27 protein-coding genes and 1 pseudogene are annotated in these 41,022 nt (G+C 69.0%); 19 read left to right on the top strand and 9 right to left on the bottom strand.

The window, feature by feature from the left end; all coding sequences use genetic code 11:
- Positions 1-590: 590 nt before the first annotated feature.
- Positions 591-1,883, top strand: coding sequence for an MFS transporter (locus FE811_RS13975; protein WP_255469737.1), 1,293 nt, complete (start codon positions 591-593; stop codon positions 1,881-1,883).
- A 52-nt stretch (positions 1,884-1,935) separates the two neighbouring features.
- Here the strand turns inward: FE811_RS13975 and FE811_RS13970 are convergent, their stop codons facing one another.
- Positions 1,936-4,053, bottom strand: coding sequence for a TonB-dependent siderophore receptor (locus FE811_RS13970; RefSeq protein WP_116221798.1), 2,118 nt, complete (start codon positions 4,051-4,053; stop codon positions 1,936-1,938).
- Positions 4,054-4,257: 204 nt separating this feature from the next.
- Between FE811_RS13970 and FE811_RS13965 the strand changes: the two genes are divergently transcribed.
- The 9 genes from FE811_RS13965 (at position 4,258) to FE811_RS13925 (ending at position 13,346) form a co-directional block, all read left to right on the top strand.
- Positions 4,258-4,770, top strand: coding sequence for a DUF2478 domain-containing protein (locus FE811_RS13965; RefSeq protein WP_116221799.1), 513 nt, complete (start codon positions 4,258-4,260; stop codon positions 4,768-4,770).
- Positions 4,771-4,799: 29 nt separating this feature from the next.
- Positions 4,800-5,009, top strand: coding sequence for a molybdopterin-binding protein (locus FE811_RS13960; protein ID WP_072463037.1), 210 nt, complete (start codon positions 4,800-4,802; stop codon positions 5,007-5,009).
- Positions 5,002-5,463: a tRNA (N6-threonylcarbamoyladenosine(37)-N6)-methyltransferase TrmO gene (gene tsaA / locus FE811_RS13955; protein WP_116221800.1), complete on the top strand. Its 462-nt coding sequence runs from the start codon at positions 5,002-5,004 to the stop codon at positions 5,461-5,463. Before FE811_RS13960 ends, tsaA begins: the two co-directional genes overlap by 8 nt.
- Positions 5,460-6,491, top strand: coding sequence for an iron ABC transporter substrate-binding protein (locus FE811_RS13950; protein WP_116221801.1), 1,032 nt, complete (start codon positions 5,460-5,462; stop codon positions 6,489-6,491). Before tsaA ends, FE811_RS13950 begins: the two co-directional genes overlap by 4 nt.
- Entirely contained in the window at positions 6,460-7,476 is a 1,017-nt protein-coding gene (locus tag FE811_RS13945) for an iron ABC transporter permease (RefSeq protein WP_116222408.1), read from the top strand. Before FE811_RS13950 ends, FE811_RS13945 begins: the two co-directional genes overlap by 32 nt.
- Positions 7,473-8,237, top strand: a complete 765-nt coding sequence (locus tag FE811_RS13940) for an ABC transporter ATP-binding protein (protein ID WP_244295146.1) — start codon at positions 7,473-7,475, stop codon at positions 8,235-8,237. The genes FE811_RS13945 and FE811_RS13940 overlap by 4 nt, the downstream gene beginning before the upstream one ends.
- A 276-nt stretch (positions 8,238-8,513) precedes the next feature.
- Positions 8,514-10,094, top strand: coding sequence for a S8 family peptidase (locus FE811_RS13935; protein WP_208861597.1), 1,581 nt, complete (start codon positions 8,514-8,516; stop codon positions 10,092-10,094).
- Positions 10,095-10,109: 15 nt separating this feature from the next.
- Complete coding sequence (locus FE811_RS13930; RefSeq protein WP_116221802.1) at positions 10,110-11,417, top strand: hypothetical protein; 1,308 nt, start codon at positions 10,110-10,112, stop codon at positions 11,415-11,417.
- A 318-nt stretch (positions 11,418-11,735) separates the two neighbouring features.
- Positions 11,736-13,346, top strand: a complete 1,611-nt coding sequence (locus tag FE811_RS13925; protein WP_244295148.1) for an OFA family MFS transporter — start codon at positions 11,736-11,738, stop codon at positions 13,344-13,346.
- 44 nt (positions 13,347-13,390) lie between these two features.
- Here FE811_RS13925 and FE811_RS13920 read toward each other — a convergent pair whose 3' ends face one another.
- Together FE811_RS13920 and FE811_RS13915 are read right to left on the bottom strand one after the other, a co-directional pair.
- The gene (locus tag FE811_RS13920; protein ID WP_116221803.1) at positions 13,391-15,352 is read right to left on the bottom strand and encodes an ATP-binding protein; all 1,962 of its coding nucleotides are present in this window, start codon (positions 15,350-15,352) and stop codon (positions 13,391-13,393) included.
- Positions 15,345-16,715 carry a sigma-54 dependent transcriptional regulator gene (locus FE811_RS13915; RefSeq protein WP_116222411.1) on the bottom strand — a complete coding sequence of 457 codons (1,371 nt, stop codon included), beginning with the start codon at positions 16,713-16,715 and terminating at the stop codon, positions 15,345-15,347. The genes FE811_RS13920 and FE811_RS13915 overlap by 8 nt, the downstream gene beginning before the upstream one ends.
- Positions 16,716-16,904: 189 nt before the next feature.
- On the opposite strand from FE811_RS13915, the gene FE811_RS13910 reads away from it, so the two are divergent.
- Both FE811_RS13910 and FE811_RS13905 read left to right on the top strand, forming a co-directional pair.
- Entirely contained in the window at positions 16,905-19,169 is a 2,265-nt protein-coding gene (locus tag FE811_RS13910) for an FdhF/YdeP family oxidoreductase (protein ID WP_116221804.1), read from the top strand.
- Positions 19,170-19,372: 203 nt separating this feature from the next.
- Positions 19,373-20,560 (top strand): CRISPR-associated endonuclease Cas3'', encoded by a 1,188-nt coding sequence (locus tag FE811_RS13905; protein WP_116221805.1) that lies wholly within the window; start codon positions 19,373-19,375, stop codon positions 20,558-20,560.
- Here FE811_RS13905 and FE811_RS13900 read toward each other — a convergent pair.
- Positions 20,481-23,018: an ABC transporter permease gene (locus FE811_RS13900; protein ID WP_116221806.1), complete on the bottom strand. Its 2,538-nt coding sequence runs from the start codon at positions 23,016-23,018 to the stop codon at positions 20,481-20,483. The genes FE811_RS13905 and FE811_RS13900 overlap by 80 nt on opposite strands.
- Positions 23,019-23,085: 67 nt before the next feature.
- Complete coding sequence (locus tag FE811_RS13895) at positions 23,086-23,784, bottom strand: ABC transporter ATP-binding protein (RefSeq protein WP_072463026.1); 699 nt, start codon at positions 23,782-23,784, stop codon at positions 23,086-23,088.
- A 73-nt stretch (positions 23,785-23,857) separates the two neighbouring features.
- Here FE811_RS13895 and FE811_RS13890 point away from each other — a divergent pair, with 73 nt between their 5' ends.
- Complete coding sequence (locus tag FE811_RS13890) at positions 23,858-24,499, top strand: arylesterase (RefSeq protein ID WP_114537724.1); 642 nt, start codon at positions 23,858-23,860, stop codon at positions 24,497-24,499.
- A 738-nt stretch (positions 24,500-25,237) separates the two neighbouring features.
- Here the strand turns inward: FE811_RS13890 and FE811_RS13885 are convergent.
- On the bottom strand, positions 25,238-26,317 hold the full coding sequence (locus tag FE811_RS13885; protein WP_116221807.1) for a PLP-dependent cysteine synthase family protein: 1,080 nt from the start codon (positions 26,315-26,317) through the stop codon (positions 25,238-25,240).
- 1,332 nt (positions 26,318-27,649) lie between these two features.
- Between FE811_RS13885 and FE811_RS13880 the strand changes: the two genes are divergently transcribed.
- The 5 genes from FE811_RS13880 (at position 27,650) to FE811_RS13860 (ending at position 36,227) form a co-directional block, all read left to right on the top strand.
- Positions 27,650-30,082 carry a hypothetical protein gene (locus FE811_RS13880; protein ID WP_116221810.1) on the top strand — a complete coding sequence of 811 codons (2,433 nt, stop codon included), beginning with the start codon at positions 27,650-27,652 and terminating at the stop codon, positions 30,080-30,082.
- Positions 30,083-30,271: 189 nt separating this feature from the next.
- A complete protein-coding gene (locus tag FE811_RS13875) occupies positions 30,272-31,588 on the top strand; it encodes a TolC family protein (protein ID WP_166435510.1) in 1,317 nt (438 codons plus the stop codon).
- Positions 31,589-31,593: 5 nt separating this feature from the next.
- Positions 31,594-33,747: a type I secretion system permease/ATPase gene (locus FE811_RS13870; RefSeq protein WP_114537711.1), complete on the top strand. Its 2,154-nt coding sequence runs from the start codon at positions 31,594-31,596 to the stop codon at positions 33,745-33,747.
- On the top strand, positions 33,744-34,916 hold the full coding sequence (locus FE811_RS13865) for an HlyD family efflux transporter periplasmic adaptor subunit (protein WP_116221812.1): 1,173 nt from the start codon (positions 33,744-33,746) through the stop codon (positions 34,914-34,916). The genes FE811_RS13870 and FE811_RS13865 overlap by 4 nt, the downstream gene beginning before the upstream one ends.
- Before the next feature lie 24 nt (positions 34,917-34,940).
- A complete protein-coding gene (locus FE811_RS13860) occupies positions 34,941-36,227 on the top strand; it encodes a BamA/TamA family outer membrane protein (RefSeq protein WP_140847934.1) in 1,287 nt (428 codons plus the stop codon).
- Here the strand turns inward: FE811_RS13860 and FE811_RS13855 are convergent.
- The 3 genes from FE811_RS13855 to FE811_RS13845 all read right to left on the bottom strand — a co-directional run bounded on the left by FE811_RS13855 (position 36,204) and on the right by FE811_RS13845 (position 40,240).
- Positions 36,204-37,454 carry a glycosyltransferase gene (locus tag FE811_RS13855; protein WP_116221814.1) on the bottom strand — a complete coding sequence of 417 codons (1,251 nt, stop codon included), beginning with the start codon at positions 37,452-37,454 and terminating at the stop codon, positions 36,204-36,206. The genes FE811_RS13860 and FE811_RS13855 overlap by 24 nt on opposite strands.
- A 13-nt stretch (positions 37,455-37,467) precedes the next feature.
- Positions 37,468-38,103, bottom strand: a complete 636-nt coding sequence (locus tag FE811_RS13850) for a response regulator transcription factor (protein ID WP_116221815.1) — start codon at positions 38,101-38,103, stop codon at positions 37,468-37,470.
- A gap of 145 nt (positions 38,104-38,248) precedes the next feature.
- Complete coding sequence (locus tag FE811_RS13845) at positions 38,249-40,240, bottom strand: response regulator (RefSeq protein WP_140847931.1); 1,992 nt, start codon at positions 40,238-40,240, stop codon at positions 38,249-38,251.
- A 233-nt stretch (positions 40,241-40,473) separates the two neighbouring features.
- Here FE811_RS13845 and FE811_RS27475 point away from each other — a divergent pair.
- Positions 40,474-41,022 (top strand): annotated as a pseudogene (locus tag FE811_RS27475) (hypothetical protein); the annotation flags it as partial.

The following is a 41,022-nucleotide window of genomic DNA, read 5'->3' as shown; positions in this document are numbered from 1 at the left end:
GAGGACTGGGATCGCGCCCAGGCGCATCGGTAGGCAAGGCGGCCCACGGGTCCATAAGGAGGTCGGAGGCAGCCCGGCCTCCTCGCGATGCGCAAAGCGGACCATCGGCCCAGGGCAAGAGAATTGCGTTAGAAATTCTAATGCTTCCCGAGAGGATATTCTCGTTTGCCCCAATGAGGCTATCGGGGAATAAACCGCCTGTCCGGGTCGCGGGGTGCCTTGGCGGAGATGAACGGTCATCAGCCCCGGCCAATTGAATTCACATGCCGGACCCTGCTTTCGTCCGCCGGAGCCTCCGGTGGCGCGGGTTCCGGTTGCCTGGTCGGAAAAAGCGCCCAGGTCGAATGTTGGGGGGAGGATGCAGGCCGCGTCCCGGCATCCGCGGCCCAAGACAGGCTGGCGCGGCCCAGGGGTTTTCCGGGGCTTCACGACCAGCGACTTCATGGGCCTGCGGAGGAGCCACGTCGGTGGAAGGGCCATGAAAACCGCGATGCGTATCGGGCCGCTTCCGCCAGCCTTCAGCGGAACGCCCAGTTCTGAGCCCAGGAAGGTATTCTATGGCCATATCCATTTTACCCGGCGGACCCGCGATGCGCGACGCCTCGGGACGGCTGCCGATCGACGAGGCGCCGCTCAAGACCATTCATGTCGTGGCGGCCGCGGCCGTCCTGGGCGGCGCGGTGCTGGACGGCTACGTCCTGGGCATCGTGGGGCCGGCGCTGTCCATCGCCAGGCAGGAAATGCAGCTTTCGGCGATCAGCCAGGGCCTGATCGCGTCCAGCGCGCTGATCGGGGTGTTCATCGGCGGGCTGTTCTTCGGCAATCTGGCGGATCGTTTCGGCCGCCGTCCGGTCTTCGGCTGGAACCTGGCGGCCTTTATCGTGCTGTCGCTGCTGCAACTCTTCGTGCAGGATGTCTGGCAGCTGGTCGCGATCCGGCTGGCGCTGGGGCTGGCGATCGGCGTCGAATATGCCGTGGGCTCGTCGGTGCTGGCGGAATTCTCGCGCCGCAAGGGCAGGGGCGTGCTGCTGGGCTGCTTCTCGATCGGCTGGCAGGTGGGCTTTACCGTCGCCTTCATCGTCGGCTCGTTCTATGACGGCGACAACTGGCGGATGCTGCTGGCCTCGAGCGTGATCCCGGCGCTGATCACCTTCGCCTTGCGGATAACCCTGCCCGAGACGCCCATGTGGCTGAAGGGGCAGGGCCGCGATGCCGAGGCGCAGGCGATCGTCGACCGGCATTTCGGCGCGGAATATGCCATCCCCGACGTCGACCCGAACCCGCGGCACGCCTCGCCGCGCGAGCTTTTCACGGCCGAGACCTGGCGGCAGACGCTTTATTCCGGCTTGTTCTGGTTCTGCCAGGTCGGCCCGTTCTTCGGCATCTTCACCTTCATGATGCCGGTGCTGGAATCGCTGGGCCTGCAGGACGCGACCGCGGTGGACATGTCGCTGAACGCCATCCAGATCGCCGGGGCCGTGGTCGGCGTCTTCATGCTGCACTGGATGAGCCGGCGCGGCTTCGTGATCTGGACCTTCGTGATCGTGCTGCTGACCTTCCTGGCGCTGGGCCTGTTCCCGCAGGCGCCGACCTGGTTCATCGTCGCGCTGTTCGCGATCTACATGTTCGTCGCCCCGGCCGCGAACAACATCCAGTTCGTCTATCCGCCCGAGATCTTTGACACCCATGTGCGGGCGACGGGGGTCGGGTTTTCGGCTGCCTTCTCGCGCATATCGGCAGCGGGCGTGACCTATCTTCTGCCCTACCTGCTGCAAAGGTTCGGCTTTTCCGCGACCGTGATCATGATGGCCGCCTTCCCCTTGCTGGGGCTGGTCCTGTCGATCCTCTGGGCCCCGGAAACCAAGGGCAAGCACTTGCGCTGAACGCCGGGCGGGGGCTCGGGCCCCCGCCAGCCCGAGCCCCCTTCCTTGCGTTTCAGAAGGTCATGCGGGTGGTCAGGAAGAAGCTGCGCCCCGGCTCGGGGAAGCCCTCGACCAGCTGATAGTCCCGGTCGAAAAGGTTGCGGATGCCGAAGACGACGCTCGCCTGTTCGCTCGCCTGCCATTCCGCATCCAGGTTGGCCAACGCAAAGCCGCTCATGCGGGTATAGGCGATCTGTCCCGGATCCGAGGGCTGGATCGCGCTTTCCGACAGGCGGGAGCTGGAAAGCTCGACCGAGGGCGAGATGGTCAGGGCGTCCATCGCCCGCCAGTCGAGCCGCAGATAGGCGTTGTGGCGTGGCGTGTCGGTCGGGCGGTAGTCGGCGCGGACCGGGTCGGTGATGCCGCGATGCAGCCAGGTGTAGTTCGCGACCAGCCCCAGCCGGTCGCTGACCTGCCAGTTCGCCGCGATCTCGAAACCCTTGTAGGTGCCGTCGCCGACGTTCTGGCTTTGCACGATGGGCCGGTCGCGCTCATCATCCCATTGGTCGGTCGGCATCGATTGGATCATGTCCTTGACCTTGCTGTAGAACAGCGCCGTCTGGACCGTCGCCGGGCCGATCTGGCCGCCATAGCCGATCTCGATATTGGTGGCGCGTTCCGATTCCAGGGCGGGGTTCGGCAGGGCCGTGCCAAAGCGGGTGCTGTAGCGGTCGAACCGCGTCGGAAAGCGGGTGCGGGAGGACAGGCTGGCGTGATATTCGCCGCTGTCGTGGCTGTAGATCGCCGCCAGTTGCCAGTTCACCGCATCGGTCGAGCCGGTGGGATAGCTGCCGGGCACGGCCGGGCCGGGGAAGCTGCTGGTGTCGTTGTTGTCGGCCCGCAGCATCCTTGCCTTGTCGTAGCTGATGCCCGAGACGAGCCTCAGGGCCTGCGAATACTGCCAGCCATGTTCGAGCGCGACCGAGATCGTCTCTTCCTCGGACCGTTCCGGCAGGTCGGGTTCCCGGCCGGTGCCGGGGGCGACGGACTGGATGGAATCGTGCCGGTCGCGGCGGTAATGCAGCGCCGCCTTGACCTCGTGATCCGGGCCGAACTCGGTTCCGGCTTCGGCGCTCAGCCCCCAGGCCGCGTCCTTGTAGCGGCTGTCGAAAATGCGCGGCGCCAGGGTTTCCTGCGTGGTCTGCGTGGAATCGTCCCAGGACGACAGCAGGTTGTCGAAGCGGTTGTAATAGGCGCGGGTCTTCAGATAGCCGCCGGCCAGTTCGGTATGCGAATAAAAGGCAAGGCTGTCGATGTCCCATTCCGGCCATGTCCAGTCCCGCTGGTATCCGCCAGAACCGGTGTCCGGCCGGCCCCGCATCGGCAGGTCGATGTTGTAGGGCGCGCGCTTCGCCCCGGTCTGCCGGGTATAGCTGAGGACATATTCATCGGTCGCGTTCGGCGTCCAGCCGGCCTTGAGGTTCAGGCGGCTGTCGTCGGTATCGGCATATTCGCGCAGGCCCGCGCCCTGCTGCGGCCGCGGCACGAAGTCGCGCGACAGGTAGAAGCCGTCGCTGTCGCGCCGCATGTAGCTGCCTTGCAGCCAGAAATCCGCCTGCCGCGTGCCCAGCGACAGAAAGCCGCTGCGGGCGGCGATGTCGCCCCGGTTGCCGGCCTCGATGCCCAGGCGCGCCTCGCCCTCGAAGGGCGCGGAGGGCTGGCGGGTGACAAGGTTGATCGCCCCGCCCATGCCCCCCGGCCCGTTCAGGACCGAGACATGGCCCTTTTGCAGCTGGATCTCGGCCAGGTCCGGGGTCAGGAAACGGCCATAGTCCAGCCGGTTGTCGGCGGGCAGGTAGACGCGGATGCCGTCGATCGACAGCGGCACCTGGAAGCGGTCGAAGCCGCGGACATAGACCAGCCGCTCGTTCCGGCTGCCGCCGGTATTGCCGACCTGCACCCCCGGCGCGACCCGCAACGCATCGTCCAGCGAGGTGCGATTGCTGCGCAGGACATCCTTGGCGGTCACGGTGGTCGTGGTGCCGCCCCGGCCTTCGTCGTCCTCCGCCGTCAGGGTGATCGTGCCCAGCACGAAGACCTGCGACGGCTCGGCCACCTGCGCCGATGCCGGCGCGGCCGCCCAGCCCAGAATGGTGGCGCAAAGCAATCCCGCCCTTGTCGTGACCCGCATCCATGTCCCTCCCGAACAGCTCTCCACCAGCGGAGAGAATCGTTATGCTTGAGCAAACATAATGAAATCGCGACGGATGAACATAGGGCATTGGCGCGGAAGTCTTTCTTTCCGGGCGGTGGCGGTTTGAAGCGGCAGGGCCTTGCCAGCGCCCTCCGATATGTTTCAGTATCTATAACGGCGCGGAGATGATGGGAGGCGCGAATGGAAATCCGCTATGTCTGTTCCGACGAGGAACGAAGGACGGATGCCGTGCTGAGCGCGGTCGCGCAAAGGGCCGCCGCCCTGGGAATCGCGCTGGCGGGAACCGTGCAGCCGGTGGACCCCGACGCCCCGCCCGAGAAATGCAATATCGTCCTGGCCCTGCTGCCCGACGGCGAGCGGCGGAATGTCAGTTTCGACCTCGCCCCCGGCATGACCGGCTGCCGGCTGGACCCCGATGCGCTGGAGGCGGCGGTGATGGCCGTCCATGACCGCCTGCCCGGTGCGCAGGGGCTGGTGGTGAACAAGTTCGGCAAGCAAGAGGCCGTGGGCCGCGGCCTGGTCGGTGCCATCGGCGAGGCCTGCGCGCGCGGGCTTCCGGTGCTGGTCGGCGTGTCGCCGCAATGGCGCGAGGCATTCCTGGCCTTTGCCGGCGGCGCGACCGAACCGCTGCCGGCCGACGAGGATCAGGTTCTGGCCTGGCTGCAGGCGGCCTGCCTGCGCCGGGTCGCATAAACCCAGTCGATGGAAAGGGAGATTTCCAGATGAAGCTCAGCGCAAGAAACGTCCTGCCCGGCACGGTGGTCGAGATCGTCACCGGCGCCGTCACCAGCCATGTCCGCATCGACCTGGGCGGCAGCGTGGTGACAGCCTCGATCACCAATGACGCGGTGAAGGAGCTTGGCCTGGCGGTCGGCAGCCGCGCCTCGGCCGTCATCAAGGCGTCCGACGTGATGGTGGGCGTGGATGAATGAGGTCGGCACCGACGACCTGCGACCGCATGAGCAGGCCGTCGTCCCGCCGCAGGGCTTCGACGCGCAGCTTTGGTTCATCGGCCGCATCCACACGCCCTGGACCCGACGCGGCGACTGCCCGCATCGCGGCGATGCCGCCGACGGGCCGGACTGCCGGATCGAGCTGTTCGAGCCCTGGGTTCCGGGACTGACCGGGATCGAGGCGCATGCCAGCCTGCAGATCCTTTACTGGATGGACCGGGCGCGGCGCGACCTGGTCCTGCAGAACCCGAAGTTCGGCGAGCGCGCGACCGGCACCTTTGCCCTGCGCTCGCCGGTGCGTCCCAACCCGATCGCCTCGTCGGTGGTGCGGCTGCTGGCGGTCGAGGGGCCGGTGCTGATCGTGCGCGGGCTGGATTGCCTGGACGGCACGCCGCTTCTTGACATCAAGGCCGCGTTCGGAGCGATGGCATGATGCGGCTGACCCGCCGCGCCCTGGCCGGCGTGCTTTCGATCCTGGTCGCGGCCGGCCCCGCCCTTGCCCAGGAGGGCAAGACCGTGACCGATGCCGGCGGACGGCAGGTCCGGGTTCCGGTCGATCCCGCCAGGGTCTTTGCCGCCGGCCCCCCTGCGGCCACGCTGCTTTATACGCTGAAGCCCCAGGCGATGATCGGCTGGGTCCGCGCGCCCAAGCCGGCCGATCTGGCCTGGCTGCGGCCCGAGGTTGCGGACCTGCCCGAACTGGGGCGGCTGACCGGCCGGGGCGACACGCTGAACCTCGAGGTGCTGCTTGCGGCGGGGCCCGACCTGATCGTGGATTACGGCACGGTGAACGCGACCTATGTCGATCTGGCCGGCCGGGTCCAGGAACAGGCGGGCGTGCCCTATGTGCTGATCGACGGCAGCTTTGCGCAGATGCCGCGGTCGATCCGGCAGATGGCCGACCTGCTCGGCGTCCCCGCGCGCGGCGAGGCCCTGGCGGCATATGCCGAAACCACGCTGGCGGATCTGGACGCGCTTCTGGCCGAGGTGCCGCAGACCACGCGGCCCAGGGTTTATCTTGCGCGCGGGCCGGAAGGGGTGGAGACCGCCGGCCGCGGCTCGATCAATGCCGAGATCATCGAGCGCGTGGGCGCAAGGAATGTCGTCGAGACGGAAGGCGACGGGCTTGCCACCGTCTCGCCCGAGCAGGTGCAGGCCTGGGCGCCGGACGTGATCGTCACCATCGACCGGGATTTCGCCGCCAAGGTGGCGCAGATGCCGGAATGGCGGGGCATTCCCGCGGTGGCGAACGGGCGCGTCCATCTGGCGCCCGCGGTCCCCTTCGGCTTTATCGACGCGCCGCCTTCGGTCAATCGCCTGGCCGGGCTGATCTGGCTTTCGCACAAGCTTTATCCCCAGGCCGCGACCGGCGACCTGCACGCCAAGATCGCCGAGTTCTACGCGCTGTTCTATGGCCGGCGCCCGGACGATGCCGCGCTGGCGGCCTTGCTGGGTGACTGAGCGGCGGCTGAACGGCTGGCTCGCTTTGGGGCTGATCGCCACGCTGGCGATCGGCGCCGCGGTCGGCCCCTATGCGATCGCGCCGCAGCAGCTGGTGGCTGTCCTGTCGGGGGACCGCTCGGACCCGCAGGCGGTGACGGTGCTGTGGAACATCCGCCTGCCGCGGGTGCTGGCGGCGGCCATGGTCGGCGCGGCTCTGGCGGCGGCGGGGGCGGCCTACCAGACCACCTTCCGCAATCCGCTGGTCTCGCCGGACATCCTGGGCGTGTCGGCCGGGGCGGGGTTCGGCGCCGTGCTGGGCATCCTGCTGGGCTGGCCGGTCATGGCCATCCAGATGCTGGGCTTCGGCACCGGGCTTGCCACCGTGGCGATGGTCCTGGGCCTGACCATGGTGCTGCGCGGTGCGGGACAGGTGCTGGTCATGGTGCTGTGCGGCATCGCCATCGGCGCGCTGGCGGGGGCCGGGATCTCGCTGGTCAAGCTGCTGGCCGACCCCGAGCAGCAATTGCCCGCCATCACCTTCTGGCTGATGGGCAGCCTGGCCGGGGTCAAGCGCCCGGACATCGCGGCGGCGCTGCCTGCGCTGCTGGTCGGGCTTGCGCCGCTGCTGGCGCTGCGCTGGCGGATCGGGCTTTTGGCCATGGGCGACGACGAGGCGCGGTCGATGGGCATCGACGCCACCCGCCTGCGGCTGCTGGTCATCGCCTGCGCCACGCTGATGACGGCCGCGGCGGTGGCGCTGGCGGGGGTGATCGGCTGGATCGGGCTGATGGTGCCGCATATGGCGCGGTTGCTGACCGGCCCCCGCTTCGACCGGCTGCTGCCGGCGGCCGTCCTGATCGGCGCGGGCTTCATGGTGCTGGTCGATACCAGCGCGCGCAGCATCGCCACGGTCGAGGTGCCGCTGGGCATCCTGACCGCGGTCCTCGGCGCGCCGCTTTTCGTCTGGCTGCTGGCGCGGGGGGCGAAGGCATGGAGCGAATGACCCCGCTGCTGACCGCCACGGGCCTTGCCATCGGCCATGGCGGCAAGGTGCTGATCCGGGGCATCGATCTGAGCCTGGATCGGGGAAGCGTGCTTTGCCTGCTGGGACCGAACGGCGCCGGCAAGACCACGCTGTTTCGGACCCTGCTGGGGCTGATCCCGCCCGTCCATGGCCGGATCGCGCTGGGCGGCGAGCCGCTGTCCCGCCTGTCGCGGCTCCAGGTCGCCGCCCGGCTGGCCCATGTGCCGCAGGCGCTGGCGACGCCCTTTGCCTTTACCGCCCTCGACATCGTGCTGATGGGGGCGGCGGCCCGGCTTGGTCCCTTTGCCCGTCCGGGCCGGGCCGAGGCGGAACGGGCGATGGCGGCGCTGGACAGGCTTGGCATCGCCGACCTGGCCGGGGCCGAAGTCACCCGGCTTTCGGGCGGCCAGCGCCAGCTGGTGCTGATCGCGCGGGCGCTGGCGCAGGAGGCGGCGGCAATGGTGATGGACGAGCCCACCGCCAGCCTGGATTTCGCCAACCGCCGGCAGGTCGGCCATGCGATCCGTCGCCTCGCGGATGCGGGAACCGGGATCATCCTGTCCAGCCACGATCCCGACCACGCCGCCGCCATCGCCGACCGGGCGCTGCTCCTGAACCGTTCGGGCCTGCTCGCCTCGGGGACGGTCGCAGAGACGATGACGGCCGGGAACCTGTCCCGCCTCTATGGCATCCCGGTTCACAGGGAACAGGGGGACGACGGCCGCCTGCGCTTTTATTGACGGCGCCGATGCGGCAACCGGGGCGTCGCAAACAAAATGCCTGCCATTGCCCGCCAGTTTGCCGCGCGGGCGATTGACCGGCCTTCCAGGCAATGCATTTCGGTCCGAATAGGCACGTCATAGGCTGATTCAAAGGAAGGGGATTTCAGCGGCGTCCCCAATTTCACCGCGCGAAAACGGGCGCCTTGCTTTTGCGGATTGCCCCCATTCTCGTTGCGCGCTTCGAAAAACCCCGGTAATCTCAATATGCTGCAAAGGCTGCATGAGGTGGACTTCATGACCGCTGAAGAGACCCCCGGCAATATGGATCCGAACAGCATCCTGCTTCATAGCTGCGTGTCGCGGGATCTCTACGAGGCAATGACGCAAGGAAAACCGCCCGGCTCGGCCAGGGACGCATTTTCCGTCATGATCGAGATGAACAATAATTTCCCAGGTGGCGCGCGCATGGCTCGGGCGGCGCTCGTCGCGAGCTATCGGGAAAAGGCCGATGTCGCGAACGAACGAAAGCTGGGATTCGTTGCCGAAATCCTGGCCTTGGCCGAGATTCAGGGTCCGTGGAAAAAGATCGGCTTCAACGCGTCTGACGAACTCAACCTTGTTACCTCGTCCTTTACCGAAGGCTATCTTTTCGGGCGGCTGTCGCGCGGCACCATCCGGCGCATCGCGCAGAACTGCCAGGAAGAGCGGGACGGGCCGATCTACAAGCTGTGGCTGGACCAGCCTTTCCAGGCGAGCGTCTATAAATCCTACAAGACCATCAAATGCGATGCCGCGCGGGTCGCCTTCGGCGCGCAGGGCGAGGATATCGTCTGGGCGGTTGCCGATACCGGCATCGACGGCACGCATCCGCATTTCCGGCCCTACGACACGCTGGAGCCGCCGGCGGGCCTGAACCACTACGACTTCACCCGGACGCATGAAAGCGACAGCGCCGCGGCCAAGGCGGCGCTGTGCGACCAGGACGGGCATGGCACCCATGTCGCCGGCATCATCGCCGGCGAAACCAACGTCAGGATGCAGACGCCCGAGGGCAAGCCGCTGATCGACGGCATGGACATCAGCATCGACACCCGCCCCGACGGCATCAGGGTCGAGGAAAGCTCGCTTGCCCGGCCGCCCGAGGTGATCCTGGGCGTGGCGCCGCGAACCCGGCTGATCAGCCTCAAGGTGCTGTCGCGCGCCCGCGACGACAGCGGCATCAGCAATGTCATCGCCGCCATCGGCTATGTGCAGCGGCTGAACGAATACGGTCGCAACCTGCGCATCCACGGATTGAACCTGAGCCTTGGCTACAGCTTCGACCCGACCTGGTTCGCAGCGGGGCAAAGCTCGATCTGCAAGGAGGTCAACCGGCTGGTGCGCTCGGGCGTGGTGGTGGTGGTCGCGGCGGGAAATGCGGGCTTCGGCTATGTCGACGACCAGAACAGCAGGCTGCATTCCAGCGCCAACGCCTCGACCATCGCCGATCCCGGCAATGCCGAGCTGGCCATCACCGTCGGCTCGACCCATCGCGACCGGCCGCATGAATACGGGGTCTCGTTCTTTTCCGCCAAGGGGCCGACCGTCGATGGCCGGATGAAGCCGGATCTTCTGGCGCCGGGCGAGCGGATCGTTTCGTGCCATCCGGGCGACAAGGACCGCATCGCCAGCTTCAAGGAGCGCTCGGGCACAAGCATGGCCGCGCCCCATGTCTCGGGCCTTGTCGCGGCGCTGCTTTCCGTGCGGCGCGAGTTCATCGGCCAGCCCGAGCGCGTCAAGCAGATCCTCATGGACAGCGCGACCGACCTGGGCCGCGTTCCCAGCTTCCAGGGCGCCGGGCTGGCCGACCTGATGCGTGCGCTGCAATCCATCTGACCGCAGGAGCGAACCATGCCCGATATCGACGGAACCCCCCTGGTCTGGCTGAGCTTCGACAGCGAGGGCCGCCTGGGCGACAACCCCAAGCCCCTGCACGCGCTGCACGAGGCCATGCAGAGGGTGCAGGCGACCGATGTGCTGGTCCTTTCCCACGGCTGGAAGAACACCCAGGCACAGGCGGCGCGGCTTTACCAGGCGATCTGGCGCAATGCCCGGCCGCATATCCCGTCCTCGCGCCGCTTCGTGCTGGCCGGCATCGCCTGGCCTTCGGTCGCCTTTCCCACGGATTTCGACGACCGGGCCGGGCGCGAGACCGCAGGCGGGGCGCTGGCCGCGCCCTTGGCGGGGGGGCCGTCCGACCTCGACCCCCGGACCTTTGAACGCATCCTGCGCCAGTCCTTGCCCGGCAAGGAGAACGCCAGGCTGCGCAGCTTGGCCCGCGCCGCGGCCAGCGATCCCAGCGCCGAGACGAAAGCCGCCCTGGCCGCGGAACTGGCCAGGCGGATGCAGGCCTTGGCCGCCGGGGACGATGCCGAGCTTTCGGACGAGGCGGAGCTGATCGCCCGCCGGGCCAACAGCAACCCCGAGCTGCTGTTCCAGATCAGCGCGAAACCCTTCGTGCCGCGGGATGGCGAAGACGGTGGCGCGGCCGGCGGGGAGGGCGCCGGGCAGGTCGTCCGCGGCCCCCTGGCCAGCATCGCGCGGCTGGCGAACCAGTTCACCTATTACCCGATGAAGCGCCGTGCGGGAAAGGTCGGCCGCATGCTGGGCGGCTACCTGGACCCCCAGCCCTTCCTGGCGAATACCCGGCTTCACTTGGCGGGCCACAGTTTCGGCGGCAGGCTGGTCACGGCCTGCGCGTCCCAGATGAAATCGCTGCGCCCGCAAAGCCTGACCCTGCTGCAAGCCGCCTTCTCGCATAACGGGCTGGCGGCCAGTTCGCCGGCGGGGCCGGGATATTTTGCCGATGTGCTGGCCGAACAGCGGGTCCGCGGTCCGATCGCGATCACCCATACGCATAACGACCGGGCCTGCACCTTCTACTATGCACTTGCCTCGCGCCTGGCGGGCGATGGGACGATGGCGATCGGGGACGCCAACGACCGCTATGGCGCGATGGGGGCCAATGGCGCGCAGCATGTGGATGCCCTGCGCCATGGCGGCTTTCCCCCCTCGTCCGGCCATCGGCCCGTCGCGGGCAGGGTGAACAACTATCTGGCCGACAAGGTGGTAGTGGCGGTTCCGGGCGGAACGGATGCGCATAACAATATCGGCAATGCCGGGATCGGGGCATTGCTGGGAAGCATCGTTTCGCTCTGACTGCCGGGTCGCCCGGACCTGCATTGACCCTTCCGTGCCGGGCGAAAACGGCCTGATTTCCTGACGGTTTCCGGCCTGGGCCGGGGCGCGCCGGACAACCTGTCCTGGCGGCTGGACAGATTGTCCATTGAAATCAACCCTATGCATTCCGCACCTTGTGCCAAAACCCGAGGGGAGCGGGACGGGGGGATAAGCGTCCATGCTCGCAAGAAAAAGGGCAGGCGGCGGCCGGTTCCGACGGGTCGCGCGCGCATATTCGTTTCAGGGAGGGGAATGATGACGGCCATAGAAGATTTTCCAGGATTCCGGGCACCCTTGTTGTCCCGCGAGCGCACGATAGCGCGGCCGGGCTTCAACCGCTGGCTGGTGCCGCCCGCCGCGCTGGCGATCCACCTGTGCATCGGCATGGCCTATGGCTTTTCGGTGTTCTGGCTGCCGCTGTCGCGCGCCATCGGCATCAGCGACCCGGTCGTCTGCGAAGGGATGGGCCTGGTTTCGGCCCTGTTCACGACCAGCTGCGACTGGCGCGTCGCCGATCTGGGCTGGATCTATACGCTGTTCTTCGTGCTGCTGGGTTCCTCGGCCGCGATCTGGGGCGGCTGGCTGGAAACCGCCGGCCCGCGCAGGGCGGGCGTCGTCGCGGCCCTGTGCTGGTCGGGCGGCATGGTCGTTTCGGGCTTCGGGGTGATGACGCATCAACTGTGGCTGATGTGGCTCGGCTCGGGCCTGATCGGCGGCATCGGCCTGGGCCTGGGCTATATCTCGCCGGTCTCGACGCTGATCAAGTGGTTTCCCGACCGGCGCGGCCTGGCGACCGGCATGGCGATCATGGGCTTTGGCGGCGGCGCGATGATCGGGGCGCCGCTGGCGGACCGGCTGATGAACCATTTCCAATCCGTGACCGGCGTCGGCGTGTGGCAGACCTTCTTCGTCATGGCGGCGGTCTATTTCGTCTTCATGCTGGCCGGCGCCTTCGGCTATCGGGTGCCGCCCGCCGGCTGGAAGCCCGAAGGCTGGCAGCCCAAGGTCTCGGCCCGGAAGGCGGGGATGATCACCCGGCATCACGTCCACCTGAGGGACGCGCACAAGACCCGGCAGTTCTGGCTGATCTGGCTGGTGCTGTGCCTGAACGTCTCGGCCGGGATCGGGGTGATCGGCATGGCCTCGCCCATGCTGCAGGAAATCTTCGCCGGATCGCTGGTCGGCCGGCCGGACCTGGGCTTTACCCAGCTGGACGCCGGCCAGAAAGCGGCCATCGCGGCCATCGCCGCGGGTTTCGCGGGGCTCTTGTCGCTGTTCAACATCGCCGGGCGGCTGTGCTGGGCCTCGGCCTCGGACCGGCTGGGGCGCAAGACCACCTATTTCATCTTCTTCGGCCTGGGGATCGTGCTTTACCTGCTGGCGCCAAGTGCCGCGCACTCGGGCAACCAGGTGCTGTTCGTGGCGATGATCTGCGTCATCATCTCGATGTATGGCGGCGGGTTCTCGACCGTGCCGGCCTATCTGGCGGATGTCTTCGGCACGCAATTCGTGGGCGCGATCCACGGCCGGCTGCTGACCGCCTGGGCGACGGCGGGGATCGTCGGCCCGGTCGTCGTGAACTACCTGCGCGAGGCGCAGATCGCGGCGGGCGTGCCGCGGGCGCAGGCCTACGACTACACGATGTATATCCTTGCCGGGTTCCTGGCCGTCGGGCTGGTCTGCAACGCGCTGGTGCGGCCGCTGGACGAGAAGTGGTTCATGAAGCCCGAAGAGGTCGCGGCCCTGCAGGCCGGCGAGGCAACCGCCGGCCAGGTCCAGAGCGGATCGTTCGGGATCGACCGGGGCCGGTTCGACCTGCCGGCGATGCTGGCCTGGGCGGCGGTCGGCATCCCGCTGGCCTGGGGGGTGTGGACGACGATCATGAAGACCGCGGCCCTGTTCGGCTGATGGCTGCGCCCGCCGCCCATGGCCCGCAAGGCCGGGCGGCGGGATCACGCGGCGGGCAGCCAGATGCGGAAGGTGCTGCCACCCGCATCGCTGCTGGCGGCGATGCTGCCGCCTTGCCGCTCGACCAGCCTGCGGCAGATCGACAGGCCCAGCCCGGTGCCGCCGCTGCGCCCGCGGCTGGTGACGAAGGGCTCGAACAGGCGCTTCAGCACTTCGGGCGGGATGCCCTCGCCCTGGTCCGAGACCTGCAGCATCACCCCTGCCGCGCCGTCGCGGTCCTGGTCCTGCACCAGGATGCGGATCTCGCCGCCCCGCGGCATGGCATGGACCGCGTTGACGATCAGGTTGACCAGCACCTGCTGCAGGGCGATGCGGCTGATGCGGACCGGCCGATCCGAGCGGATGTCCCGGCGCAGCGAGACCGAGGACCGGGCAAGCATATGCGCCACCAGCGGCACGCAATCGGCCACGGCCCGGCCCGGATCGGAAAGGGGATGCTCTTCCGCGGTCTGGTCCGTCCGGGCGAAGTCCAGCAATTGCGCGACGATCCGCGAGATGCGCTGCACCTGCTCGTCGATCAGCCGCAATTCGGTCTCGGCCGGGGCGGCGGCCTTGCCCAGCACCTCGCGCAGCACGTCCAGGTTGCCCTGGATCACCGCCAGCGGGTTGTTCACCTCATGCGCGATCCCGGCCGAGATTTCGCCAAGGGCGGCCAGCTTTTCGGATTGGACCAGCTGGTATGTCGCGGTCTCGAGCTGTTGCGCGGCCCGCCGCAGCGCCGTCGTGCGCTCGTCCACGCGCCGGTTCAGCTCGTCGTTCCAGGCCCGCATCTGCCAGTCGTGGTCCTGCAATTGCGCCAGCACCCCGTCCAGGGCCAGGGCCAGTTCGGCGATCTCGTCGTCGCCGCGGCTGATGCCGGTGCGGGCGGCCAGGTCGCCCGACCGCACCCGCTCGAAGGTGGCGCCGATACGCTCCAGCGGGCGAAAGATGCCGCGCGCCCATCGCAAGAACAGCGGCACCGTCACCAGCGCCACGCACAGGAAGCCGACCAGCACCCAGCCCACCGTGCGGCGCCGGGCTTCGGCGAAGGGGCGTTCCAGGATGCCGACATAGATCATGCCGATGGTGCGGCCCGCGCCGTCGGCCAGCGGGGCATAGGCCGAGACATACCAGTCGTCCAGCACCTGCGCCCGGTCCAGCCAGACCTGCCCCTGGCCGATCACCCGCTCGCGCACCGCGGCCGAGGCGCGGGTTCCCAGCGCCCGGACGCCGCCGGGGACCGTGACGTTGGTGGCGATGCGCATGTCGCCCAGGAACAGCGAGGTGGTGCCGTGGCTGCCCTCGGGCAGGCTTTCGGGGCGATAGATCAGGGCGTTGATGCTGTCGATCACCGACAGGTTGCGGTTCAGCAGGATCCCCCCGACCAGGACCGCCTCGGCCTCGCTGCCGGGCAGCCTGGCCAGGACGAGCGATTGTGCCACCATGCCCCGCGTCTCGACCGGGGCCCGGCCTGCCGCCGGATTGCCGGGCCGTTCCATTTCGGCGCGCGCGGCCAGCGCCGGGGAAAGGGCGCGCAGCTGGTTCCGGTCGAAAACCTCCAGCGTGTTTCGCGCGGATGCGGCGTCGCGCGGGGGTGCGGGGCGGATGCCTTGCGGGCTGGACGCCACCACGCGGCCATCCGGGCGGGCCAGATACAGGTAATCCAGCCCCAGCCTGTGGCGATGGCTGTCCAGCAGCGCGGCCGGATCGGCCGTGCGCGCGAATTCTTCGGAGCGGGCCAGCATCTCGATCCGCTCGCCGGTGGTTTCCAGGATGCGGCCCAGGTATTGCTGCGCCACGGTCAGGTCGCTGTTGACCTTGACCAGCAGCAGCCGGTCGAGCTTGAGTGACCATTGATGCATGGTCGCCCCCAGAAAGACCGGCAGGATCACCAGCACCGGCAGCAGGGCGATGGCCAGAAGCTTGTGACGCACCGAGCGGCTGAGCGGACGCGCCGGCTCAGCCATTCCAGTCCGCCAGCCTGCGGTCGATGGTCTTGCGCGAAATGCCCAGCTGCGCCGCCGCCGCCTCGCGGTCGCCGTCGAAGGCGGCCACCGTGCCCAGGATCGCCCGCCGCTCGATCTCGGCCAGCGTCTGGCCGTCGCGCCTGCCCAGCGATGCGACCAGCGGCGTGAAGCGGCCCAGGATCAGCGCGCGCTCGACGGCGTTGCGCAATTCGCGGACATTGCCCGGCCAGTCATAGGTCGCCATGCCGGCGCGCACCTCGGGGGTGATCGGCACCTTGGGCGCTGCCAGCGTCCGGGACAGGGTGTCCATGAACAGTTCCGCCAGGTCGAACATGTCGCCGCCGCGTTCGGCCAGGGTCGGCATGTGGATATGCAGCACGTTGATGCGGTAAAGCAGGTCCGCGCGCAGCCGCCCCTCGGCCACGGTGCGGTCCAGGTCGGCATTCGCGGCAAAGATCAGGCGCAGGTCCACCGCCGTCTCGCGCTCGGACCCCAGCGGCCGGATCCGGCGATCGTCGATCGCGCGCAACAGCTTGGCCTGCAAGGCGACCGGCAGTTCCGCGATCTCGTCCAGAAACAGCGTCCCGCCGCGGGCCGAGCTGAACAGCCCCTCGCGGTTCCGGTCGGCGGCGGGAAAGGCACCGCGCACATGGCCGAAAAGCTCGTCTTCCAGCATGTCGCGGGGGATGGCGGCGCAGTTCACCGCAACGAAGGGCATCCGCGCCCGGTCGGACAGGGCGTGGATCATCCGCGCCGCGACCTCCTTGCCCGTGCCCGAGGCGCCGGTGATCAGCACCGAGGACGGGGTCGGCGCCACGCGGGCGATGACCTGGCGCACGCGCTCGATGGCGGGCGAGCTGCCGATCAACTCGCTGCGCAGGCGGCCCAGGTCGATATTGTTGCGCAATTCCTGCTGCAGGATCAGGTTCTCGCGCCGCAGCCTTTCGCCTTCCAGGCAGCGGGCGATGGTGTTCAGCAGCTGGTTGGTGCGAAACGGCTTTAGCAGGAAATCCGAGGCCCCGGCCTGCAGCGCCTGGATGGCCGTGTCCAGGTCGGCATGGGCGGTCATCAGGATCGCGGGCGGGAAAAAGCCCAGCGGCCGCTGTTCCCGCAGCCAGTCGACCCCGCGCTGGCCCTCCATCAGGTTGTCGAGGATCACCAGGTCGAAATCGGTCTGGGCGACCAGGGCCGTGGCTTCGGCCGTGTTCGCGGCCAGCCGGATGGCGCGGCATTTCGACGACAGGATGCGTTCCAGGAAATTGCGCATCCCCGGCTCGTCCTCGACCACCAGGATCGTGGCCTGCGCCAGCGCGTCGCCCTGGGCGGCATGCGCTTCCTGGCGGGGGTCGTTCTGGGTTCCCATCATCCTCTCCCTCGGCGGGACAGTGGCACCGGCCCGCCTTGCTTGGCAAGCATCGGATGCAGGGGGCGGGGGCAAGATCAACGGACAGATTGTCCAGGACGGGCCGACAGGCTGTCCGTTGAAATCGCGGCGCCTGTCTGTTGCCATCGGGGGCAGGGGCCTGCACGGCCCGACAGGAGAACCGCGCCGATGCCCGACCGCAAACCCGTCTACAAGGCCTATCACCATCCCGCCGGAGGCTGGGGCGCGGCGGCGGCGACGGCCAGGGTGCTGATGGAGCAGAGCGTGCTGACCAAGGGCTCGCGCGCGCTGCTGTCGATGAACCAGCCCGGCGGGTTCAAATGCCCCAGCTGCGCCTTTCCCGATGCCGATTGCCGCAAGAAGCTGGAGTTTTGCGAAAACGGCGCCAAGGCGCTGGCGCATGAGGCGACGAAATCCCGCGTCACCCGCGACTTCTTCGCCCGCCACGGCGTCAGCGAGTTGATGGAGCGGTCGGATTACTGGCTGGAGATGCAGGGCCGGCTGACCGAGCCGATGCGCTATGACCCCGCGACCGACCATTACGTCCCGGTCGGCTGGGACGATGCCTTCGCGCTGATCGGGCGGCACCTGCGCGGCCTCGACAGCCCGCACCGGGCCGAGTTCTACACCTCGGGCCGGACGCCGAACGAGGCGGCCTTTCTTTATGCGGTCTTCGTGCGCGAGTTCGGCACCAACAATTTCCCCGATTGCTCGAACATGTGCCACGAGCCGACCAGCCGCGGCCTGCAGCCCGCCATCGGGATCGGCAAGGGCACCGTGGTCATGGCCGATTTCGAACATGCCGAGGCGATCTTCATCATCGGCCAGAACACCGGCACCAACAGCCCGCGCATGATGACCAACCTGGTCGAGGCCCGCAAACGCGGCGTGCCCATCGTCACCATCAACCCCATGCCCGAACGCGCCCTGATCCGCTTTGCCGAGCCGCAGGACGTGGTCCAGATGGCGACCTTCGGCTCGACCAGGATCTCCAGCGAATTCGTGCATGTGAAGATCGGCGGCGACCTGGCGATCCTGAAGGGGATGATGAAGGTGATCTTCGAACGCGACGCGGCGGGCGAGGACGTCATCGACTGGCCCTTCGTCAACGCCCATACCGCGGGGCTGGACAAGGTCCGGGCCGAGATCGAGGCGCTGGACTGGGCCGCGCTGGAGCGCCATTCGGGCATCGACCAGGCGCAGATCCGGCGGCTGGCCGAGATCTATATCCGCTCGAAGGCGACGATGATCTGCTATGGCATGGGGGTGACGCAGCACCAGCAGGGATCGCGGTTGGTGCAGCAGGTCGCGAACCTGCTGCTGTTGCGCGGCAACTTCGGCAAGCCGGGGGCCGGGATCGCGCCGATCCGGGGCCATTCCAACGTGCAGGGCGACCGCACCGTCGGCATCGACGAAAAGCCGTCGCAGGACTACCTGGACCGGCTTGCCGCCGTCTTCGGCTTCGAGCCGCCGCGCGAACACGGCCATCACGCCGTCGAGTCGGTCGAGGCCATGCTGCGCGGCGAGGCCAAGGTCTTCATCGGCATGGGCGGGAATTTCGCCCGTGCCATGCCCGACACCCAGCGGACCTATGCGGCGATGCGCAAGCTGGACCTGACGGTCGGCATCGCGACCAAGCTGAACCGGGGCCACCTGGTCCATGGCCGGGACGCGCTGATCCTGCCCGTGGTGGCGCGTTCCGAGATCATCCGCACCGCCAGGGGCGAGCAGTTCGTGACCATCGAGGATGCCATGGCCAACGTCACCGCTTCGCGCGGGGTGCTGGAGCCGCCCGGCCCCCACTGCCTGCCCGAGGTCGAGATCGTCTGCCGCATGGCCCTGGCCACCCTGCCCGGCAGCCGCACGCCATGGGGCGAATACATCCACGATTACAGCGCGATCCGCGACCGGATCGCGGATGTCTATCCGGCGATCTATGCCGATTTCAACAGCCGCATCAAGGCGCCGCACGGCTTTCACCTTGATGTGCCGCCGCGCCGGCGCGTCTGGGCCACGCCGAACGGCAAGGCGAATTTCCTGCCGCTGCCGGGGTTGGAGGTCAACGACCCGGTGGACGACCCGCAGATGCTGCGGCTGTCCACGATCCGCTCGCACGACCAGTTCAACACCACGATCTACAGCTACAACGACCGTTACCGGGGCATCCACGGCGACCGCATGGTGCTGTTCATGAATGCGGGCGACATCGCCGCGCGCGGGCTTGCCGACGGCCAGGCGGTGGCGCTGGAGACGATCAGCCGCGACGGCCGGCCCCGGCGGGTCGCGGGGCTGACGGTCGTCGCCTATCCGATGCCGAGCGGCTCGGTCGCGGGATATTACCCGGAGTTGAACCCGCTCATGCCGCTCGACTACCACGACCACATCACCGGAACGCCCGCCGCGAAATCCGTCCCCGTGCGCATCGCCACCTGATCGGGACCCCCGGCCGCGACCCATTTCCCGCGGCGGGAAAAGCCCGTTCAATCCGTCGAAGCGGTGCTGCCGGCAGACGCCATCTGGAGCAGGAGTTTGCCAATCGGATCCGTGGCTTGCGGGTTACGGCCGCTCCGCGGAATGCTGGCTGATGCTGACGAGTCGGTCTGTGAACCAGTCAGCGGGGCCGGGCGGGAACAGCGATGGCAAACTATTGCGCGCATACGGGTAGCCACAAGGATCGCGCCGACTGGCAATTGCCGGCCGATCAGCTTCGGAACACGGCTGCGCTGGCTGCGACGCGCGGCGCGCCCCTGGGGTTGCAGGCCGCAGCGCATGTGGCGGGTCTTTTTCATGACTTCGGCAAGTATGACCCTGCCTTCGGCCGCCTTCTCGACGGTCAGAATGTCCGGGGGGAACATTCGACGGCCGGCGCCGCCCTGCTTTACGCCCAGTCACCCGCCGGCCTGCGCCCCTGCGCCGAGGTGATCGGCCATGCCATCCTGGGCCAACATGCGGGCCTGCCCGACCGCTATGGCGCGGACAGCAGCATGGAGCGCCGGCTCGACGCTTTCCGCGATCCTGTTGCGCCGGAAATCTCGGCGGCGGCCGGTTCGGATTTCGGTCCCTTCGCCAGGGAACTGGCGGCGCTAGATGCGGCCGGCCTCCTGCGGTTTCGATCTGTCGGTCGCCGCGCGCATGGCGTTTTCCGCGATACCGAGTCCTTCTATGCCGGGCTCGAGGGCAGGCAGCCCGACCGCACCTGGCCGGCCCTGGCCGATCTGTTGCCGGACTGGAGACGCGCCTTAGACACGCATATGGCGCAATTCGACCGCGATGGCCGGATCAACCGCCTGCGCGCCGATATCCTGGCCCATGTCCGGCGCGGCGCGGCCATGGCGCCGGGACTGTTCACCCTGACCGTGCCCACCGGCGGCGGCAAGACGCTGGCCTCGCTGGGCTTTGCGCTGGACCATGCCGCAGGCCATGGGCATCGCCGGATTATCTTTGCGGTTCCACACACGGAGGCGTGGATCGAAACTCCTTGGGGATTCAGGCCTGCACCATGCAGGCCGGTCGCCTCCTTCGCGGAGGCGTGGATCGAAACACCCAGACCTATGGCCAGCCGCTCCGCCTGGGCAAACCTCCTTCACGAAAGCGCGGAGCAGCAGGCACCGATTGCTCGGGAAAGGCTGAAGGGCTGCAAGGGGCCTGGCCTTTCCGGTATTCGCCGACGGCGATCCTGCCAGTGCGAGGGCCCGATAGACATAGGCGCGGTGCCGATGGTACGAAGCCGGGGCGGCTCGCCCCCTAGCCGTCCTGCGCCCGCAGCACGCGCGCCGGGCGCGCGGACAGCGGGCGCAGCGCAAAACCGATGCCGGCCAGCATGACCGCAACCACGCCGCCCAGGACGATCGCCACCGCCGAGACCGGCTCGAACACGTAGCGCGTCTCCATCACGAAGGTGATCACTGCCCAGCCAGCGACCCCGCCGGCAAGGATCGCGACGAGGCCTGCCGCGGCCCCCATCAGCGCCGAGCGCAGCGCGAAGGACGCAAGGATGCGGCCCCGCGTCGCCCCCAGCGTGCGCAGGACCGCCGCCTCGAAGAGCCGCGCCCGCTCGCCCGCCGCGGCGGCGCCGATCAGCACCATGAACCCGGTCACGAGCGTCGCCCCCGCCGCCCAGGCGGCAGCCGAGGCGATGGCGCCGAGCGCCTCGGCCACCCGGTCCGCCGCATCGCGAACCCGGATCGCGGTCACGTTCGGAAAGGCGCGCGCCAGATCGCGCAGGATGCGGCCCTCGGCCTCGGTCCCGGCATAGACCGTGGCGATATGGGTATGGGGCGCGCCGCTCAGCGCGTTCGGGCTCATCGACATGACGAAGCCGAGGCCGCCGGTCGAGAAATCGACCGCGCGGAAGCTGGTGATCCGGGCCTCGATGTCGCGGCCCAGGATGTTCACCGTGATCCGGTCGCCCAGCGTCAGCCCCAGTTCCGCGGCCTCCTCGGCCCCGAACGAGACCTGTGGCGGGCCATCGTAGCCCTGGGGCCACCAGGTGCCGGCAGTCACCGTGGTGCCTTCGGGCGGGGCTTCGGAATAGGTGACGCCGCGATCCCCGCGCAGCACCCAGTGGTCGCCCGCGACCTCGGCGGCGGGTCGGCCGTTGATGCGGGTCAGGATGCCGCGCAGCATCGGCGCGCTTTCCACCCGCTCCACGCCGGGGTCCGCGTCCAGCCGGGCGCTGAACGCCGCCATCTGGTCGTTCTGGATGTCGAGGAAGAAATAGGCCGGCGCGCGGGCCGGCAGGTCGCGGTCGATGGCGGCGCGAAGGTTGGCCTCGATCTGTCCCACGCTGGCCAGCACCGCGAGGCCCAGGCCCAGCGAGAGGATGACCGAGGTGGTTTCCTGTCCCGGCCCGCCGATGGCCGACAGCGCCAGCCGTAATGTCGGCCGCCCGCGCAGGGCGGGCCTGCGCGCCAGGAACCGCGCCGCGCGGCGCACCAGCACGGCCGACAGGACCAGCACCCCCAGCGCCGCCACGATGCCGAAGGCCGCCCCCAGCGCCAGTTGCGGCACTCCGGAAAACAGCGCCGCACCGCCGATCAGCACGGCCGACAGCGCCGCGGACACCGCCCACCACACCGGTCGGGGCCAGCCGGGCGCCGCGCCCGCCGCCTCGCGGTAAAGCGCCGCCGCCCGGATGCGGGCGGTGCGCGCCAGCGGCCAGAGCGTGAAGAGCAGCGCGGTGGCGATGCCGTAGAACGCCGCCTCGGCCAGCGGCGCGGGCCAGGGCGCAAAGACCGCCGGCACCGGCAGCAGCCGCCCGATCATCGGCGCGAGCGCCAGGGGAATGGCCGCGCCAAGGATCAGCCCAGCCCCGACCCCCAGGGCGGTCAGCGCCGCGATCTGGAACAGATAGGTCAGGAACACCACCCTTTGGTCGGCGCCCAGAGTGCGCAACGTAGCGATGGTGGCCGTCTTGCCGGCCAGATAGGCGCGCACCGCCGCCGAGACGCCGACCCCGCCCACCGCCAGGCCGGCCAGCCCGACGATCACCAGGAAAGCCCCGATCCGGTCCACGAAGCGTTCGATCCCCGGCGCGGCGCGGCGGCTGTCGCGCCAGCGCAGGCCGGTGTCGGGAAAGGCGGCCATCGCCTCTTGCCGCAGGGCGTCAAGGTCCGTCCCAGGCGGCAGGAGCAGGCGGTATTGCGTGTCGAACAGCGTGCCCGGCCCGATCAGCCCCGAATCCGCCAGCGCCGGGCTGGCGACCAGCGTGCGCGGGCCAAGGCCGAAGCCGCCCGAGGCGCTGTCGGGTTCGCCCACCAGCACCGCCGCCAGGCGAAAGGATTGCAGGCCCAGCCGGAACCTGTCGCCGATGCCAAGGCCCAGCCGGTCGACCAGCACCCGGTCCATCACCGCGCCCGGCAGGCCGTCCTTGTCCGCCAGCGCCTGATCGAGCGGCATCGGCGGGTCCAGATCGACCGTGCCGACCAGCGGATAGGCGCCGTCCACGGCCTTCACCTGGGTCAGGCCATGCTCGGCCGCGTCGCCTTCGCCCACCACGGCCATCGAGCGAAAGTCGATCACCTCGGAGGTGCGCAGCGCGACGCGATCCATGAAGGCGCGCTCGGCCTCGGTGGCATGGCGATAGGTGAACTGCATCTGCGCATCGCCGCCCAGCAGGATCGCGCCCTGGTCGGCCAGCCCCGCCTGGATCGAGGCGCGCACGATGCCCACCGCAGCGATGGCCGCGACGCCAAGGACCAGGCAGGCCAGGAAGATGCGGAAGCCGCGCAACCCGCCGCGCAGCTCGCGCCGGGCAAGGCGCAGGGCCGTGCGGGCGCTCATGGCCGGACCGCGGGGCAGGGGGCGCTTCGGCCCGGCACCCGCGCCGGGCGGCAAGGGGACCGGGCCGTCATTCCGCCGCCCTCTGCCCGGCCGCCTCATCCTCGATCCGGCCGTCGGCCAGATGCACCACCCGGTCGCAGCGCGCCGCGAGTTCGGGCGCATGGGTGACGAGGATCAGCGTCGCGCCGTGCCGGTCGCGCAACCCGAACAGCAGGTCCATGATCGCCCGGCCGTTCCTTCCGTCCAGGTTTCCGGTCGGCTCGTCGGCCAGCAGGATCGCGGGGCGCGTCACCGCGGCGCGGGCCAAGGCCACGCGCTGCTGCTCGCCCCCCGACAGCTGCGCGGGATAATGCCCGGCGCGTTTCTCCAGCCCCACGGCCGCCAGTTCGGCGGCCGCGCGTTCGAAAGCGTCCCTCGCGCCCATCAGCTCCAGCGGCACGGCGACGTTTTCCAGCGCCGTCATCGTCGGGATGAGGTGGAAGGACTGGAAGACCACGCCCATATTCCCCCTGCGGAACCGGGCAAGCGCATCTTCGTCCAGCGCCGTCAGATCGCGACCCAGCGCGCGGACGCTGCCCCCCGTGGCCCGTTCGAGCCCGCCCATGAGCATGAGGAGAGAGGACTTGCCCGAACCAGACGGACCCACCAGCCCCAAGGTCTCGCCCTGCGCCACGTCGAGGGTGATGCCTTTCAGGATTTCCACCGGACCGGCGTTTCCCATCAACGTCAGCCGCGCTTCGCGCAGCGAAACCACCGGCTCCGTCATCACCCGTCCTTCACCTGACCGTCCTGCCTCGGGATATGGGGCCGGGCGGGATTTCCGCAACCGCATGATGGCGATGATGTCCGTGGTCTTCATCGGTTTGGCGCTGCTGGCGCTGCCGGCGGCGGCAGGGCCGCTGCGGCTGGTGGCGCTGGGCGACAGTTTGACGCAGGGCTACGGCCTGCCGCCGGACCAGGGCTTCGTGCCGCAGCTGGAGGGCTGGCTGCGGGCCGAAGGGCGCGAGGTGACGGTGCTGAACGCCGGGGTCTCGGGCGACACCACCGCGGGCGGGCGGGCGCGGGTCGGCTGGGCGCTGGCCGATGGGGCGGATGCGATGATCGTGGCGCTGGGCGGCAACGATCTTCTGCGCGGCATCCTGCCCGAGGTCAGCCGCGCCAACCTGGACGCGATCCTGGCCGAGGCGGCCGCGCAGGACGTGCCCGTGCTGCTGGTGGGGATGGAGGCGCCGGGCAATTACGGCCCCGAATACCGCCGGGCCTTCGACGCGATCTACCCGGACCTGGCCCAGGCGCATGACGTGCCGCTGGCGGGCAGCTTCCTTGCGCCGCTGCTTGAAGGCACGGGCGATCCCGCGGGCTTGGGCGCCTATCTGCAACCCGACGGGCTGCATCCGAATGCCGAGGGCGTGGCGCGGATCGTCGAAGGGCTGGGCCCCGAGGTGCTGCGGTTCCTGGACGGCATCGAAGGGAAGGAATGACATCGCCGGGAACCGGGCTCTGCGCCGGCTGCCGGGCGACGGCGTGAAGGCGCAGGCGGCCATGCCTACAAGTTGCCAAGGCGGGCTCTCGCATCAGGCCGACAAGGGGCAGCTTGCGGCTGACCGCTTCGGGAAGGCTGCAATCCGACGCGACCGGGCTGCGGTCATCGGCCGGCGGCTGTTTCCCGCCCTCGGGCGTTCCGGCATCACGCCAGCGCCTTGCCCAGGCGCAGAGCCGCGCCATCGCCAGGTCCAGATCCGCGTCCGTGGTCCGGTGATGGCACAAGGCGGCCTGCGGCCCGCGTTCGCCATGCACCCAGGTATCCGAGAAGGCGGCGCCCCCTGTTCTTGCAGCCGCATCATGATCTCGGCGTTCAGCGCCGCCAGCGCCCTTTGCGTCCAGCCCGCCCGGATCGTGGCGGAAGCAGAGGATGTCCAGCGTGACGGGCGACAGGCAGCGCACCGCGGCTGGGCGTCGATCCTCGCGGCAAGGCGGTGGAGCTGGTCGATGTTGCGCCCGAAATCCGCGCGCCTTGTTCCTTGAGCATCATCCATATCTTCAATGCGCGAAAGCCGCGTGGTGCAGGGCCTTCGCACCGCCTGGGGCATGGGGTGCCGGACGGGGCGGTCGCGCAGGGCTGCCGTGCGGGCGATGGCGTCCCGCCGCGGCATGGGCGATGCAGGCGAGCGTGCCCCAGTCCTCCGGGTCCAGCGTCTCCGGGCGCGCGGCCCTGGCGCTCATCCCATCCGGTAGCCGGGGGTGGATTCGGAAAGCGCGCGTTCCTCGTCGTCCATGTCCTCGGGGATGTCCTGGAACAGCGGGGTGGACAGGTAGCGCTCGCCTGTGTCGGGCAGCATGGCAAGGATCACCGTGCCGGGCACGGCTTTCTCGGCGATGCCCATGGCGGCGGCAAAGGTCGCGCCGCCCGAGATGCCGGTCAGGATCCCCTCGCGCGCGGCCAGCTTTTTCGCCCAGGCGATGCCATCCGCGCCGGGCACGGTGACAAGCTCGTCATAGCCGCCCTTGTCCAGCGCCTCCTGCAGCACGAAGGGGATGAAGTCCGGGGTCCAGCCCTGGATCGGATGCGGCTCGAAGGCCGGATGGCTGGCCGCCGGCGCGTCCGCCGCGCCCCGTTGCTGCGCGATGCCGCTGGAGACCAGGGCGGCATTGGCCGGCTCGGCCAGCACGATCCTGGTCTGGGGGCGCTCCTTGCGCAGGACGCGGGCCAGGCCGGTCACGGTGCCGCCCGTGCCATAGCCCGTCACCACGCAGTCGAGCCTGCGCCCGGTGAAATCGCCCAGGATCTCGCGTGCCGTGGTCGCCTCGTGGATGTCGGCATTGGCCGCGGTCTCGAACTGGCGGGCGAGGAACCAGCCGTGTTCCTGCGCCAGTTCCACGGCCTTGTTGTACATCCCCGTGCCCTTTTCGGCGCGGGGCGTCAGCACCACCTTTGCCCCCAGCAGCCGCATCAGCCGCCGCCGCTCGACCGAGAAGCTTTCCGCCATGGTGACGACCAGCGGATAGCCCTTTTGCGCGCAGACCATGGCCAGCCCGATGCCGGTGTTGCCGCTGGTCGCCTCGACCACGGTCTGCCCCGGCTTCAACGCGCCCGAGCGTTCCGCCGCCTCGATGATGTTCAGCGCCAGCCGGTCCTTGACCGAGGCGGCGGGGTTGAAGAACTCTGCCTTGACGTAGAGATCCACCCCGTCGGGCGCCAGGTTGTTGACGCGGATCACCGGCGTGTCGCCCACCGTGTCCAGGATGCTGTCATAGAGCCGCCCGCGACCGGCGGTCGTCCTTGTGCCTTGCGTCGTCATGATCCGATTCCCTTGGCTAAAGATGAAGCGATCATGGTCCAACGGCGATCGGAATGCTTGATCGAACCATGAAGAAGTCGTGCAGGTGTCTTCGCTTTGCGATAGGCTTGCGCATGATCCACATCTTCGGCGACTTCGAGCGGGATGACCAGAAATTCGAGTTGCGGCGGAGCGGTTCGGCTGGAGCCACAGGGGTTCCTGGTGCTGCGCGGGCTTTTGCGGGCTGGCGGGCGGCTGGTCGGCAAGGGCGAATGGTGGATGTCCTCTGAGGGCCGTGTCCGACGCCGGCGCCGCCAGCCGCATCCGCGCCGCATGGGCTGCGCTCGGGGACGATGGCGAGCGGCAGGACATCGTCCGCACCGTTCACGGCCGGGGTTTCCGGCTGGTGCCCGCCGTCCGCTTGCGCAGGTCGCCGCCGCGACGGGGCCCCTCGCTGGCGGCGCTGCCGTTCCGCCCTTCCGGCTAGTCGCATGACCACGCCATCCTGGCCGAGGCCCTGCCGCATGAGATCCTGCGCTGGCTTGCGGTGATCGCGCGGGGCTCTTCGTTCCGCTTTGGCCGGGCCGGGCCCGACTGTCAGGCGATCGGCGCGCGCCTTGGCGCCTGTTCCATCCTGACCGGCACGCTGGAGCTGTCCTGCTGGCCGCCAGCATCGGACTGGTCGAGCCCGCCAGCGCCGGCATCCTCTGGACCGACCGCATCTCGCGCCCGCTGGACCCGCTGCTCTACGGCATGCTGGGTGTCCCTGATCCAGCAGCAGGACGTCGGTCCTGCCGCGGATTGGGCGGACCGGGCCGCCGCGGGCGCATTTCCTGATCGGGACGGTCGCGCTGGCGGCGAACGGCCTTGCGCGGCGCGACGAGCGGGCGGAAGGCTGGGACGCCACCAGGCTGCGCCCGGACGCTACGGCCGAGGCTTCCCGCTGCGCGGCCCCAAGCGGCGCGGGCAGCTCGCGCGGGGACTGGTTCGGCTTTGCCTGACGCCCGGCGAGCCGTGGATGATCCGGGCGACAAGGCCCGCGCCGGTTGCCGGACATGCCGAACGGTTCCGCCGGCGCGGCGCGGATAGCGCTCGACCTCCATGCCGTCGGCCTGGCGCTGGCCCCGGTCGCCTGCGCGCCCATGCTCGCCCGTTCCGGGCGCTGTCGGGTGCCATTTCCCGGCATGGCCAGCGCCCTTGGCCCATGCGCCGCCTCCCGCGCCAAGGGGGCGCGGAATCGCATTGCCATCCTAATGGAATGGCTGCATACTATAGTATGTGATTTACCTGCCCGGCCCCGGCGCGCCCAAACCTTTGGGCAGTTCAAGCCCGCCGGAGCTGAACGAGGATGGAATGGCGGCACAGAAGCCCGACCCCACGAAGGCCGCAGCGCGGCACGGGTCCGAGACGAATATCCCGGCCGCCCCTGCCGCCGCCGCTCGGGACGCCCAGCCGCGCATCCATGTTGAGGGGGCGGGCGGCACCGCCCTGGGCCTCAGCGCGATCGGCATGGGGCTTGCCACCCAGACCGCGACCCATGCCGGGCAATCCGACCTGCTGTCCCAGGCCGCCGAGGAGCCCGGCAAAGCCCCGGACCTTGCCGGCGACCGGGCGGTTGCGGGGGCGGAAACCTTCGCCAGCATGGCGCCTGCCGGCGCGTTCGCCGTGGCGCAATCGGCCGTGCCGGCGGGCGCGTCGCAGGTGCCGCAGGCTGATGCCGCAGCATCCGGCGGCGGCACGCCGGCTGCCGACAGCGTGGCCGCCTTTGCGCCGCCCCTGGGCAGGATCGGCGATCAGGAGGCGGGCGAATTGTCGATTCGCGCGGCCGTCAACACCACCTTGCCCGCGGCGGAGCCGCCGGCTGCCGCGCCGGTCACGGATCGCGTGGCCGCTGCGCCTTCGCGCGTCGTTGCGGGCGATGGGCCGACGGCTGCGGCGGCCGATGCGGGCCCTGTCGCCCAGGACGGGACGGTTGCCGAAGATGCGCCTTCCGAGGCGGACGGGTCGCTTCTGGGCGAGGACGGGCTGGTCGACAGCCTCGTCTCGCCCATCCTCGGCGCCGACGGGCTGCTGGGCACGGTGACGGATTCGCTGGTCGACCCGATCCTTGGCCCGGACGGGCTGGTGAGCGATCTGCTGAACCCCATCCTGGGCAAGGACGGGCTGCTGGACAATCTCGTCACCCCCATCCTGGGCGAGGGTGGCCTGATCGACAGCCTCGTCTCGCCCATTCTCGGCCCCGAGGGGCTGCTGGGCACGGTGACGGATTCGCTGCTCGATCCGATCCTGGGGCCCGACGGGCTGGTGGGCAACGTCCTTGCCCCCGTCCTGGGCGAGGATGGACTGGTCGACAGCCTCGTTTCCCCCATTCTCGGTCCCGATGGGGTTCTGGGCACGGTGACGGATTCGCTGCTCGATCCGATCCTGGGGCCTGATGGGTTGGTGGGCGAAGTCCTGGCCCCCGTCCTGGGCGAGGATGGATTGGTCGACAGCCTTGTCTCGCCCATCCTCGGTGCTGATGGGTTGCTGGGCACGGTGACGGATTCGCTTGTCGATCCGATCCTGGGGCCCGACGGCTTGCTGGGCGCGGTCCTTGATCCCATCCTAGGCGAGGACAGTGCGCTCGGCAGCGTGGTGGGGGTCGTCCAGGAAGGCTTGCTGGAGCCGATCCTGGGTGAAAGCGGGCTGCTGGGTGGCATCACGGCGCCCATCCTGGCCGAAGACGGGTTGCTGGGCGGCATCACGGCCCCGATCCTGGGGGAGGGCGGTCTGCTGGGTCCGATCCTTGGACAGGGTGGTCTGCTGGGCGGCCTGACCGGCAGCCTGCTGGGCAGGGGAAGCGCGTCAAGCGCCACGGTCCCGGCCCAGGCATCGCCTGCGCCGGTTCTGGAAGAACCCGGCGCGCTTGCCGCTTCGCTGGCTGAACCCGTGTCGGAGGAAGGCGCTCTGGCGACGGGCGTGCTGGGCGCGGTCGCCGATGCGGTGGGGACCGGCGAACCGATCCTGGACGAGGATGGCGCGCTATCCGCCGGGCTTGACCTGGTGCAGGACGTTCTTGGCCCCGTCGCCGGCGAGGGCGGCCTGCTGGGGGGAATCGCGGCCGGGATCGCCGGGCAAGCCGCGCCAGAGCCGGCTTCAGGCTCGGATCCGGCATTGCCGCTGGCCGGCGGCCTGCTGGACGAGTTGACCGGGCTGCTGGCAGCAGGCGCCGGCCAGGAACCGCAGCTTTCGGCCGGGGCCCCGACCGGGGAAGAGCATGGCGATGACGACGGCTTCCTGGAAAGCCTGATCGGCGGCGATCCGTCCATCGCCGGCGCGGTGTTCGACGCATCGGACATGGTGACGGACCTGCTGTTTCATGAATTACTCTCGGACCAGGATGTCTTCGGCATCGACCCCGCGGCCGAGCCCCCCCTGACCGACGACCTGGTGGGCGGCCTTCTGGGCGTGGTCGGGCTGGAAGCGGCCCTGGCCCAGCCCCAGGCGGCGGCCAGCGACGCCCTGGCCGGCCATGATCCCGAGGTGGACAGCCTGCTCAACGAGATCATCGACAGCGGCGAACGGGCGACGGGCGGCGTGACCGACCCCTTGGCGGCGCTGCTGGACCCGATCGGCGCGGAAATCGGCGAGGGAGGGCTTTTTGCGGCGGATGCGGCCGTCGAAAACGCGCTCGCCACGCTGTTCGGAGAAGATGCGGTCGAGAGCGAAGCCGCCTCGTCGCTTCTGGGCGGCGGCGGGCTGCTGGGCCAGCTTGGCCTGTTCCCGGGCGACGACGACAACCACTGACAGCCGACCTGCGAGCATACGCAGCGCGGAGATAATGCGTAAATTAGTCTTTTAAGGCAAATGGACGAGCCGTTCATCCTGTGCATATTGGCGCTGCCCTCTTGCCACAACGAACTGTTTTGTCCGAAGTAAAGCCACAGAACCGCCGACATGCGCGGCCTTGCGAAGAAGATCCGGCGGATGCCATCCATGATTCTTATAAGACATAATCTGTCGCGCCTTGCGCTGCCCAGCGGCTTTGAAACCCGGTTCTTTTCCAGAAGGCGCCGCGTTGCGGCCCTGGCCCTGATCCTTGCCGTTCTGGGTGGCACGCCCGCCGCCGTGCAGGCCACCACCTTGCCCCAGGCCGTCCTTGTCGCTTCGGAACGCGATCCGGGGATCACGGCGATGCGCCAGCAGGTCGCGCGCCGCTCGGTCGACATCGAGGCGGCCAGGGACCAGCGCTATCCGCAGTTCAGCATTTCGGCCGATACCAACACCACCGATGCCAACGGCGCCGGGGTGACGCTGACGGTCTCGCAGGTGCTGTATGACTGGGGCCGGGTGCGCAACCTGATCGCCAGCACCTCGCAGGAGCGGGTGAAATCCGTCTCCGAGCTGAAGATGGGGATCGAGCAGCTGACGCTGGAGGTTTCGAACTTCTATCTCGACATCGAGGTGCTGGACAGGAAGATCGCCCGCACCCGCGACTATCTGGGCTTTGCCCAGCGGATCGCGGAACATGCCGCGGCCCGCGCCCAGGGCGGGCTGGGCGACAGCGGAGAGGTCGCGCGGGCGGAGCTGGAAATTGCCCGGACCGAGGAGCGGCTGGACCAGCTGACCAGCGAACGCGGGCTGGCGCTTTCGCAGCTTGCCTTCCTGATGGGGCGGGCGCCGGGCAGCATCGCCAAGCCGCCGGAGCTGGGCTTTGCCGGCCGCTACGCCAAGGCCGATGCGGTCGAGGCGGCGGTCCGCCTGTCGCCGGATTTCATCGCCGCGAACGCGGAGCTGGGCGTGGCCGAGGCCGGGATCGCCCTGGCGCGGGCCGAACGGCTGCCGGTGATCCGCCTGCAAGCGCAGGGCCGCGCCGACCTGGATGGCGGGCGCAGCCGCACCGCGGTCGGGCTGGCCGCCGGCGTCGACCTGAACGCGGGCAGCTTCAGCGGCCGGCAGATCCAGTCGGCGCAGCTCGAGGCGGATGCGGCGCGCTCCAACATGGAGGCGATCCGGCGCAACCTGGCCAACGGTGCCCAAAGCGCGGTCGAGCGCGTGCGCGTGCTGCGGGCCAGCGAGGCGTCGCAATCCCGCCAGCTGGCGCAGGCGCAGCAGGTGCTGGACAGCTATGAAGAGCAATTCGTCGGCGGCCAGCGGGAACTGATCGACCTGCTGACCACCGGGCGCGACCTCTACGACGCGCAGATCGACAGCATTGCCACCTATGACGCCAGAAAGCGCACCGAATACCAGGCGGCACATGACCTCGGCGTGCTGGGCACGCTCATCCTCGCCAATTCCGCGGGAGGCTGAAACCGTTGAGCGCATCCAAGCATGACCCCCAATCCCCGGCGACGGACCCCCTGGTCCTGGGTCTTGTCGAGCTTTGCCGCGTCCATGGCGTCTCGGCCTCGGCCGAGCGGCTGACCGACGGGCTGCCCCGCGCCCGCGGCGAAAGCCTGCCGCCCCGGCTTGCTGCGCTGGCCCTGCGCCGCGCCAACATGAGCTGCCGCATCAGCAACGAGCCCCTGGCCGGCTTTCCCGAACACGGCCTGCCCGCGCTTTTGTTCCTGCGCGACGGCAGCACCGTCATCCTCGAGGCGATGCACGACGGCCAGGCCAGCCTGATCCTGCCCGCCACCGGCGGCGGCCGGGCGGTCTGGACGGCCGAGGAACTGGCCGAACGCCATGACGGGCGCATCCTGGTGTCCAAGCCCATCGACATCGTCGCGGACCGGCTGGACAAGACCGATGGCGAAAAGCGGCACTGGATCATCGGCCCGGTGCTGGACAACTGGCCGATCTATCGCGATGTCATCATCGCCTCGTTCGTGGCCAACCTGCTGGCCATCGCCACGGCGCTGTTCTCGATGCAGGTCTATGACCGCGTGGTGCCGAACCAGGCGTTCGACACCCTGTGGATCCTGGCCAGCGGCGTGGGCATCGCCATCGTGCTGGAGATCCTGCTGCGGATCATGCGCGCCTCGCTGATCGACGTGTCGGGGCGCGACCTGGACCTGCGGCTGTCGGCGCAGCTTTTCGACCGGGTGTCGAACCTGCGGCTGGCGCATCAGCCGAAATCGACCGGCGTATTCGCCAACCAGGTCCGCGACTTTGCCACGGTGCGCGAATTCTTCACCTCGGGTACCGTCACGGCGCTTTGCGACATTCCCTTCGTCATCATCTTCATCGGCGTCTTGGCCTGGCTGGGCGGCGCGCTGGCGCTGGTCGTGGTGGCGGCGGTGGTGCTGACCGTCCTGCCCGGCCTGGTGCTGCAGCGTCGCCTGGGCCGCGCCTCGCGCGAAAGCACCCGCGAGGCGGCGGCCTTGAACGGGCTGCTGCTGGAAACCGTCTCGAACCTGGAAACCGTCAAGGCGGCGCGGGCCGAGGGGCGGTTGCAGCGCGCCTATGCGCAATTGACCGCGACCATGGCGACGACGGCGGTCAAGACCCGAGGGCTGACCAACCTGATGACGCAGCTGGTCAGCTCGGTGCAGAAATTCGCCTATGCCGGCATCATCATCGTCGGGGTCTACCTGATCAGTTCGGGCGACCTGACGGTAGGCAGCCTGATCGCCTGCACGCTTCTGTCCAGCCGCACGCTGGCGCCGATGGGGCAGGTCGCGGGGCTTCTGGCGCGCTGGCAGCATGTCCGCGCCGCGATGGAGGGGCTGGACGAGATCATGAAGACCCCGGTCGAGCGTCCCGCCGACCGCCATTACGTCCGCGCCCCGGCCTTGTCGGGCGAATACCGGCTGGAAGAGGTCGGCTATCGCCACGACCCCGAGGCCGCGCCGGTCGTCAGCATTCCGGCGCTGACCCTGGCGGCGGGGGAAAAGATCGCGCTTCTGGGCGGGAACGGCGCGGGCAAGTCCACGCTCTTGCGCCTGCTGGCCGGGCTGACCGATCCGCAGGACGGGGCGGTGCTGGTCGACAACCTCGCGCTTAGCCAGATCGACCCGATCGACCGTCGCCGGCAGATCGGCTACCTGCCGCAGAACGTCGCGCTGTTCCAGGGCACCCTGCGCGACAACCTGCTGCTGGATCACGGCCTGCACAGCGACGAGGAACTGCTGGCCGCGCTGGATGCGGTGGGGCTTGGCGGCTATGTCCGCCGCCATGTCCGCGGCCTGGACCTGCAGATCTACAGCAATGCCAATGTCTCGGGCGGGCAGAAGCAGGCCATCGGCCTGGCGCGGGTCATCCTGCAGGATCCGCGCATCGTGCTGCTGGACGAGCCGACCTCGGCCTTCGACCATGTGACCGAGGCCAAGGTCATCGCCTTCCTGCGGGAATGGCTGGAGGGGCGGACGGCCATCATCTCGACCCACAAGCGCGAAGTGCTGGGGCTGGCCAGCCGGGCGGTGGTGCTGAAGGACGGGCGGGTCGTCCGTGACGGGGATCTGATGCAGATCCTCAATGCGGCCAGGGCGAACAGGGTGCAGCAGGCGCCCGTTCACGTGGTGACATGAACGGTGACGATTCCGTCAGCGCCAGCCATATCGACGGAAGTTATCGGCGGCTGGTGCTGCGGCAGGCAAGATGGACCATCCAGATCGTCTTTCTGGCGGTGATCGTCGCCGTGGTCTGGGCCGCCCTGGCCCAGATCGACCAGATCACCCGCGGCGACGGCCGGGTCATTCCGCTGCGCCGGTTGCAGACGATCCAGAGCCTGGAGGGCGGCATTCTCGCCGAATTGCCGGTCGCCGAAGGCGACGTGGTCCGGCAGGACCAGGTCATCGCCCATCTGGACGCGACGCGCCCGCGCGCCGCCTTCCTGGCCGTGCAATCCGAGATCGAGGCCCTGGAGGCCGAGGTGGCGCGGCTGGAGGCCGAAGTCCTGGAAAAGCCGGTGCTGGATTTCGGCCCCGATCCGACCGAGACGCAGCAGACCGAATTGCGGCTGTTCAAGGCCCGGCGCACCCGGCTGGAATCCTCGCTTGCCGCGCTGGAGCAGGAGCGCGTCTCGGTCCAGGAACAGCTGGACATCCTTCAGCCGCTGGCCGCCAGCGGCTCGGTCAGCCGCATCGACCTGCTGCAACTGCGACAGAAAAGCGCCGAGCTTGACGGCAAGATCAGCGAGGCGCGCAACGGCTATGTCCAGGACGCCTATCGCGACCTGGCCGAGCGCCGGGCCAAGCTGACCCAGCTGCAGCAGGATCTGGTGCGCAAGGAGGACGAGCTGCGCCGCACCGTCATCCGTTCCCCGGTCGAGGGGCGGATCAACAACATCACCATCACCACCCTGGGCGGCGTCGTCCAGCCCGGCGAGGCGATCATGGAGATCACGCCCATCGACGACCAGTTGCTGATCGAGACCAAGATCCTGCCCCGCGACGTGGCCTTCATCGCCCCGGACATGCCGGCCAGCGTCAAGATCACCGCCTATGACTTTGCGGTCTATGGCGACCTGCGCGGGCGCGTCACGCAGATCTCCGAGGATACGGTCGAGGAGGAAACCGCGACCGGCCCGCAGGACTTCTATCGCGTCATGGTCCAGACCGAGCGCAGCTATCTGGAGCGGTTCGGCGAAGAATACCCGATCCGCCCCGGCATGGTGGCGCAGGTGGACATCGAAAGCGGCAAGCAATCCATCCTCAGCTACCTGATCCGCCCCCTGCTGCGCGCAAGGCTGCGCTAACCCTTGAAACGATGCGATTTTCCCATGCGCCATGATCCGACCCGCCTGTCCAGGACATCCCTAGCCGCCACCCTGCTTCTGGGCGCGCTGACCCTGCCCGCCGCGGCGCGGGTCTATGACCGGGTCGAGGTGCGCGGCGCCGAGTTCGTCCCCCAGGACGACATCCGCCGCGCCTGCGGGGCGCTTGACGGCATTGCGCTGGAGGCGGCGGACCTGGCCGGGGTCGAGCGCTGCCTGATGTCCACCGGCGTGTTCGAGCGCGTCTCGGTGAGCGGGCAGGGGGATGCGCTGGTCATCGACGTGACTGAGGTCGAGCAGAGGCCGGGCCGGATCGAGGCGGCGATCTCATGGGTGAACGACCGCAGCCTGACCGGCAGCCTGTCCTATGAGCAATACAACCTGCTGCCCAATACCTTCGCCGCCGTGCATGGCGATTTCAGCCGCGACGCCAAAAGCTTCGACATCAGCCTCTATCGCGCCGACGCTTTCCGGCCGGGGCTGCATTTCGGCATCGACATCCTGGGCCAGCGCAGCAATTTCAGCGACCTGGCGTTCTCCATGCGCAGCCACCAGGCCGAGTTCTACCTGGCCGCGACGCCGGACGAGGCCACGCGCATCGAATACGGCATCGGCTGGCGCGACCACAGGCTGTTCGGGCTGGATGCCGATGCCAGCCCGCTGCTGCAACGGGAACAAGGCCAGCTTGACGCGCCCTTCCTGCGCCTGAGCTTCAGCCATGGCGACCGGGCAGGGGGGAAAACCGGCGGCCTGTTCGTGCAGTTCGAGCAATTCCTGTGGAACCTGGGCACATCCAGCCCGATCTCGGAAACCCGGCTGGAACTGGATGCGCGCCATGTGCTGGCGGGCGGCACCGTGTTGATGCTGGGGCTGGACGGCGGCATCGTCGCCGGGCTGTCGGGCAACGACACGACCGCGCTGGACCGGGTGTTTCCGGGCGGCGACAGTTTTCGCGGCTTCGCCCCGCGCGGCATCGGTCCGGCCGATGGCGATGATTTCCTGGGCGGCAACCGCCACCTGATCCTCTCGGCCGAGGTGCAGCACGAGCTGGGCAAGGTGATGGGCACCGCCCTGCGCGGCGGGATATTCGCCGATCTCGGCTCGGTCTGGGCGCTCGACGATACGCTGGGCGGGCGCATCGACGACAAGGCGCATATCCGCAGCAGCATCGGCCTGTCGCTGACCTTCGACGTGGCCAGTACGCCGGTCTCGCTTTATGCCGCGGTGCCGGTCCGGCACCAGCCCCAGGACAAGCGGCAGGTCTTCGGCCTATCCGTCAACGCAAGGTTTTGACGCCGCGCCAAGTCGGCGGGCGCGATTGTCCATCGCCTGCCGGAACAGCGTCATGTAGCGCGGCGCCACGGATTGCAGCGTATGGGCCTGGCCCAGGACGCGCGCCGCCCGGCCAAGCCGCGCCCGCCTTGCGGCATCGTCCCTGAGCGCCCGGATCGTGTCCAGCCAGCGGCCGATGTCGTCGGGCAGCAGGATGCCGTTGACATCGTCGCGGATCAGTTCCGCCGGATAGCCGCGGTCGGGCGCGATCACGCATCCGCCCCGGCCCAGGATTTCCAGCAATCCCCAATTCGCCACGCCGTGGCGCAGCGGATAAAGGAACAGGTCGATCTGCGACAGTTCGCGCACGAAATCCTGGTAGGGCAGCTTGCCGGGCCGTTCCAGCACCGCGGCGGCGGCGGGAAATTCCCGCATCAGATGGGTGCAGAAATCCGCCACCTCGCCGCCATATCGGCGCTGCACCCATTGCTGCTCGTAGCCATAGGTCGAGCCGTCCGCCCCGCCCAGGGCGATGAACCGGGCATCGAAGCCTTCGCGCGCCAGCCGGTCCACGATCCGCACGAAGCTATCGAACCCCTTGGCGCTGGAAAGGTCGCGCGCCGAAAAGCCGATGGTGAACGGGCGCGGGCCGGGGGGCGGCGCAAAGGCCGGGCCGAAGTCCAGCCCTTCCAGCTGCACCTCGATATTGCCGCGCAGGGCGGGCGGGAACATCGTCTTGGCATGATGGCTGGGACAGATCACCAGGTCGCTGCGCAGCGCCTGGTGGAAATGCAGCATCTCGGTGTTCTTGTCGCTCATGCGCTGCGACAGGTCGGGCGGATAGGCCGGATCCCAGCCATGCGCCCGGAAGCTGGGAAACTCGACATAGCTGACGATGGCCGCGTCGATCTCGTCATAAAGGAAATGCGGCGCGCCCCACAGCGAATGGGCCACAATCACGTCGATGGGGCGGCTTTTCTGGAATTCGCGCAGCGCCGACAGCAACCCACGCCCGATCCGGGCCGAGCGTTCCAGCTTGGCGGTATAGTAATAGCCTTGCGGGCCGGTGATGGGACCGTCGGGCTGGAAGGCCAGGATATGCGCGCCCCTGTCCTGATGGCGCTGGCGATGGCCGGGCGTCGTCAGGAAATAGGTCTCGGCCATGCCCGCCTGGCGCAGATAGTCGCAAAGCGGGCCGAACTGGCCCGGATAGACGGCGCCGGCAAAGACGATGACGGGCTTTGGCATGGAGTTGGCGGTCTCAGATCAGCTTGCGGTCGCGCGCGGCGATGACCGCCTGCGTCCGGTTGCTGACGCCCAGCTTCTTGCAGACGGCCTTGACATGCATCTTGACCGTGGGTTCGGCCAGGTTCAGCGCCACGCCGATCTCGCGGTTCAGCTTGCCTTCGGCCAAAAGGCCCAGCACCTCGGATTCGCGCCGCGACAGCAGTGTGCCCTGTTCCTCTTGCGCCTGCTGGCGGGTTTTCACCAGTTCGATCGGCAGATAGCGCCCGCCGCCCGCCATGAAGCGGATCTCGTTGGCCAGGTTCTTGAGCGAGGTGGTCTTGAGCACGATCCCCGCCCCGCCAAGCGCCATGGTCTCTTCGATCACGCGCGACGGGGGGTTGCTGGTCAGGATGCCGACCGGCTTGCCGCCATTATGCTCCAGCGCCTTGCCCAGCCCGGCGACGCCATCCATGCCGGGCATGTCCAGGTCGACCAGCACCAGGTCAAAGGGGCCGTGGCGGTCGATGGCCTCCAGCGCCGCGGGCAGGTCGGGCACGGTCTCGACCTCGATATCCGGGACGCCGGTCAGATACATCTCGAGCATCTCCAGGATCATGGCGTGATCGTCCGCGATCAGCACCCGCAATGTGTTTTCTTGTTGTTCATTCATGGTTTCTGCTTTCGGCATCGCCGCCCGCCCAGGGGCGGCGGTCCGTCGAGTGACATCCAGAAACGGCGTGATGCCGGTGCAATCACATCCCCCTTACCCACGGCAGGATCAAGGTATCCCATCGCGCGGGCAGAGAACAGCCCGTTCACGCCATCTCCTCGACCGACCGGCGGCTTTGCATCAGCGCCTCGTCCAGGGGCGCGAACAGCGGCTCCAGGTCCGGCTGGCCCGCCTCGACCGCCTTTTCGATGGCGCGCAGGCGCCGCTCGACCAGGACCAGCCCGGTCAGCCCGCTGGCGCCGGTGGCGGCGTGCAGCCGCCGCCCGGTATCCTTGCCGACGCCTTCCTGGCGCAGCTCGTCCAGCACGGATTGCGCTTCGGCCAGGGCCCGCAGCATGAAGCCGCGCGCCGCCTCGGGGCCCACGCGCTCGGCAAGATCGGCGGCCGCGGCCGGGTCGACGGCAGCATCCTTGCAGCAGGTCGGCGCCGCGCCGGGGGTCTGCCGCGACGGCGCGCCCGCCAGGATTCCGGCCAGGGCGTCGCGCAGCGTATCGGGGCGAATCGGCTTTTCCAGCACACAGACCATCCCCGCCTGGCGGCACGCCTTCTTGATGCGGTCATCGGCATGGGCGGTCAGCCCGACCACCTTGCCCTGCCAGCGCGCCGCCGAGGCCGGATCCCCGGCCTTGAGCCGGGCGGCGAACTCGATCCCGCTCATCCGGGGCAGGGTGACGTCGGTCAGCACCAGCTCGACCCGGCCGGCCAGCGCATCGCGCGACAGCATCGCCAGTGCCTCGGGGCCGCTGCCCGCCACCACCACCTCGGCGCCGAAGCTTTGCAGAAGGTGGCTTAGCCAGTCGCGGCTGGCCGGGCTGTCCTCGACCAGCATCAGCATCCGGCCCGCCAGCGCCTGCTGCGGCTGCGCCGGCCCGGCCGGCGGTTGGCGGCGCATGTCGGGCGCGCGCGGCAGGCTGAAGCTGACGCGGAAGATGGTGCCGATGACCCGGCCGGGGCTTCCGGGCGGCAGGGCCAGGCCGTCGCTGCCGCGGTCCTGGATCTCGATCCGGCCGCCCAGCTGTTTCAGCGCATGGGCCAGCACGTTCAGCCCCGCCGAGGGGCGCTGCTCCGGGGCCGTCGCCGGCACGGCCGCCTCGTCCAGCGGCAATCCCAGCGCCTTGGCCAGGCGGGCCTTTTGCGCCGGCGGCAGCCCGCCCCCTTCGTCCAGAAGCTCGATCCCGACGCGCCAGATCTCGGCCGCCGGCTCGTCGCCGGGCAGCGGATCGGCCAGGGGCGCGCAGGACAGCCGCAATTCCACCCGTCCGCCGCCATGGTTGACCGAGTTGTCGATCAGGTTCTGGCACAGCGCCCGCACGAAGCGCAGCGGGCCGCGCAGCGTCAGGTCGGGCGGCGCGTCGACGGTCAGCTGCACCTCGGTCGCGCGCGCGCTGGCGATCGGCTCGACCAGGGCAACCAGGCTGCCCACTTCCTCGACGATGCGGAAATCCTCGTCCGGCTGGATGCCGCGCGGGTTCTGTTCGCCGCGGATCACGGCCAGCACGTTGCTGATATGGTCGAGCGCCAGTTCGGCGGCGCGGCGCATCCTGGCGCCGGCGTCCTCGGGCGCTGCGGCCCGGCCCGGCCCCTGCATCAGCGCCTCGGCCGAGGCCAGCAGCGACTGGATCGGCGTGCGCAGGTCATGGGCCACCCGCATCAGCATGGCCGAGCGCGCGCGGTTGCGCAGCCAGGTCGATTCCTGGTCGCTTTCGGCCAGCCGCAGCAGATAGCCCTCGGCCGGGCCCAGGGGGACATGCACCACCTCGCCCGCGAAGCTCTGGCCGTTCTCGGTCCATTGCGCCGAGACGCTGCCCGAGCGCCGGGCGCGGGCGCAGGCCCCGGCCCAATCCAGCCGCGCGGTCAGTTCGTCCTGCCCGATCCCCAGTTGCTGGGCCGAGCGATTCGCCAGCAGGATCTCGCCCCGCTGGTTGGCCAGCACCACCGCGCGCCTGTCGGTGGCGATCACCCGCGCCAGGGCCTGCAGGATGGGGCGAACCGAATTGGCCAGATCCTTGCGCATCCCCGCCGGCAGCGGGGCAAGCTCGCCCGGTTCCTGGCCCTCGGTATCGGCAATCTCGGTCATGTCTTTCCTCGTGAACCCGGCAACGACGCGATTCTGGCCAAAGGGCGATGGCGCGGCAAGAGCGACCGGATCGCGCGCCTTCCCCCTGTCCGGCAGCGAATCGTCGAATGCGATCCGTCGTGGCTTGACTGTCCTTTAGTATGTGTTATTTGCACATACTATCGTATATGACCCTATACCAAATCTCTACCTTGGCCCGCGTTGCTCCAGGGCCGCCCCAAAAGGATGATTCCATGGCTCAAAGCATCATTCAGGCTGGCACGCTGATCGATGTCACCATTCCGGCGTTACCGGCGGCTGTCGGCGGTTATCTCAGGTCCGGCAGCGACTTGATCGTGCGGATGAACAGTGGCGACGAGTTCCTGATCAAGGACTTCTACATGGCCGCGGCCGACGGCACGGCCCATCGGCTGGTCCTGGGCGACGGCACGGTCATCCTGGCGGATGGCGACGAAGAGGCGGCGGCCGGCCTTGGCGCCGGCATGTTCGACGATGGCGCCGCCAGCGTCTGGGCCTTGGGTTCCGCCGCCCTGGCGGCCATCGGCGGCGGCACCATCATCGGCAACTCGGGCGATTCGTCGAATCCGACGGATACGACCGATCCAACGGATGGCACGGACCCGACTGACGGGACTGATCCGACGGATGGCACGGATCCGACTGACGGAACCGACCCGACGGACGGCACCGATCCGACCGATGGAACCGACCCGACGGATGGCACGGATCCGACCGACGGGACCGACCCCACGGATGGCACTGACCCGACCGATGGAACCGAC

The sequence above is a fragment of the Paracoccus sp. FO-3 genome (assembly GCF_006386455.1).
Lineage (GTDB): Bacteria > Pseudomonadota > Alphaproteobacteria > Rhodobacterales > Rhodobacteraceae > Paracoccus > Paracoccus versutus.
The sequence above is the reverse complement of the archived record's forward strand: the minus strand, read 5'-3'. Positions and strand labels throughout refer to the sequence as shown.

What these genes read in the sequence shown, in the direction of transcription:
- FE811_RS13975 (WP_255469737.1), top strand. Translation starts at nt 591, where the DNA reads ATGCGCGACGCCTCGGGACGGCTGCCGATCGACGAGGCGCCGCTCAAG.
- FE811_RS13970 (WP_116221798.1), bottom strand. Translation starts at nt 4,053, where the DNA reads ATGCGGGTCACGACAAGGGCGGGATTGCTTTGCGCCACCATTCTGGGC.
- FE811_RS13965 (WP_116221799.1), top strand. Translation starts at nt 4,258, where the DNA reads ATGGAAATCCGCTATGTCTGTTCCGACGAGGAACGAAGGACGGATGCC.
- FE811_RS13960 (WP_072463037.1), top strand. Translation starts at nt 4,800, where the DNA reads ATGAAGCTCAGCGCAAGAAACGTCCTGCCCGGCACGGTGGTCGAGATC.
- tsaA (WP_116221800.1), top strand. Translation starts at nt 5,002, where the DNA reads ATGAATGAGGTCGGCACCGACGACCTGCGACCGCATGAGCAGGCCGTC.
- FE811_RS13950 (WP_116221801.1), top strand. Translation starts at nt 5,460, where the DNA reads ATGATGCGGCTGACCCGCCGCGCCCTGGCCGGCGTGCTTTCGATCCTG.
- FE811_RS13945 (WP_116222408.1), top strand. Translation starts at nt 6,460, where the DNA reads ATGCCGCGCTGGCGGCCTTGCTGGGTGACTGAGCGGCGGCTGAACGGC.
- FE811_RS13940 (WP_244295146.1), top strand. Translation starts at nt 7,473, where the DNA reads ATGACCCCGCTGCTGACCGCCACGGGCCTTGCCATCGGCCATGGCGGC.
- FE811_RS13935 (WP_208861597.1), top strand. Translation starts at nt 8,514, where the DNA reads ATGACCGCTGAAGAGACCCCCGGCAATATGGATCCGAACAGCATCCTG.
- FE811_RS13930 (WP_116221802.1), top strand. Translation starts at nt 10,110, where the DNA reads ATGCCCGATATCGACGGAACCCCCCTGGTCTGGCTGAGCTTCGACAGC.
- FE811_RS13920 (WP_116221803.1), bottom strand. Translation starts at nt 15,352, where the DNA reads ATGGCTGAGCCGGCGCGTCCGCTCAGCCGCTCGGTGCGTCACAAGCTT.
- FE811_RS13915 (WP_116222411.1), bottom strand. Translation starts at nt 16,715, where the DNA reads ATGGGAACCCAGAACGACCCCCGCCAGGAAGCGCATGCCGCCCAGGGC.
- FE811_RS13910 (WP_116221804.1), top strand. Translation starts at nt 16,905, where the DNA reads ATGCCCGACCGCAAACCCGTCTACAAGGCCTATCACCATCCCGCCGGA.
- FE811_RS13905 (WP_116221805.1), top strand. Translation starts at nt 19,373, where the DNA reads ATGGCAAACTATTGCGCGCATACGGGTAGCCACAAGGATCGCGCCGAC.
- FE811_RS13900 (WP_116221806.1), bottom strand. Translation starts at nt 23,018, where the DNA reads ATGAGCGCCCGCACGGCCCTGCGCCTTGCCCGGCGCGAGCTGCGCGGC.
- FE811_RS13895 (WP_072463026.1), bottom strand. Translation starts at nt 23,784, where the DNA reads ATGACGGAGCCGGTGGTTTCGCTGCGCGAAGCGCGGCTGACGTTGATG.
- FE811_RS13890 (WP_114537724.1), top strand. Translation starts at nt 23,858, where the DNA reads ATGATGTCCGTGGTCTTCATCGGTTTGGCGCTGCTGGCGCTGCCGGCG.
- FE811_RS13885 (WP_116221807.1), bottom strand. Translation starts at nt 26,317, where the DNA reads ATGACGACGCAAGGCACAAGGACGACCGCCGGTCGCGGGCGGCTCTAT.
- FE811_RS13880 (WP_116221810.1), top strand. Translation starts at nt 27,650, where the DNA reads ATGGCGGCACAGAAGCCCGACCCCACGAAGGCCGCAGCGCGGCACGGG.
- FE811_RS13875 (WP_166435510.1), top strand. Translation starts at nt 30,272, where the DNA reads ATGATTCTTATAAGACATAATCTGTCGCGCCTTGCGCTGCCCAGCGGC.
- FE811_RS13865 (WP_116221812.1), top strand. Translation starts at nt 33,744, where the DNA reads ATGAACGGTGACGATTCCGTCAGCGCCAGCCATATCGACGGAAGTTAT.
- FE811_RS13860 (WP_140847934.1), top strand. Translation starts at nt 34,941, where the DNA reads ATGCGCCATGATCCGACCCGCCTGTCCAGGACATCCCTAGCCGCCACC.
- FE811_RS13855 (WP_116221814.1), bottom strand. Translation starts at nt 37,454, where the DNA reads ATGCCAAAGCCCGTCATCGTCTTTGCCGGCGCCGTCTATCCGGGCCAG.
- FE811_RS13850 (WP_116221815.1), bottom strand. Translation starts at nt 38,103, where the DNA reads ATGAATGAACAACAAGAAAACACATTGCGGGTGCTGATCGCGGACGAT.
- FE811_RS13845 (WP_140847931.1), bottom strand. Translation starts at nt 40,240, where the DNA reads ATGACCGAGATTGCCGATACCGAGGGCCAGGAACCGGGCGAGCTTGCC.